Origin of the sequence: Methylobacter sp. Wu8 (genome assembly GCF_036440755.1) — a bacterium.
Classification (GTDB): domain Bacteria; phylum Pseudomonadota; class Gammaproteobacteria; order Methylococcales; family Methylomonadaceae; genus Methylobacter_A; species Methylobacter_A tundripaludum_A.
In genome coordinates this window covers 173,015-213,403 of record NZ_JAZGVT010000076.1, presented here as the reverse complement: position 1 = coordinate 213,403, position 40,389 = coordinate 173,015, and the positions used below count along the sequence as shown (strand labels likewise).

Here is a 40,389-nt window from a genome sequence, read left to right as displayed (position 1 = left end):
GTTTGTTTTTGTGGGTAAGGCTTCGCCACGGCGCACCGCTACGCTGCTCCTGCATAATCCACCGGGGAACATGCATAAATTAATTTAAGTAATCACCATGAAGCGCATGAAGGACATGAAGACTTAAATCCTTCATGTCCTTCATGCGCTTCATGGTTTAAAAATAAAATTTGCTCAAGTTATTTCATGCACGATCCAGGGATATATTGCAGGAGCAAATATCTGTTCATCCTAAAAAATTCAGTTGGAATGCGTGAAATCCGTTCGTGCTTCGACAAGGCTCTCCTGAGCGCAGTCGAAGGGCTCGGCACGAACGGCTTTCACACGGTCCAACTCCGGTTTTAGGGTTATCCGATTTAATTATCCAGTCCTGCCGCGTCGGCAATGATTTATAATACCGCAATTCACCCCGTCTAGCCCGCCCCCTCTATTGCAAAATGGCAGAATCGAAAACTTATCTGAATGTACCTTTCGCCCAAAAGGATGAGGCTAAAGCGCTCGGCGCAAGGTGGGACGCAGTCCAGAAGAAATGGTTTGTCCCGGCGGATAAGGACGTTGCGCTGTTTGCCAAATGGCAAGCCGAATCCGGCGCTGTCGAATCGCCGAGAGCGAAGACTTCATCGTCCCATATCAGTTCTTCATCCAAGAAGTCCGCCTCCGGCGTCAAAACCCATGCGACGGTTAAAGATTTTGTCGCCTATGACGGCGATGCGCCGCCTTGGGATTAATGTTTGCTTCTGCAATGGCCGTCATTCTTAAGATGGGAATACGGGCTTTGCCTGTCCGCAAGCAAAGCTTGCACTCCATGTCATAGTTTGTTTTCTCCGCCCCGCCTTAAATGGCGTTAAGTGCCGTGTCGCTGTTATCTCCGCCCGGCTAATTATCCTCATTCGGGATTTGCCCCCTGAATTCTTCCGACAACAGCATTTGCCCTCCGGTGACAACCAGCTGCTCGCCTGGATTAATGCCGCTTCCGACAAAATAACCGCCGGTCGTTGCCGAATACCGGTCTATCGTGCGGCGGCTGAATTGTTCTTCGGCGGTTTTGATGTAAACGAAAGCCTGATCCAGGTACCAGATTAAAGCGGATTTCGGGATCACTACACCCGTATGGCTTTCGCCTTGTTCCGGTATCCAGGCCGTGACGCGCATGCCGGTCCTGATATGGTTATCGCCAGGGATGGCGTGTATGCCGCAAGACTGCCCGGAGCAATTGCGGCGGCCGTCGGTCTGAAAGAAGTAGCTTTCGCCTTGTACGGTCGTGTCTGTTTGCGGAGCCGCTGAAATCAGCTCGGCCTTAACGGCCGTACTGCGGTTGCCCGACGCATCGACATAAATGTCCTGAATGTCCCCGGACAGCTGCTTCGTAGCGGGCAGGGTGATTTGCAGCAAGGTTTTCCGGCCGGACAAAAAAGCCCCCAGCTTGTCGGAATCGGTCGCCAAAGCCCATTCAGTCAGCTTTTCGCCCCAGCTGAGCCGGGCCTGATCGAGAATAGCCTTGCCTTGGACGCCGCTTGCATCAACCAGGGCTTTGTCGATTTGCCACTGCGCCTGCTGGACTTGCAGGTTCCGTTTTGATGTCGCGCCGTCATCATACAAATCTTGCTGACGCTTGATGTTCTGCTCGGCCTGTTTAAACTTCGCCGCGGCGCTGCCGCGCTCGGTTAATGCGACCAGATAGCGGTGCCGTAAATCGACCAGAGGTTGAATGTTGACCGCTTTGCCGTAAGCCGGAAATTCAGGCCGATAGCTGGCGGCGGTCAGCGTTATCGTCTGCAAGCCGGATAACGCCTGGGCTTTGGCGGCCAGGAAAATGGTTCCCGGCCCTGCGGATTGCGACAATTTGGCAACCGGCTTATCGTCATCATCGGCGGCAACCGGGGCAATGCTGAGTATAAAAATACAGGCTATAAAAAGAGCATTCATGTAGACGGTAAAGAAATAGATAGATGCGTTCATGTTATAAGATTTCCATTCTTAAATGCATTTTTTTGTTGTTTTTAAAAAATTGCACGTTATCCTTAAAAAATAAAGTAACTATCACTATTGAGAGATTATCATGAGCGATCTACCGGATAACTTAAAGTACGCAAAAACCCACGAATGGGCGCAGGTGGAAGGCGATAACATCGTTCGTGTCGGCATTACCGATTTTGCGCAGGAAGAATTAGGCGATTTGGTTTTTATTGAGCTGCCGGAACTGGGCCGCAAGGTTGCAGCGCAAGAACAGTGCGCCGTGGTCGAATCGGTTAAAACCGCATCCGATTTGTTCAGCCCGGTTGCCGGCGAAGTGGTCGCGGTCAACGACGCCTTGGTGGACGCCCCCGAGCAGGTCAACGATGACGCTTACGGAACCTGGCTGTTTTGTATCAAAGCGGACGACCTGAGCGAACTGGACGCGTTAATGGATGCGGATGCCTACCAGCAAATGATTGAGCAATAATTTTGTTTTACTTGGTTTGTAACGAAACTGACACACAGCTGTGTAATATTTGTTTTTTTCAATTACAGATAATCAACAAATAATGGCAAATCAAAATGCAAAAGGCTTTAAACGCCTGATTAACGCGTGTTTCTTCTCTGTTGCCGGCTTTAAGGCAACCTGGACGCATGAAGAGGCATTCAGACAGGAAGTCATCCTGTTTGTGCTAACGACCCCCCTGGCGATATGGCTCGGAGAAACTCCGATTGAAAAACTGCTGCTGATCGGCAGCATCGTTTTAGTCATGCTGGTCGAGTTGTTAAATACAGCCGTAGAGGCCGTAGTCGATCGAGTGGGTTTCGAGCATCACGAATTATCGGGCCGCGCCAAGGATATTGGCTCCGCCGCTGTCATGATGTCGCTGGCCTGGGCCGCGGTAACCTGGGCATTAATTTTACTTTAGCCGCGACTGCTCCGGCAGCCTTACGGCATACACACCATCCCTGAAGATAAAGAGGAACGCAATGAGCGCATTAATATGTGGGTCTATGGCTTACGACACCATCATGGTTTTTCATGATAAATTTAAAAACCATATTCTGCCGGAAAAAATCCATATCCTGAACGTATCATTCCTGGTGCCGGTCATGCGCCGCGAATACGGCGGTTGCGCGGGCAATATTGCCTACAATATGAAACTGCTGGGCGAAGAGCCGTTAATCATGGCCACAGTCGGCCATGATTTTGAACCGTATGCCCAATGGATGGCGCAAAACCAGTTGTCGAGCGAATTTATCAAGATCCTGGATGACAGCTATACCGGCCAAGCCTATATCACCACCGATGAAGAAGCCAACCAGATTACCGCATTCCATCCCGGCGCAATGAATTCTTCGCACCTGAATTCAGTGCCGACCGACGGAAAGATCAGCATAGGCATCGTATCGCCCGACGGCAAGGAAGGCATGCAGCTGCATGCCGAGCAGTTCGCAGAACTGGATATCCCGTTTATTTTCGATCCGGGCCAGGGCATGCCGATGTTTAACAAGGAAGAGCTGCTCAAGCTTATCGATCAGGCGACCTGGGTGACATTGAACGATTATGAATCCGAACTGATGCTGGAGCGCACCGGCCTGTCGTTCGAACAACTGGCCGAACGGGTTGAGGCGCTGATTATTACGTTGGGCGGTAAAGGCTCCCAGATTTACACTCACGGCGAGTGCATCAACATTCCCCCTGCAAAGCCCAAAGCGATACTTGACCCGACGGGTTGCGGCGATTCCTATCGTGCCGGCATTTTATACGGCCTGATGAATGACTTGGGTTGGGAAACCACCGGCAGGGTCGCCTCATTGCTGGGCGCGATTAAAATCGAAAATAACGGCACGCAGAACCACTCATTTGATATGGACGGCTTCAAGCAACGCTACCGCGAGAATTTCGGTTCTTCGTTTTAATCGTTAATTACTTATCTGCCAAAAGCATTAATCACCACGAACGACTGCACGGACAGATATTTGCTCCTGCAATATCTGCATTTCCCACATCCCTGTGGGTCATGCAGGAGCAGTTGCCGAGGCACGAAGAACACGAAGTTTATTTCTTCGTGTTCTCCGTGCCTTCGTGGTGAATCTAAAACAGTTATACCGAGCTATTCATGCTAAAACACACCCAAAATCTCTTAGACATCATGTCGCGGCTACGCCACCCGGAACAAGGCTGTGCGTGGGATGTCAAACAGGATTTCACCAGCCTGATTCCTTACCTGATTGAAGAAGCCTACGAAGTCGTCGATGCGATTGAACGCAACGACCTGGACGATTTGCGCTCGGAATTGGGCGACCTGCTGCTGCAAGTGGTGTTCCATTCCCAGATCGCCGAGGAACAAGGGTTATTCAATTTTGAACAGGTCTCGGCCGGCATTTGCGACAAGCTGATCCGCCGCCATCCGCATGTTTTTTCCGATGCCGTTTTCACCACGGATGAAGAGCGGCACCAAGCCTGGGAACAGGCAAAAGCCGACGAACGCCGGGAAAAAAGCAAAACCGAGGAACGGGAAAGCGTGTTGTCGGGCGTGGCCCGCAATCTTCCGGCATTGATCGAGTGCGAGAAAATACAGGATCGCGCCGCAAATCACGGCTTTGACTGGCCGGACGTGTTGCCGGTTTTCGATAAAGTGCTGGAAGAGCTGGATGAGGTTAAAGAAGCCTGGCAATCCGGGAATCAGGCGCATATTCAGGAGGAAATCGGCGATTTGCTGCTGGTTGCGGTTAATCTGGCCCGGCATTTAAACGTCAATGCCGAAGTCGCGCTGAAGGAAAGCACCCAAAAATTCTCCAGGCGCTTCCAACACATAGAGCAACAGCTTGAAACGTCCGGCCTGAACCTGAAAGACTGCGAACTGGCCGAATTGGATGTTTTGTGGAATCAGGCAAAACAGGCTTTAAATAAAAAGGGCGGCTAAACAATCGCCCTTTGTCGGCGCTACCGCATTAAAATTCTTCCCACTCATCGGCACTTGCTATCGTTGCTTGAGATTTTGGCTTGGCGACAGCACTTACCGGAGAGTTGAAATCTTTTTTCAAGCGCATAATTGCAACCCCGACAGCCGTTGAAGCGGAAACGAAAGCGGATCCATTACCCAGCATTGTTTCCGCCTCTCTGAATTTTTTTGCATTGATCATATTCGCTATTCTTCCCGCCTCGATATGAAAGGCGGCATGCTTGGACACACAATCGGCATAACTCGGCTTATGGGCGAGGTGATGCTTGACGTCGTGATGCAACCATTTACCGAAATCACAACAATCATCTCTTGAAATGATTGCCGCATCCATTTCTTCGCGTTTTGATATGGCGGCGCGAAGCTTTACCTTCCACTCAGAATGTTTCTCAAGCGCCTTGTCCAGGTCTATGCCGATATTATCTGATGCGGGCGTATTTTGATAAGACTCTTTCTCGACAGGAGCGCTTTTTATGCCGGTCTGACTGACTGCACGTACCGGCTCGGCATTGGCAAATCCAATGAAACCACGCGAATTACCGTCCAATTTAAAGTGCGACACGGTAACCGCAAGTTGTTGCGTTTGTTCCTCCAGCGATTCCGCTGCGGCGGCGGCCTGCTCTACCAATGCGGCATTTTGCTGAGTCACGTCGTCCATTTGGCCGATGGCCTGATTGACCTGCTCGATACCGGAGGTCTGTTCCATCGAGGCGGCGCTGATCTCGGACATAATGACCGTCACGCCGCGAATCGCACTGACGATTTCTTCCATGGTTAAACCGGCCTGGGCGACCAGCTTGGTGCCGTCTTCAACCTTTTCCACCGAATCGCCGATCAGGCCTTTGATTTCCGCCGCGGCTGCCGCGGCGCGTTGCGCAAGATTGCGCACCTCGACGGCCACAACCGCAAAGCCCCGGCCTTGTTCGCCGGCGCGGGCCGCTTCCACCGCGGCGTTCAGTGCGAGTATATTGGTCTGGAATGCAATGCTGTCTATTACCGAAATGATGTCCACTACCCTGCGCGAAGACTCGTTAATATCTTCCATCGTCGATACAACCTGGCCAACCACCTTGACGCCCTGCCCGGCAATATCTGTTGCGCCGACGGCAAGCCGGTTGGCATGCTTCGCATTCTGGCTGTTGGCCTGCACGGTGGAGGTCAGCTCTTCCATGCTGGCGGCGGTTTGTTCCAGGCTGGCGGCCTGCTCTTCGGTACGGTGCGACAGGTCATTGTTGCCTGCGGCGATTTCTTTTGCCGCGGTATTGATCGTTTCGGATGCTTCCTTGATTTGCCCGACAATCTCTTTCAGTTTTTCAACCGTGGAGTTGGAGTCGTCTTTAAGTTGACCGAAAGTTCCCGAATAATTATTGGTGATGGTTTGGGTCAGGTCGCCTCGGGACAACGCACCCAGTACGCGCACGACTTCATTCAGGCCGGTAGAGCTGACTTCCATCAGTTCATTAACGCCCTCGGCTAATTCCAGGAAGAAGCCTTCTTTATCCCCTTCGTCAATGCGCTGGTTGAAATCGCCTAACACCGCCCCACTGACCACTTTGGCGATTTCCTGTTCGATAGCCACTTCCGCGGTACGGTCTTGCCATTCCACGACCGTACCGATTCGCCGTCCTTGTTCGTTACTGATGGGATTGGTTATCAAATTAAAAGTACGTCTTCCAATGATAATCTCGCTGTTAAAAGTCGAGGTTAACGCGCCAAGCAACTTTTTCTGGTGTGCCGGATTCTTATGAAAAGAATCCATGTTCGCCCCCAATAACTTACCGGAATCAAACTTAGGCAGGACCATACGAATATCGGACTCGGCGTGTTGCATCATAGTAAGCACGGCCGGATTCAAATAGATAATATTGCCTTCGTTGTCAGCCACCATCACATTAGAGGTTATTCCATCCAGGGCGATTTTAAGGCGCAAGGCTTCGTCATGCTCACGATGCTCTTTCGTTATACGGGACAGCAATTGTTGCTGCATGCTATCCATGGAACGGAATAACTCGCCCAGCTCATCCTTTTGCGAAAGGTCGATACTGGAACTCAAATCGCCGCTTGCAATAGCGCCGGCCACCTGCCGAAGCGCATTAATCGAGCGCAAAATCTCCCGGCTGATAAAAAATGTCAATGCGACAGTCGCCAAGACAGACAGCACGGTTAGCGCGATGAAGAATACCGCCGTCCGTTCAGCCTCGCTCTTGAGTTTGCTTGCCGCATCGAGCAAATCGCCGGAAAGCCTGTCTTCGACTTCCTTGATCAGGTCAATCTTTTCGGTCACCGTTTTAAACCAGTACAGCGGATCGATACCGAAGCCATTGCTTTTATCCATCGCGATTTTCTCCATTCGCGCGACTTCATCAACCGCAGGCCCGGAAACTTTGGCCTTATAAAATGCTTTTTGACTGTCCAGCGCGTAGGCGAAAAACAGATCGGTGTAAACATCCTGGGCGGAAAAGTTTTTCAAAAATCGGCTATGGGCGTCGGGCGTAAACTGGTCCGAACCAAATGTAGCAACCAGTAGCGCGCGCTCCATGCCGGTGCGCTCCTTGGCTTTGAGTAAACTTGAATACGAGGAAGCCAAACGGGAAATTTCGCTATGACTGCTGAGCGTGGAGACCTGCGCGGAAATATCGAGCAGGGAAGCAATGGTCTTGGTGTAATAAGCGCTCGATTGCGCCACTTCCAGGCCCAGGGCGCTGATGCCGCCGCGTTTGGCGGCCAGCTCCGCCAAATTGGCGGTAGCGGAGTCTAGCAGCGTTTTCAGTCCGTCACTGTAAATGCCGGCATCAAAACTGTTAAGTCTTGTCTGAAGCGTCTCAATAGCTTTATCGGTTCTTGCGCGTTGCGCAGGCAATTCGGCGGAAAACTTAGCCCCGTTGCTGCTGATGAACGAGGCGCTCATGCCGCGCTCTTTCTGCATTTCATGTACCAGTGCGCCAATTTTGACCGAGACATCGACCAGCGATTCGAGTTGGACCATTTCTTTCGATACCGCCAGCCGCTCAACAACTCCCGAACCGGAAAAATAAAGCAGGGCAAGAGCCGGGATGGCCGCCATCAGCATTAATCTTGACTTTAAACTCGACGTGAACGTGATATTGCTTGCCATATTAGATCCCTTGAATAATATTTTTGAAGTTTTCCTGCTCATTCACAGACAGACGCCGGGGGCTGCTGCGGGTAGGGTAGGGCTCTTGCATGCGTTGGAGCAACGCAGTCCCACGAGGCTGATTCCGTGCAATCGAGCTCCTGTAAAAAATTATAGCATCTAAAAACTAATCATCCTGCAATCGAATCGCCATCACGTCGCAACGGGCGTAATGCAGCACGCTATTTGCCGTTGCCCCCAACAATAACGATAAGCCATGCCGCCCATGAGAGCCGACAACGATTAAATCAACCTGTTCCTGCTCGGCAAGCCGGACAATTTCCTGCTTGGGCGCGCCCCAGACCAGCCAACGGTTAGCCTGAGTCACTCCAAGCCCATCGCTGATTTGCACCAACTTGGCTTTCTCCGCCTCCAGCAACCCGTAACCTGAATCCTCAGTCAACGAAATGACGGTTCCATAGCCGGTGTCCGGCATCGGAATATTATCCAGCACATGAATAAGGCTCAATTTGGCTTGGTATTTTCCGGCCAAATCCTTCGCCCTGCGGGCAACCATGTCGCCATGTTCGGAAAAATCGACAGCCAATAAAATATGTTGATAAGCGCCCATTATTTTCGCCTTGCTTCCGGTGGTTATTGGTTTTAGATAAATGATTGGTGGAGCGGGAACAGCGGTGCGCCGAACGGGGACATATCAAGAAAAAAGCCCTTCCCCGCCAACGGGAAGGGCTTCAAGCCGTTAAACTTTATGATAAATATCGGCGCCTTCTTCAAGGAACTGCTTGGATTTCTCATCCATGCCTTTCAACAAAGCTTCCTCTTCTTTGAGGCCTTTTTCCGCAGCATAGTCGCGCACATCCTGGCTGATTTTCATCGAGCAAAAATGCGGGCCGCACATCGAGCAAAAATGCGCGACTTTGGCCGACTCTTTAGGCAAGGTTTCGTCATGGAATTCGCGGGCTTTTTCGGGATCCAGGCCGATATTGAACTGGTCTTCCCAGCGGAACTCGAAGCGCGCCTTGGACATCGCGTTGTCGCGCGCCTGCGCGCCTGGATGGCCTTTCGCCAAGTCGGCCGCATGGGCGGCGATTTTGTAAGTCACGATGCCTTCGCGCACATCCTGTTTGTTCGGCAGACCTAAGTGCTCTTTTTGGGTCACGTAACACAGCATCGCGCAACCGTACCAGCCGATATTGGCCGCGCCAATCGCCGAGGTGATATGGTCGTAACCGGGCGCGATGTCGGTGGTCAGCGGGCCCAAGGTATAGAAAGGCGCTTCGCCGCATTCTTCCAACTGCTTGTCCATATTGACCTTGATCATGTGCAACGGCACGTGGCCCGGACCTTCGATCATGGTTTGCACGTCGTGCTTCCAGGCGATTTTGGTCAGTTCGCCCAGCGTTTCCAGTTCGCCGAATTGCGCGGCGTCATTGGCGTCATAGATCGAACCCGGACGCAGGCCGTCGCCTAATGAAAAAGCCACGTCATAGGCTTTCATGATTTCGCAGATTTCTTCAAAGTGCGTGTACAAAAAGCTTTCGGTGTGATGCGCCAGACACCATTTCGCCATGATCGAACCGCCGCGCGACACGATGCCGGTCATGCGTTTTGCGGTGAGCGGCACGTGATGCAAACGCACCCCGGCATGAATCGTAAAGTAATCCACGCCCTGCTCGGCTTGCTCGATCAAGGTGTCGCGGAAGATTTCCCAAGTCAAGTCTTCGGCTTTGCCGTTGACTTTTTCCAGCGCCTGATAAATCGGCACGGTGCCGATAGGTACCGGTGAGTTGCGCAAAATCCACTCGCGGGTTTCATGGATGTTTTTGCCGGTGGACAGATCCATGATGGTGTCCCCGCCCCAACGGATGCCCCAGAGCATCTTTTCGACTTCTTCCTCGATGGACGAAGTCACCGCCGAGTTGCCCAAATTGCCGTTGATTTTAACCAGGAAATTGCGGCCGATAATCATCGGCTCCAACTCGGGATGGTTGATGTTGCACGGAATGATCGCCCGTCCCCTGGCCACTTCGTCACGGACAAACTCGGGGGTAATCACGTCGGGAATGGATGCGCCGAACGAATCGCCGGGATGCTGGTCTTTCCACAATTCGCGCATTTCTTCCATCTTCTGGTTTTCGCGAATCGCGATGAATTCCATCTCCGGCGTGATGATGCCCTGTCTTGCATAGTGCATCTGCGATACGTTTTTTCCGGCTTTGGCTTTGCGCGGCTTACGGATATGCTCAAATCGCAGCTCGGCGGTAGCGGGATCTTCAAGGCGCTGACGGCCGAACTCGGAACTGGGGCCGGGCAATTCTTCGGTATCGTTACGCTCTTCTATCCAGGCTGAACGGATAGCGCGGAGACCTTTTTTCAAATCGACTTCAACATTGGGATCGGTATAGACGCCCGAAGTATCGTAAACATAAAGCGGCGGATTTTTTTCCGCGCCTTTTTCCGCGCCGAAATGCAGCGGGGTATCGGATAGGGTAATTTTGCGCATAGGAACTTGTATGTCGGGACGGCTGCCTTGAACATATACTTTTTCCGATGCGGGGTAGGAATCAATTTTTACGCTACTGGATGCAGTAGACGTAATTTCTTTAAGGACGGCGCTCATGTTTATCTCCAACAACAAAACAACAAGGCGCAGGTAAGCCTGGGCTTTCCTACGCCGGCATTAACCGGGGTCAGGTTCAAAGGGTTTTTCTCAGCCTCCCTTTTCCATGCACCGCATGAAAACAGACAAGCACCCCTAGCCTTTACGGATGTGGCGTTAAGTTAAAGGATAATGCCGCAGATTGCAAGCTTGAACCCTATTCGCCCTACAACAAACACCTTATAAAACAAATGGTTTTAACAAGTAATGCTATTTATAACGGCCTATTTACAGCTGACGCCGCCCTCTCTACCGCTATGAGGATAAAATAGCCGATCGTTAAGAATCCTTGCTCGAAAGACTCTTCTGCGAACGTTTATCTCCAAAGCCCCGCCCCATACCAAAAAACGAGCTTATCGGCACTGTAAAAATGATTTTTTTTATCAGCAATGTTAGAATCAGCATAATTCCTGATTAACCAGATATAACGGATGTCAACAGACTCTCAACAGAACGCTCATCGCTCGCCGGTACTGGAATTTAAAAGCAGCACTTTTTCTGTACCTGTGCTGGTTTTAGCCAGCAATGATGTCGCTACTATCGAGCAACAGTTACAGGAAAAAATCCATCTGGCGCCAGAATTCTTCAAAAATTCACCGCTGGTATTTGACCTGCTGGACCTGAATAAACAAGAGCTCGACGTTGATGTTACAGAGCTCACCCGCATCACTCGCAAACTCGGCTTATTGCCGATAGGGATACGCGGCGGCACTGCTCAACAAAATCAACAGGCACTGGAAATTGGCATCCCCATACATTCGGGGCATAACGTTGCAGCGGCTTCCGAGCCGCAGCAGCGGCAAACTCCAGAGCCTGAACCTCAAGCCGTTGCAACCACCACACTGATCACCCAGCCCGTCCGTTCCGGCCAACGCATTTATGCCGAAGGCGATTTGGTCATTTTAGCCCAGGTCAGCGCCGGCGCTGAAATCCTGGCCGAAGGCAATATTCATGTGTACGGCTCGCTAAGAGGCCGCGCGTTGGCAGGCGTGCAAGGCGACACCGAAGCGCGGATTTTCTGTTCCGATTTGCAGGCCGAGCTTATTTCGATCGCCGGAAATTACAAGATCAGCGAAGATTTGAATAGCGCCGTTCTTAACCAGCCCGTTCAAATCTATTTACAAAACCATACTTTAGTTATTAAAGATATTTAATTTATATCGCTCTTTGGAGGAAAATTTGTGGCACGAATTATAGTCGTAACATCGGGTAAAGGCGGCGTTGGTAAAACAACCACAAGCGCAGCCATTGCCATGGGGCTTGCAAAGAAAGGTCACAAAACAGTCGTCATTGATTTTGACGTGGGTTTGCGCAACCTGGATTTAATCATGGGTTGCGAGCGCCGCGTTGTTTATGATTTTGTCAATGTCATCAACGGTGAGGCAAGCCTTAACCAGGCGTTGATACGCGACAAAAACTGCAACCAGCTTTACATTCTGCCTGCCTCGCAAACTCGGGATAAAGACGCCCTGAGCCAGGAAGGCGTAGGTAAGATCCTAGACGAACTGAAAAAAGACTTTAAATACATTGTCTGCGACTCCCCGGCCGGTATTGAAAAAGGCGCCCATTTGGCCATGTATTTTGCCGACGACGCGTTCATCGTCACCAACCCTGAAGTCTCTTCGGTACGGGACTCTGATCGTATGCTAGGCATCTTATCCAGCAAGTCTCGCCGGGCCGAACAAAACGAAGAGCCTATTAAAGAATATCTGCTGCTAACCCGTTATTCGCCTGAGAGAGTCAGATTAGGCGAGATGCTCAGCGTCGACGATGTGCAGGAAATTTTATCACTGCACTTGCTAGGCGTTATCCCTGAATCGAAGTCCGTGTTGAATGCATCCAACTCCGGCACCCCCGTTATTCTTGACGAAAAAAGCGATGCAGGCCAAGCCTATGCGGATGTGATCGCGCGCTATTTGGGCGAAGACCGGCCGCATAGATTCATTGACGAGAAGAAAGGCCTGTTCGGGAAGCTTTTCGGGAGCAAATAATGAGTTTACTGGACTATTTTAGAACATCTAAAGCCAGCTCGGCATCCCTCGCCAAGGAAAGGCTTCAAATTCTGGTTGCGCACGAGCGCAGCTCCAGAAACCAACCCTCTTATCTTCCTCAATTGCAAAAAGAATTGCTGGAAGTTATTCGAAAATACGTTAATGTAGAGCAAGACGCAATATCCGTTAACTTTGAGCAAAATGACACTCAGGAAACGCTGGAATTAAACATCGTGCTGCCTGAGCATCAATCCAAAACTTCTTAACACTAAAAGGTAATCACTATGTCCAATACAATCGGCGATGCAGCAGGAATAGTCTGGAACTATCTGGATAAAAACGGGCCATCCAGTGTCAATAAAGTTACCACCGAAACCGGCATCAATAAAAATGACGTTCAACGCGCCATAGGCTGGCTGTGCAAGGAAGACAAGCTATCCATTGAAATGATAGGGCGTGCTGAAACGCTGTCATTGAAATAAGCATAAATTAATTTAAGCAATCGCCATGAAGGGCATGAAGACTTAAATCCTTCATGCCCTTCATGGTTTAAAAATAAAATTTGCTCAAGTTTTTCATGCACGATCCTAAGCAAAAACATCTCAGCACACGGCCCTGGAAAGAAATGGAACACGCTGAATAGTCCAACTTATTGCAATTCCCGATGCCGGACAATGACGTTTAAAAAAGGACCTTTGAACTGTTTGGCAAGCGCATCGACCAGATAAACCGAACGATGCTGGCCGCCGGTACAGCCTATCGCCACTGTCAAATAACTGCGCCCTTCCGCCTCAAATCGGGGAATCCATCGCTCAAGAAACCCGGTAACATCCTTAAAAAGCTCGGCAACCCATTTCTGTTTATCAAGAAAATCCATTACCGGCTGATCTTTTCCTGTTAACCCCCGCAACTCAGGAATCCAATAAGGATTCGGCAAGCTGCGTGCGTCAAACACAAAGTCGGCATCCAATGGAACGCCATGTTTAAAACCGAATGATTGAAACTGCAAGGAAATATGCCTAACGTCTCTCTCGCCAATCCGGTCCCGGATAAGTTCACGCAACTGGTGATAATGGGTCCGACTGGTATCAATGACCACACTGGCGTGTCTGGCAACCGGCGTAAGCATTTCCTTTTCAATTTTTAACGCTTCTCTTAACGGCACATTTGAATCCGTCAGCGGATGCCGTCGCCGGGTTTCGCTATAGCGTTTCAACAAGGTAGACTCTTCAGCCTGCATAAAGATGATTTCGCAATCAATCTGTTTATTGCGTATTAGCGCCAGGCTTTCGGAAAAATTGACCAGGCTTTCGCTCTGATTCCTGGCATCAATGCCTATGGCCGTTTTTGCATAGGTAAGCTTATCGACCAGCATGACGTGGTTGATAAAGTCTTCCAGCAAGGTGACAGGCAGATTATCGATGCAGTAATAACCGCAATCCTCCAGCGTATCCAAGGCGATACTTTTGCCTGAACCGGAAAGGCCGCTGACGATTAATAGTTTCATAAGAAATCAGGCGAAGGGCCAAGGGCGAAAGGCAAAGAAAGCTTTTTCAGCCCTTCGCCTTTCGTCTTTTGCCTATCTTATCTATGCTGCGAGGTTTTTTCTTTATGCTTAATGATTTGACGATCCAGCTTATCAACCATGTTGTCGATAGCGGCGTACATATCTTCCTGATGATCTTCGGCAAACAATTTAGCGCCACTCAATTGCAATGTCGCCTCTGCCTTTTGAACTAACTTTTCCACGCTTAAAATGACGTGTACATCGGTAACATTATCAAAATGACGTGCTAATTTCTCAAATTTTGAGTCGATGTGCGCTTTTAAAGCGTCGGTTACTTCAAGATGATGTCCTGTTACGATGACTTGCATGAGATAAACTCCTTTAATGGTGAATGATTGGTTTGGTGTCAGTTGGCGCTATAAAATACGCTTACGCTGACTTGATGAGGAAATGAGCATCGCTTCGCGATACTTGGCAATTGTCCTTCTAGCAACATTGATGCCCTTTTCTTTTAATAGCTCGGCTATTTTACTATCACTTAACGGTTTTGCCAGATTTTCATTGCTGATGAGCTCTTTAATAAACGCCCTGATGGCCGTAGATGAGCACTCCCCTCCACCTTCCGTTGAAACATGACTGGAGAAAAAATACTTGAATTCGACAATACCGTTAGGGGTATGCATGTATTTTTGCGTTGTCACCCTGGATATGGTCGACTCGTGCAATTCCAGTTCTTCGGCAATATCCCTGAGCACCATGGATTTCATTGCAATAGAGCCATGTTCAAGAAACCCGGTCTGCTTTTCCACGATGCACCGGGCAACACGCAATAAGGTATCGTTACGGCTCTGGAGACTTTTGATAAACCATCTGGCTTCCTGCAAATGGTCTTTCATGCAGGCATTATCCTTGCTGTTGTCGGCTCTTTTTATCATGCCCGAATAAAAAGGGTTGATGCGTAATTTAGGCGCTATATCAGGATTCAGATTGACTTCCCATTTGTCGTTTTTCTTAACCACATAAACATCGGGGATAACATATTCTGAATCCGACTCCTGTATCTGCGCCCCCGGCTTAGGATCGAGGGTTCTGATTAATGCCACCACCTCGCCAAGTTGCCGTTCCGTCACACCCAATTTACGCATCAGTTTTGACTGCTCGTGCGTAGCCAATAGGTCCAAGTACCGGGTAACAAGCGTCAACGCTTCCTCTTTATAAGGCGTAGTCTCCGGCAACTGCTGTATCTGTAATCTCAAGCAATCTTTCAAATCAATGGCTGCAACGCCTGCCGGATCGAAATTCTGCACCCTGTGCAATACCGCGTTAACCTCATCGAAATCCAGGTCGTCCAATTGGCTCTGCAAGCCTTGAAAGATTTCTTCGGGACTGCTGATCAGATAGCCGTCTTCATTGATCGAATCAATAATAGCCATCGCAATGGCGTGATCGCGCTCTGAAAACGAGGTGAGTTCCACTTGCCATAACAAATGGTCCAACAAGGTTGAGGATTTACTGCGTTGCGTTTCAAACTCGACGGTATCGGCGGAATTGCCGCCCGACTCCATCGCGTATTCATAAACATCATCCCAGGAAGAATCAATGGGCAACTCATCCGGTATATCCGTTTGCGAACCTTGACTGGTCAGCAAATCAGCATTGTCAATTTTTTTCTCGGGCGCTATTTCGAGGTCCTGAACGGTGTTTTCTTCCTCATTAACTTCCAGCATCATATTAGACTCGAGGGCCTGCTGGATTTCCTGCTGCAACTCTAATGTCGACATCTGCAGCAATTTGATCGCCTGCTGCAATTGCGGCGTCATAGACAGCTGTTGACCCAGTCGAAGGTGTAAGGATTGTTTCATTTAAGAATGACGGTTCAAGATTTAAGGTTAAAGACTAAAATTATTGCCTAAATAAACTTTACGCACTTCCTCATTGGCAACGATAGCTTCGGCCGCACCTTCTGCGATCACCCTACCGTTGTTAAGTATATACGCCCGATCGCAAATACTTAATGTTTCCCTGACATTATGTTCAGTAATCAACACGCCGATGTTGCGGTCTTTCAAATGTTCGATGATTTTTCTTATATCGTCCACCGATATAGGATCAACACCGGCAAAAGGCTCGTCCAGCAAGATAAATTGCGGGTTAGTCGCCAACGCCCTGGCGATTTCGACGCGCCGCCGTTCGCCGCCCGACAAACCCAAAGCGGTTTGATCCCGCAAATGAAGGATATGAAACTCCTGCAACAATTCCTCAATCAATAACTCCGCCTGTCCTTCGGTTAAGTCGGAACGAATTTGCAAGACTGCGCGTAAATTATCCGCCACACTCAATTTCCGAAAAACCGACGGTTCCTGAGGCAAATAACCTATACCCAATTGCGCCCTCAAATGCATCGGATGATGGGTAATAACTTGCGAATCCAGGGTAATCTCGCCTTCATCGGCTTTAATCAGGCCTACCATCATATAAAAACTGGTGGTTTTACCGGCTCCGTTAGGACCCAGCAAGCCGACGACTTCACCGGTATCAACATGCAATGAAACACCGTTAACCACATTGCGTTTATTGTAGTTTTTAATCAGCTGTTTTGCGGCTAGTCTGGTCATCTTTAAAAAGTAAAATTGAAAAGAACTTTTTGGTATCCGGCTTCTTGAACTCTGCGCCTTGTCATTTGCTACCCTTGGCCGGTTGTTCCGCTACGGGCGGCTGTTCTTTTTCTTTCGGCTGCAATATGACATGAACGCGTTTATTCGTAGACTCTTTTTCTCCGGCTTTAACCAGCGAGGTTTTGAGATCGTATTCGATAAAGTCGCTGCTATAAACGCCGTTCTCCCGCCAGACCGTAGCTTTATCGATCAAAATCAACAAATTCTTTTTAGGATAATGCTCGCCTGTCAGCGCCTCACCGACTATATCTTTAGCCCCCTCGTGCGGCGTTTGTTTAAATTTTGCAAGATTACCGGTAAACACCAGCTTATCAGCCTCACCGTCTACAAAATAAACCACCAACTTATCCGAGTTTACCCGGATACTGCCCTGAATTGAGATTACATTACCCGTATAAGTGCTGATAGCCTTGACATCATCATACGTCGCCGTATCCGAATCGATAATGATCGGCTGGTCGCTGTCGCTTTCCAAGGCGCAAGCACCGGCGCTATAAAGCGCTAATAACAATAAACAGCAGCGGCTCCCGCGCATTACGCTATCTCGGGTTTTCTTTTTTTGTTTCATAGTTACCCTTTACATTAGAGAGCAATTCCAGATGAATCGGTTCCGCAAAAGTCAGCTTCATGCCGACCCCTGTCGTCCAGTTCGGCAGGCTGATCAACTCTGCCCACTCATCGGTTTCTGCATAACTGATTTCCGGTTTTACTTTTAAATTAAAGCTATAAATCTTAAGCTCTCTGACGCCTTCAGCGGCGGCCCTGTCCACAACAACCTTGCCGTTTAACAATAAATCCTTGCCATCGGCTGACAAAATACCGGTCTCCGATTGAATGACCCACGGCGGCGTCTTGTCATTATAAAAAAACATCAATGGATTTGTCAGGTGTGTGGTGCCGTCATCGCTGTAATGGGTCATTTCATCGGCAATCAGTTTGCTTTTCGGCCTGCCCTGCTCACTCATTTCCCATTTCGTATAGCCCTTGCTGAAATAATCAGGGCTGTGCGCCGGAACAGCTATGTGACTCGGCTCATCCGAGCCCGTCAACTTAATCAGCCACCAGCTTCCTATCGCGATAGCGAACAGGAACAGATGCATGTAGTTTCCATTTAACCGGGTCATTTCACTTCGCGCTCAGCGAACCAGGTAAGCATTCAAAACTTCATCAAAACGGCCTTGCGCCTGCATAATAAAATCACAGACTTCCCTGACCGCGCCTTGCCCTCCGGGCAATGTCGTACACCAATCGGCGCGTTGCTTAACGGCAAAGTTGGCGTCATTAACGGCAATCGCCAGACCGACTCTAATCATTATCGGCAAATCCAACAAGTCATCGCCGACGTGCGCCGCCTGTTCGTGCGTTATGCCTGTTTTCTGAAGAATCTCGTTAAATGCGGCGATTTTATTTTCATGACCCTGATACACATGCTCAATGCCCAGGTTTTTCATGCGCAACGCAACCGAGCTTGATTTGCGCCCGGAAATCACCGCAACCTCAACGCCGGTCTGCCGCAACAGCTTGATACCGTGACCGTCCCGCGCGTGAAATGACTTGTATTCGTTGCCCTCGGCATCAAAAAACAACTTGCCGTCGGTTAATACCCCGTCCACATCCAGAATCAGCAACTTGAGTTTCTTGGCTTTTTCCAAAATAGCCAACCTGTTTTGTATGTCCGTCATCATACTATCCCTGCACGAACCAGGTCATGCATATTCAAAGCCCCTATCGCTCTGCGCTGCTCATCAACGACGATTAACGCGTTAATCTTTTTCCGCTCCATAATTTGCATGGCTTCCGCCGCCAGAATATCCGCCGAAATAACAGCGCAATTCGGGGTCATCACTTCGGTAATAGCCGTCTTATGCACATCCAGATTCCTGCCCAGCATCCGCCGCAAATCGCCATCGGTGAAAATGCCGGTGACGCGGTTGCCCGCATCGACAATAGCCGTCATGCCTAGCTTCTTCTCGGTCATCTCCAGCAATGCATGACTGATAAGTGCGGACTCAGGAACGATGGGCACATCATTATCGGCATGCATAATATCGCCAACCATCAATAACAGACGCCTACCCAAACTGCCGCCGGGATGGGACAAGGCAAAATCGTCGCGGGTAAACCCCCGCGCTTCGAGCAAGGAAACCGCCAACGCATCGCCCATCACCAACGCCGCCGTCGTGCTGGAAGTCGGAGCAAGACCCAACGAGCACGCTTCCTGCTCAACAGTGACGTTGATATGGGTGGTCGCAAACTTGGCCAGTGTTGAAGCCGGATTGCCGGTCATCGCTATTAACGGTACGCCCAGCCGTTTAATAATCGGCAGTATCGTTAAAACCTCTTCTGTTTCCCCTGAATTTGACAAGGCCAGCACGACATCCTGCCGGGTAATCATGCCCAAATCGCCATGACTGGCTTCGCCCGAATGCACAAAAAAAGCAGGCGTTCCGGTGCTGGCCAATGTCGCGGCAATTTTACCGGCAATATGCCCTGATTTCCCCATACCGGTAACCACAACGCGACCTTTACAGTCAAACATTAACTTGCAGGCGAGCACAAAATCATCATTAATCTGATCGGCTAATGCGGCAACCGCCCGTGTTTCCACCTGAATAACAGCTAAGCCCAATTTGCGGAGCTCTTGATCATCTAATTTCATCTATCGGTACAAGTTGCGTTCCAGTCGCTTAAGGCATTATCAACATGGCGTTTCAAACGCGCCCGCCATAAGTAAAAACCTCAAAGCTTATTTTAGTATGCAATGATAAAGCATTTACGGCTTTATAGGGCGGTTGAATGTAAATTTAGGATGATTTATGAGTACTGCCGCCGCGTTCTGCGAACCTGTCGGTTGCAGAGACCAACGCTTCGACCATTTCCTTCCCTTGAGCAACATGACCTGCATTAGGCAATACAATATACTCAGCATTCGGCAATACTTTATGCAGACTGTACCCAGCCTCCATCGGACAGACAAAATCGTGGCGGCCATGAATGATCACCGTTGGAATCTCAGCCAAACCGTTGCAGTTGTCCAATATCTGGTTTTCCTCAATAAAATAACGGTGCCGGGCGTAATGCAGCTCCATGCGCACCTGTTTAACCATTTTCTCGGACGTATGTTCGCCATTCGGACTCGGCCGATAATCCCCGCCTAAGGATACCTGACCGCCCCAAGCCGTCCACTCTCTAGCTGCCCGCCTTTTTGCCACCTCGTCTTCTCCCCACACCACATCGCACAGTCCTTGCAGCAGATTATCCTGAGCAGGCGCAGGAATGCTTTCAATCAGCCGCTGCCATTGCTCGGGATAAACCTTGCCCGCGCCATCTTTGGCAAACCAGTCCAAATCCCGCTGCCGCGCCAAGAACACTGCACGAATGATCAAGCCCATCACTTTATCTTTATGCTGCTGGGCATACAGTAAAGCCAACGCTCCTCCCCACGACCCCCCGAACACCAGCCATTGAGCGATAGCCAGCTGTTCACGGATACGCTCCATGTCATCGATTAAATCCTGAGTAGTGTTGTTTTCCAGCTCGCCAAAAGGCAGCGACTGACCGCAGCCGCGCTGGTCAAACAGAACAATCCGGTAAAGTTCGGGATTAAAAAAACGCCGATGATCGGGCTTGGTTCCCGAGCATGGCCCACCGTGCAGAAAAACAACCGGAATGCCGGCAGGATTGCCGGACTGCTCGACATAAACCGAATGCATACTGCCGGTTTCGAGGAAAAAACTGTGGTAGGGCAAAATTTCAGGGTAAAGAGTTTTCATGGGCAACAGCATCTAAAGCTAATTTGTTTCCCGGAGAAAACCGGAAAAACGCTATTTTACCTTGAGCCTTTACCTAACACCTCTTTTTAATTCTGCAAACATAAAAAAAGGGAGGGGTTTAAAACCCTCCCTTTTTCAGGTTTGTTTCTAAACTAAACGCTTAGAAGCCAAGACCGAGGTAACCGCCAGCGGTAACGCCGTCAGTGTTAACCCCGTCAAGATTGCCTGTAGAATAGTGATAACGTGTATCAGCACCTACATAAACATCTTTCCAGATCTTATAATCAGCACCCACACCAAACACCAAACCAGGATTTAAAACAGTAACCGCTCCGGAAGGAGGGCTAACGATATTTAAATCAAGACCGACTGGAATCAACCAAGGTCTGAAAGCATTGCCTTTCAGAAATTTGACTTTTGGCGAAGCCGATAGGTTTAACTGATTAGTCGTAACGCTTTGACCCGTTAAAACAGATTGTGTTGCAGTGCTATACTGCTTATATTCAGCATTCAACTCAGCCAAAACCTCTGTTTTATCCATCAAGCCAAACAAATCATCGTTCAGGCTAAAATCAAAAGCGGCGCCGAAATACCATGCGTCCTTATCCGCGCGATCCGCGTTAGTTCCAACCAAGAGATCACCATCTGCCGACACTGCTCCACCGCCACTAACGGAGCCATTTGTTCCGCCACGTTTTTGATTGGAATGAGCATAACCGCCACGGAAGAACACCATGTTGTCTTTGCTTCTTTTAGCTTCTTTTGGAGCCGATTTAACCGAGTTCATCCACTGATCCAGCTCCTGAACCTTGCCTGCATCAGCGCTAGGACGGTTTGCTGCCGCTTTTAAACGGCTTAATTCAGCCTGCATAGCCTGCATTTGAGCTTCCAATGCATCCACTTTATTGTTTGCCGCTTCCGCAACGCGATCCGCTTTTGAAAGCGCCATAGCTTGTGGAGAAACCAATGCGCCGGCCATTGTTAATGTTGCTGTCGCAATGCCCAGCGCTAGTTTAGTTTTATTGATCATTTATCCCCCTCATGAGGTTGTTATTTTATAGAAATTTGCTTTAATACAACAAAGCCTATCTTCCGAGAGTAATAGTAGCAGTTAAACTAATTCCCTACAAGTTTTAACGCCATTTTTTTTATATTAATTAATCCTTATTTATCAATAAGTAAACCATGATTTTAATGCTGAACGATTAATTGTATGCAAAAAACAACAAATTATTTCTCCTAGACGCATTCAAACACCGGTTAAAGTTTTCGCATCGTACTCAGTGAAATAAAATGAACCCGCTGCCGAGCAATGTGTCAAAATTCCGCAGACAAAGTACGACAAAAAAACGACAAATTTAAAACGGCGAAAGACGCAACAGTTTCCGGCCGACAAGCTATTAAAGCCAGCCACCAAAGATAAAATTTTTCAATCCGGTAAAATCTTATTTAAGCCTAATTATATCGGCGGCATCGACATGCTGCTCTTGCCCGCTGAATAGTAACAATATTTTTTTGCCCAGATCCCTTAGCAAATACATATGACCATAACCCCGGATATTACCATCATTGGCGGCGGCATTATCGGCCTGCTAACTGCCCGCGAGTTTATTAAGACCGGCGCTACCGTCGCCATTATTGAGAAGAATGAGCCGGGACAGGAATCATCCTGGGCGGGCGGCGGTATTTTGCTGCCGCTTTATCCATGGCGACAACCGGATGCGATTACCCGGCTGGTGCTGCAAAGCCTGAAGCTGTATCCGACGTTAGCCTCGCAACTGACTAGCGAAACCCTGATCGACCCGGAATGGAATCCCTGCGGCTTATTGATTGTTAAAAACCCCGACCTTACCGCGGCTACCAACTGGTGCGACGCTAACGGTATTGTCTATCGGCCCGCCGGTGCAGATTTTTTTAACATGCTTGATACAATCCCAGACCAGCCGCTTTGGCTGCCGGAAATTGCCCAGGCCCGCAATCCCCGTCTGGTTAAATCATTAAAGCAGGACCTGATTAACAAAGGCGCTACATTCATGGAACATTGCGAGTTAACAGCGGTTACCCTGGATAAAAACCGCATAACGGCGATCGATACCACGTCCGGCCAGTTCGCAGTCAATCAGTTGATTATTGCTGCGGGCGCCTGGAGCGGCCAGTTGTTTGAACGATTTTTCCCGTCCTTTATCGAAAATGCGCCGAAAATCAGCCCCGTGAAAGGCCAAATGCTGTTATTCGACGCCCAGCCCGAAACGCTGACTTATATGGTGCTGGATGACGACCAATACTTGATTCCGCGGCGAGACGGTAAAATACTGGCAGGCAGTACGGTAGAACAGGATGATTTCAACAAAATAACAACAACCGAAGCCCGTGACCGACTGAGTGCATTTGCATTAAATTTACTGCCGTCGCTTAAGAACTTTCCTCTGGTTAAACATTGGGCGGGATTAAGGCCCGGCACCGAACAGGGCATACCGTATATCGACAAGCATCCCGAGATCGGCAATTTATACATTAATGCCGGTCATTTTAGAAACGGTCTGGCGATGGGACCCGCATCGGCGCAATTGATGGTCGACCTTGTGCTGGAGCGTCCGACAGCGATAGCACCGGAGCCTTATACATTATCCCGCCCACATTGAACGCCATACCCATTCAGCCTAACAACACGGTCACATACATGAACCTTTACCCCTTACTGCGCCCCTTGTTATTTTCCCTGGACCCTGAAACCGCCCACGAAGTGACGCTTAAACTGCTGAACGCGGCCCATGTTTCGGGCTTATCAAAACTGATCTACCCGGCAGTTGACCACAAACCGGCCACGATCATGGGACTGGACTTTAATAACCCGGTCGGCCTTGCCGCCGGCCTCGATAAAAACGGCGATTATATTAATGCGCTGGCCGCATTGGGTTTCGGTTTTATAGAAATCGGCACGGTGACGCCGCGCCCGCAGCCGGGCAACCCGAAACCGCGCTTGTTCAGGCTGCCTGAGCATCAGGCGATCATCAACCGCATGGGCTTTAACAATCTGGGCATAGACCATCTGCTGAGCCGGGTAAAACAAAGCCGTTACTCCGGCATTCTGGGCATCAATATCGGCAAGAACTTCGATACGCCAATTGAGAAGGCGGCGGACGATTATCTGATCGGCTTGCGCAAGGCCTACACCTCGGCCGGCTACATCACTATTAATATCTCTTCGCCGAACACCAAGAACTTGCGCCAACTGCAACAGGGCGATGAAATCAAAAGCCTGATTTCCACCTTAAAAGAAGAGCAGCTAAGACTGCAACAGCAACACGGCAAGTACGTGCCTTTGGCCCTGAAAATAGCGCCCGATCTGACCGACGACGAAATAACCCATATTGCCAAGCTGTTGCTGGAATTTGAAATCGACGGCGTGATTGCGACCAACACCACGATTGCCCGCGACATGATTGCAAATCATCCGCTTGCCCATGAAACCGGCGGTTTAAGCGGCGCGCCGGTTAAGGAAAAATCGACTTTTGTCGTGCGGGGATTGGCTGCGGAATTGAACGGCAAAATTCCGATTATTGCTGCGGGCGGCATTTTGACTGCTGAAGATGCGCAGGAAAAATTAAAAGCGGGAGCCAGTCTGGTGCAGGTATACAGCGGCCTGATTTATCGCGGACCGCAGCTGATAGCCGATATTGTGCGGAGCCTTTAAGCGTAAATTACTGCTGCGCCTGCTGCTCTTGAATATAAGATCGAACCTCGTCATTGTCGACGCGGGCGTAGATTTCTTCGACTGTCAGCGTTAAACCAATCGCATCAAAGCGCACGCTGTCGCCCATAAAATAATGATTGGAAACCCAGCCTTCGCTTCTTCGACAGACTTCCACATCGACAAAATCCTGTTCGATCAAGACGTATTCTTTCAGGCTGGGAATACTCTGGTAGGCGATACGCTTGGTCGTTTCATCGACGCGCCGTGAAGCTTTCGACAAAACTTCGACAACAATCACCGGCGAATCGGTGTAATAATCGTGCCGGCTCTGTTCATCGCAGACGACCATCACATCCGGGTAGAAAAACCGGCTGCCGGCCTTTATTTTCAGGTCGGAGCTGAACGGCTCGCAGGGTTTGTTTTTTAAATGATTGCCGAATTCCCGATAAATATTCCCCGCGATTCGTTCATGGTTCCGGCTTGCGCCTGCCATCGCATAAACGTAGCCGTCGATATATTCATGCTTGATTTCGCTGGTTAATTCGCCTGCCAGGTAATCTTCCTCACTGATCCAGGCGTTGGTAGACTGTAAATTTGCCGACATGATTTTACCTCCGCTAGCAAACTGCCCAAGACAACTATTCAAGACATCATAACAACCGGCTTATTCCCCGGCAATCGACATCCGCTCAACCAGTATGGAGCCGGTGCGTATATTGCCGCGATAATCGACGTCATTGCCCACCGCAACGATGTTTTTAAGCATGTCTTTCAGGTTTCCGGCAATGGTAATTTCTTCAACCGGGTATTGAATCTCGCCGTTCTCGACCCAGAATCCGGCCGCACCGCGCGAATAATCGCCGGTCACCATATTGACCCCCTGCCCCATCAGCTCGGTGACCAGCAAACCGGTGTTCAGTTCTTTCAACATGCCCTGATAATCGAGCTTGCCCGGATCGATCGTTAAATTATGCACACCGCCGGCATTGCCCGTGCTGCGCAGCCCCAGCTTGCGGGCGGAATAGGTGCTCAACACATAACCGCGTAAAATACCGTCGCTGACGATATCGCGGGTTTGGGTCGCGACGCCCTCGCCGTCATACGCGCCGCTGCCCAAAGCGCCTTTCAAATAGGGCTGCTCGTGGATGCGGACAAATTCAGGGAAAACTTGGGTGTTTAGCGCATCCAGCAAAAACGATGACTTGCGGTATAGATTGCCGCCGCTGATCGCGCCGATAAACGACCCGAGCAAACCGGAAGCGGTTTCCGCGCAATACAACACCGGACATTGCCGCGTACTTAGGCTGCGCCCCTCTAAACGGCGGATCGTCCGCTCGGCGGCTTTTTTACCGACGTCGGCTGCGGATTCCAGATTGGCCGCATTCCTTGCCACGGTGTACCAGTAATCTCGCTGCATGCTGTCGCCGCGCTGCCCTAACACCGAACAGCTCAAGGAATGACGGGTTGAGGCATAGCCCTGAAGAAAGCCCAAGCTGTTGCCCAACACCCGGACGCCCTGATGGGTATCGACCGAAGCGCCTTCGGAATTGGTAATTTCTTTATGGTAAGACCGCGCCGCGCTTTCGCATTCAATCGCCAGCGCAATCGCCCCATCGACGCCAATATCCCACGGATGGTTAAGATCAAGATCGGGAAATTCGGTCGCCAATAACTCCTTTTCCGGCAACCCGGCATACTCGTCTTCGCTGGTGTAACGGGCAATGCTGCATGCCGCGCCGACCGTTTCCCTGATCGAAGCAGGCGACAAATCGGTGGTGCTGGCCGAGCCTTTGCGCTTGCCGAAATAAACCGTCACGCCCAGCCCTTGGTCGCAGTGATGTTCTATGGTTTCGACATCGCCCAGACGCACCGATACGGACAAGCCGTTTTCCTGGCTTAAACCCGCTTCCGCGGCGCTGGCGCCCTGTTTTACGGCTTCGTCCAGGATGGACTGAACGGTGTTTTTTAAGCGGTTGATTTGTTCGTGATTTTGCACTGTTTTCTCTAATTCTGTGTAGAAAAATGGTGCGCGATGCGCACCCTACATGACTTTCGTGTTTGAAATGAATTCAGCCTAAACACTCGTCCCGCCAACCGTCAAGCCGTCAATCTTTAACGTAGGCTGCCCGACGCCGACCGGCACGCTTTGCCCTTCCTTGCCGCAACTGCCGACTCCGCTGTCCAGCGCCAGATCGGTGCCGACCATCGACACTTTGGTTAGCACATCCGGGCCGTTGCCGATCAAGGTCGCGCCTTTAACCGCACGGGTGATTTTGCCGTTCTCGATCAGATAAGCTTCGCTGGCGGAAAACACGAATTTGCCGGAGGTAATATCGACTTGTCCGCCGCCAAAATTTTTCGCATACAGGCCTTTTTTCACCGTTTTTATGATTTCTTCGGGATCATGTTGTCCCGCCAGCATATAGGTATTGGTCATGCGCGGCATCGGCAGGTGGGCGTAGGATTCGCGCCGACCGTTACCGGTAGAATTGACGCCCATTAACCGGGCATTGAGTTGATCCTGCATGTAGCCTTTGAGGATGCCGTTTTCGATCAAAACGGTAAGTTCGGTCGGCGTGCCTTCATCATCGATACTCAACGAGCCGCGCCGTCCTTCCAAGGTGCCGTCATCGACCACGGTGCATAAATCGGAGGCTACCCGCTCGCCGACGCGGCCGCTGAATGCCGAAGTGCCTTTGCGGTTAAAATCGCCTTCCAGGCCGTGGCCGATGGCTTCATGCAACAAGATGCCGGGCCAACCCGGCCCCAGCACGACAGTCATATTGCCGGCCGGGGCTTCGACCGCTTCCAGGTTAACCAGCGCCTGTCTTACCGCTTCGCGGCCGTATTCCAGCGCGGTATCCCGGTCGATGAAATAGCCGTAATCGCTACGCCCACCGCCGCCCATGCTGCCTTGCTCGCGTTGGCCGTTTTGTTCGACGATGACCGTGACATTCATCCGCACCAAAGGCCGCACGTCCGCGACCAAAGAGCCGTCTTGCCGTGCGACCAGGATATGTTCATGGAGGCCGACCAGACTGACGATGACTTCTTCAATCCGACTGTCCAGTTTGCGGGTTTCGCTGTCAACCCTGCGCAATAAATCGATTTTCTGCTGATCCGCCAGCGATTTTAGCGGATTTTGCGTGGGGTAATAATTCGGCCTTCCGGCCGCCTTTGTCGCGACCTTGCAATGCAGCGGTTCCGCGTCCTGCCCTTGCCGAACGATAGCTTTGACATTATTGGCCGCTTCCAGCAGCACCGGCAGTTCAATCCGGTCGCTGTAGGCAAAGCCGGTTTTTTCGCCGAATACCGCGCGCACTCCGGCGCCCTGCTCGATATTATGACTGCCTTCCTTAATGATGCCGCCTTCCATGACCCAAGATTCAAAATGGCTGGATTGAAAGTAAATATCCGCCGCATCAACCGGCGAACTGAGCAACCGGCCCATAATCTTTTCAATATCGCCATCCTGTATGCCGGTCGGCATTAAGATGGCTTGTCTTGCAAGGTTTAGTATTTCCATCAACAAATCAATAATAGGGATTTAAGGTAAAAGGCAAAGGGCTAAAGGCAAAAGACGAAAGGTGCAAGACGATATTTTTCGCCATTTGCCCTTTGCCTTTCGCCTTTCGCCTCCATCATTCTTCTTCCAGCTTATCGCGCAGCGTCTTAAACAGCGACTGCATCAGGTCTTCCGGGCCTTCTTCCGCGGTTTCCGGCGCACCATCCTTGGCCGCCGCGCTGCTTTGTTCGGTAGCGTGGGCTACCGTTGCGGTCACCTTTGTTTCGGCGCCTTCCTGCTTTACGGTCAACAAATAGGTGGTTTTATCGCTACCGAAGAGGGAGCTCGCCTTGGCAAAGAAACCGGAAGTATCCGCTTCATCTTGCTCTCGTGTCACATAATAAAGCCCCTTGTCGCGCTCATGATCGGTGATTTTGATACCGCTTTGCTTCAGAGCCCGCTTTAAGGTGGACCAAGCGTCATCAAAAGACTGTCTGATCGTCAGCTGCGTTGGCGTACTCTGGTAAACATCCGAACCTAAGCCCGTTTTGTCTTTTTTCTTCGGAATCGAGCTGGTATCGACAACACGCTGCTCCCTGGTCGGGCTGCTGGCCACCGTTGGCGGACGCTCAAGGGCTTCGGTGTCGCGGTAGCGACTTTCTTCCGTGGTCCCGCAAGAAACTAAAAAACCGGTCAACAATAAACTTTTAACTATGACGTGCATATTATTCACTAAAAAAAACGACGATGGCTCAACGCCGGAAATGCGCCCCGCACTTTTTCCAGGCGTTCCAGTTCTATTTCAGCGGAGACAAAGCCGCCGCCCGTTTTGTAGCAATCCTGCACCACACCCCACGGATCGATAATCATGCTGTGTCCGAAAGTTTTACGTCCGTTAATATGAAAGCCGCCCTGATTCGGCGCAATCACATAACACAGGTTTTCCACCGCGCGGGCGCGCAACAGCACTTCCCAATGAGCGGCGCCTGTTTCCGCGGTAAAGGCTGACGGGATAACCAGTATTTCCATGCCCATCTTGCGGAAAAATTCGGGAAAGCGCAGATCGTAACAGACGGCGATGCCCAGCCTGCCGAAAGGCGTGTCGATCACCACCGAGTCGGTACCCGGCTCAATAGAATCGGATTCGCGGTAAACTTCATCGCTGTCGGGAACGCAGACATCGAACAAATGCACTTTATCGTAACGTGCGACCCGCTCGCCCTGATCGTTATAAACCAGGCAAGCCGCCCGCACTTTATTGCTGTCGTTGCCCACGATCGGAATGGTGCCTCCAACCACCCAGACCCCGTATTTTTTGGCGACCGACGCCAAAAAGCTCTGGATAGGTCCTGAACCGTCAACTTCTTTCGCTTTGATTTTGTCCAATTCATGGTCGCCCATCAGCGCAAAATTTTCCGGCAAAGCCACCAGCTTTGCTCCCGCTTTGGCCGCTTCCGCGATAAGCTTGCCGGCTTCCAGCAAATTGGCGCTGATATTGGGACTTGACGCCATTTGTATGGCCGCACATCTACTCATATTGCTCTCTCTTAAATTTATGACTGCTCAGCAGATACAATTTTTATATAGGGAACACGGATAACACTGGTTAAACGGATTTCTAAAAAGCTGAAGCCAAGTGTTTTATCTGGATAATTCTATCAGTGTTTATCAGTCAAATCCGCGCCATCCGTGTTCTGCTTTTCTAACTGCTGCGTGGTTTCTTCTTTTCCTATCCATGGAAAGTCGGTAATGCCGTTCCAGGTTTTCTGTAACAATCCGTCGTTTTTATGCATCGGAATGATTTCCGCCTTGTCCCACGCGCCCTTGACCAGATACTGGGAACCAAAGAAAAATCCCTCCTGATCTTTGCCCGTCAGCGACCGCCCGACCAGGGCCGCCACTTTGCCCATAATTGTACCAGCAATAGGCACGGCCTCGGCACTTTTAGGTGTGACATCGACAATGTGATCAACGGTTTGGCTAACAAGATCGGTGTCCCCGTTAATCGCGATTTTTGCGGGAACGGCGTCGACAACCAAGTCATGGGTTGACGCAATCCCGCGAGCCAAATCGAAATGCCCCTTGATGCTGTTGAACGTCAAGCCTTCCTCATAAATGTCGCTAAAATCAAGCTGTGCCCGTTTTATCCACTGCGCCAGCGCCAACATGCCCAGCACCCGGCCGAAGCCGGGCTCGATGCTTAAAATGCGTCCGTTTTTAAGGTTAACATCCACTTCGCCCTTCAGCTCCGCCAGCGAGAATTGATACGGCGCGGCGTTCCAGTTGGCGGAAAAATCAACGGATGCTTCGGTTTCGGTCAGATCTTGGGTAATGCCGAGCTTTGCCAGCAGCCGCCCTGCGCGCGGCACGTCCAAATGGCCTTGGGTGTGCGTTACCGATTGCCCGCCGCTTGCCGTCCAATCGCCCGAAAAAACCAGTTTTTGTTCTTCTCCCGCCAGCTGTACATTCGTGAACCCCATGCCGCCGGGTATGCGCTCGGTTTCCAATGACAACCGGCCCAAGTCGACCGAGCGCCATAGCGTTTTATTGCTGGTGATCGTCAATAACGGCACCAGTTCCGGCGATAACGCCTTGAGGGGCGAAGATAAATCCGCCAGGATCGGCTTTGCTCCCGGAGCGCCCGAAGGAACAGCACGGGAGGAATCTTTCGCGCCTATTTGCTTTAATGCCGAAAGATCCAGCAACGCCATGTCCAGACTGATTCTGTCCGTGCTTTTGAAGTCGGCGGGAATCAGGACTTTTCCTTTTGCAAATGATCCTGCGAGGGCTCCGTCCCAATACTTGTCATTGTGCTTCAAGACCAGATCGAAAAGGCCTATATCGGTTTTCTTCCACAATGCATGATCGCTATGAATCTTCAGTTCGGTAACACCGTCCCCCGCGCCCTGGGCGGCAGCCAGCGCCAACCACTCCTGCAAAGCCAAACGGTCACGGTTGATCTCGAGCTTTAATCCCGCATCCTGAACCTGGGCGACTTCGCCATTTCCCACCAGCACATGCCCCGAATAAAGGGTCTTTTGTTTGGTATCCAACTGCAACGCCGCTTTCAGCTTATTGTCGTAATTAAGTTGCAACGGCAATAACTGTTTATCGTTTAAGCTAAATATCAACGACAACGGTGTTTTCTGCTCCCGTGTTTTAGCCAATGACTCCGGCAAATCCAAGGATACGCCGGACAGCATCGACTCCACAAACACTTCCGCCGCAGCCCCACCGTATGGCAGCCCCAGCTTTAACCGGTAATCCGTCTCCCCGTCGGCGATGCTCCACCAGGGCATGTCAAATTGCGCCTGTAGGTCGTCAATCCCGACTTCCCCCTCCACGTTAACGGTGGTTTGAACATCCGAACTTTTAATGTTGAATTGTATCGGATGCCCCAAGGCCACAGCTTTAATGGTGTCGCTATAAACACCCTGCTCATTGAACTTGAGCTCGCCGTTCATTTTACTGACAGGCAAATCCAGGGATTTCACCGTCAGTCGGGCGTCTTTCAATTGCGCCGTTCCATCGACTTTGGTCGGCGCACCGTCGGTTAATGGAATTTTAAGATCCAGCGCTATTTGGGTATTTCCTTGAGGAATAATGGCTTCCAGCAGCGAATCCACCGGCGAACTCAACGGCGTTTGCTGCATATAAGCCAGCACCTGAGCTATACCTCCTTCTGCCTCGCCCTTGATCAGCAATTGCTTGCTCTTATTCAGCGACGGAATGGCGACTTCAGCTTGCTTAATGGACACATCGCCGGATTGCCCTTGCAGGACATTAACCGTGAGGCCGCCCTGCGAGAACATGACTTCCGCATTCATGCCGGTTATATCGGGCCATTCGGAATCGAACGACAAGTCGAACTGCTCGCCATTAAATACCCCCTCAAAAACGCCCGGCGCGTCGGTAAACGGAAAATCCTTAAGGTTGCCGTAAACCAGCAAGCCGCCGTTGGTCATCCTGCCGCTGACGAATGCGCGGTCCAGCCAGGCAACGACCTCTTCATCCATAATGCCGACCGGTAAATAATGCTTGGCCTCGCTGGCGTCCTCACCGGTAAATGCAGTTTGCAGATCCATAAACACGGGCTTGCCGGCTTCGGGAATGTCGACGCGGAACCGGGTTTTGCTCTGGAAGCTCATCGAGTCCAATTCAATTGATGGACTGGACACGGACCAGACATGTTCCGCCTGCCGCCAATCTAATGTCCCTTGAAGCCGGTTGACCGGTAAAGCTTCGCGGAACAGGTCCGGCCCTGTTAACCACGCATCTTTAGTCGCAAGGGTAATAGAGCCCTGCTTTTCGCTGCCCTTGATCCCGCCGGTCAAATTCTCTATGCCGGGAACGGACGACAGCGACGCGACACCGATATTGGCAAACCTGCCGTTCAGCGCCACCGATTTTGTATCCAGGTCGGCAAACAGGGAGAAATTTTCCAACGATCCTTTCAACCGGGCTTTTGCCAATATTTCAGCCTGCTCGCCCGGCAAGGGCGCGAAAAACTGCGCCAGCTCGGACGCTTCCTGCAAGTCCAGCCGTTCGACAAACAACGCTATTTTATGCAAAGCGCTATCGTCCATAGGCTGTCCGGCAACGCTGAATACCGCGGAAGGCCATTTTTTAACGTCGTCTTTGGCGCTGTCCTGGGTTTCCAGAGCAAAATCGCTTACATCGAGCCGCCACGAATTGCTCGCCCCCGTGGGGAAATCATTCATTCCCCAGTGAAGCCGGGTTTCCAGCTGTTTGACCTTAAATTCCGGCTTTCCCTGCCGGACCAGTTTCATCTGTTGAATTTGCGCCGCTATATCCATCGACGCCAACTGCGATTGCCGCCAATCGGCCCAGATTTTAAAATCGCCGACGCCGGCATTGATATTGATTTGATCTCCGACCGAGGCCTGCCCTAACGCAGCCAACTCAGGCAAGTTGACGGACTTTCCGTCTATATAAATGCGCCCCTGAATGGTCGATGGTTCGAACACATTGCCTGCAAAATCCATCGATACCCTTAAAGTATCGCCGACTTTTTCCGGCAACTTCGTCAACATATTCAGCCGGTGCCGCTCGCCGTCATTGCGGATTGCCAAGTCCACCTGATTGAACAACAGCGGTTTACTGTGACTTGTTTCGTCCTGCCAAGTAATTTCGCTTTGCAAGACCTCGTACTTTCCTCCCTGCAACAACCACTGCGGCTGCCCATCGCTGGCTTTTAAGCCGACAATAACAACACTTCCGTCCTGCTGTCGTTTAACGGCAAGCTTGGCGCCCACCAACGTAACCCAGGACGAAGACAATAAATCCCTACTGACCAGCATATCCAGCACGCTAATACCCAAGCGTATTTCGGTAAACTGGATAGCAGGTTTCCCGTTGTCAGCAGACGCGGCGGATAAAATGGTGATGTCTTTTAACACCAGTTGGGGATTAAAACCGCGCATTTTTGCGCCCAGGCGGCCTATTGTGACCGGGGTGCCGACAAGGTCGCTGACATGACTCGCCAAATCCGACTTGTAGTGTTCAATCCCAGACAATAAAAGGCGCATACCGGTCAAGCCGATAGCTGCCGCGATCACTGACCAGAAAATGAGGTGCCGGGTGGCGCGCTTAATATGATGAATCACAAAGGCAGGCGAAAGGTAAAGGGTTCATAACTAAAGATTCAAGGCTAAAAAGGCATTTAATGTCTCGCAGGCTTTGCCGCTATCTTTCGCCCTTCGCCTTGCGCCTTTCGTCTCAAAGAAGAACCACATCATACTGCTCCTGGTTGTATTCAGCCTCGGCCCTGAACTTGATGCGCACGCCCAAAAAGACCTCCAATTCGGCCAGCATATCCGCTTCCTCATCCAGCAACATTTCCACAACTTCATTGGATGCCAAAACCAATATTTTCTTAACTTTGTACTGCCGGACTTCGCGAATAATCTCCCGGAATATTTCCAGGCACATTGATTCCGCGGTCTTCAGCACGCCACGCCCGCCGCAGGCGCTGCAAGGCTCGCAAAGTATATGCTCCAGGCTTTCACGGGTTCTTTTGCGGGTCATTTCCACCAAGCCCAGCACCGATACTTCGGTGATATTGGTCTTCGCGTGGTCTTTTTCAAGATGCCGTTCGAATGCCTGCAAAACCTGTTTTTTATGATCCTCGCTTTGCATATCGATAAAATCGATAATAATGATGCCGCCGAGGTTTCGGAGCCTGAGTTGTCTTGAAATCGTCTGCGCCGCTTCCAGATTGGTTTTAAATATAGTCTCTTCCAGATTACGTCCGCCGACATAGCCGCCGGTGTTCACATCGACAGTGGTCATCGATTCGGTCTGGTCGAATACCAAATGTCCGCCCGATTTCAGGTTGACTTTACGGTCCAGCGCTTTTTGGATTTCATCTTCAACGCTGTATATATCGAATACCGGACACTCGCCGGTGTAATGCTCGATTACCGGCACGATTTCCGGCGCAAAAATCTCCGCAAATTCAACCAAACGTTGATAGGTTTCCCTTGAATCGACCCGGACCCTTTCAATACCTTCCCGATACAAGTCCCTTAAGGTCCTGATGCTCAGCGGCAAATCCTTATGGATAAACTGTTTGGGCTTGGCGCCGACGATTTTGGCGGCTATCGACTCCCACAGTTTCAGCAAAAACGTCATATCGGCCATCAATATCGTCTCATCCACGCATTCCGCCGCTGTTCTTGCGATAAAGCCGCCGCATTGATGTTCCTGCCTGAAAGCTTCAAGACAGGCTCTTAAACGGACCCGCTCGGTCTCGCATTCAATCCGCTGGGATACGCCGGAATTGTGCGCATAAGGCATATAGACCTGATACCGCGACGGAATCGATATTTCCGTAGTCAAGCGCGCGCCTTTGCTGCCCAACGGATCTTTGACCACCTGCACGATAATATGCTGGCCTTCATGCAGATAATGCTCGATGTTTTCCGAACCTTTTTTTTCCAGATCCTTCGCGCATAAATCGGAAAGATGCAAGAAAGCCGCCCTAGGCAGGCCAATATCGACAAAAGCCGCCTGCATACCCGGCAAAACCCGGCACACTTCACCTTTATAGATGTTGCCTACCAAACCCCGCTGCCGGGTTCGCTCAATGATCAATTCCTGCAGGACGCCGTTTTCAATAACCGCCACACGCGTCTCCGGCGGAGTCACGTTGATTAAAATTTCTTCACTCATTTGAAAACCCTATGCCTTGCCGGGATAAAAGTTCCGCAGTCTCAAACAGCGGCAAACCGACCACGCCGGAAAAACTGCCGCTTATCGATTCCACGAATACACCGCCCAAGCCTTGAATTGCATAACTGCCGGCTTTATCGGCCGGTTCGCCGCTTCGCCAGTAGGCCGCTATTTCGCTTTCCGCCAACGGCCTGAACCTCACCTCGGTAATGCTGACCGCCTGACCGTGCTCCCGCCCCCTCAGCGAAACAGCGCTGTATACCCGATGCATTTTACCGGACAACTGCCTTAACATGGCAAGCGCGTCCTCGCGGTCTTTGGGCTTGCCCATAATCAGGCCGTCCAAAACCACGGCGGTGTCCGCAGCCAGGATCGGCAAACTGCCGCCCAGCTGTGCAACACATGCGGCAGATTTTTCGGCGGCCAGCCGCCGCACATAGTCCAACGGGGTTTCGTTGGGCAACGGCGTCTCGTCAAGATCGACCGGATTGATGCGATAAGTCACCTTAATCTGATCGAGCAATTCCCTGCGCCGGGGAGAGGCTGAGGCGAGAATAATCTGTACAGTCATTAGCGGTGATAAGGATGGTTGTGGAGAATGCTCCAGGCGCGATAAAGCTGTTCGGCGACAACGATGCGCACCAGCGGATGAGGGAAAGTCAGTTTCGACAAACTCCATGATTCCCGCGCCAGCTGTTTGACCGAATCCGCCAAACCTTCCGGGCCGCCGATTAATAGCGAGACATGCTGACCGCTTTCCAGCCAGCGCTGCATCGCTTCCGCCAATTCGGGCGTCGTCCAGGTTTTTCCGGGGATGTCCAAGGTTACAATATGGGAACCTTGCGGGATAGCCGCGATCATCCGCTCCCCTTCCTCTTTGACGATCCTGGCGACATCGCTGTTCTTGGTCCGTTTGCCCGGCGCAATTTCCTTAAGCACCAGTTCGCATTCACGGGGCAGGCGTTTGGCATATTCATCGTAGCCCTGCTGCACCCAGCCCGGCATACGGTTTCCTACTGAAATCAGATTTATTTGCATGCGGTGCAGGATACAGAGAACAAGGTTTTGATGCAATGCAGCGAGCGGCTTATATCCTACCGTATTACGCCATTGAGTATCTAACTTGCTCATTCGGGTAAATCGCTTACAAAAAATTTAAGTAATCACATTATCAGCCGATATACCAAGAAGACAACACAGGAGTGAGTACCGTGAAAACTAAATATTTAAATCCAGCATTCGCCGCACCTGCTCCCAACAAGGGGGCGGCATATATATCATCCTTGGTCATAGCAGGACTGGCCGCCGGTTTATTGCTGACCGGCTGCACTGCCCCGAAAGCGCCGCCAACGATTGCATTTCTACCGAATAAAACGCTAAGCGCGACGGGTTACGGCACCGTCGAAAAAAGCGATCGGTATTCGCGTTCGCAAATTAAATTAATGGCTATGAGAGCATCCAAGATGGATGCTTATAGAAGTATGGCCGAACAGCTTACCGGCATCCAAATGCGCGGACAGACTACGGTCGCAAATGCGGAAGTCTCCCATGACAATTATCAGATTTATCTTAATGCTTACTTGCGCGGCGCAAGAGTAAAAAGAACTACGGCTATCAACAGCGACATCTACGCCGGCGACGATACGTTTGAAACGGTTGTGGAGCTTGACTTGACGCCACGATTCTACGAGTGCATTAACGGTTCCAGCGAATTGATTAATCAGTGTCTACAACAAAACCCCGGAAATCCGGCGCCCAATTTTGACTATACGCCACCACCCGCAGTATCCAGCATCAGTCCGGGCTGCAACACGGTTGACTGCTACACGTATCCAAAAACCAAGGGATTTAATCGAAAATAATCCGCGCCATGACATCGCGATTCTGTGCGTTTCTGTAGAAAAACGGTGACGGCCGGAACGCACGCTTTTAAAATTGTAACAAATAGTATCTAATGGCGATCATGCAGCAACGTCGTAACTGTTTACCGCAACAGACCGGTTTGATGAATGGCAAAAATATTACTCAAATACCTATGGATCGCATGTTTATTAACCCAATCGTGCGCTGCCGTTCAACCCCAGGCTAATCCTGATGTCAAGGTAGTCACCGCTGAAGGTCAAGCCGCTATTAATAAAAGCGCGCCTTTATTAGCCAAAAAACAGGCGTTGCAGGATGCCATCCGGCAGGCATCCATGCAAGGGTCCGTTAATGTTCACAGCCAGACTTTAATCGATCAAAATAACGTTTCGATAGACGCCGTGTCCATGCGCACCGCTGCTGCGGTGAACAACACTAAAATCCTCAAGGAATGGACTACCGATAATATCTATCATGTTATAGCCACGGTGGAGTTGTCCGCCGACAATTCCTGCTCGCCCCACTATCGCAAACGCATTATCGCAACCGGTTTCCCTTTAGCCAATCAAGGGCAAATGAGCGCTCACGAAACCCAGGATTTGCACACGGGCATTCCGCGTGAACTTAATAATCTTTTAATGGAATCAGGCGACTTTATAGTCAGTAACTCCGCCAATATCAATTTATACCCAAGACCCGACCTGGCTCCCGAATTACAAGACCGCACAGCCTATCATCCGTCAAAACTAATGCAGATAGCCGCATCGAACGGCGTGCAATTTGTACTGTCGGGCGTGATTAGGGATCTGGAAGTCGAGTCCACCGAATACATCAGCGGCGCCGGACCTTTGGCATTCGCCAGAAGTTTGGCGCGCGATGTTATAGCCAGACGCGGAATCGGTATCGATGTTTATGTGCATGACGGGTTTACCGGCGCATTAATCTTCCAGCAACGTTATGTGGATACGGTGATCGGCGATGTATGGATACCCTCATCCTATACGGTAGGCAGCGAACGCTTTAACTCGACTTCAACCGGCGAAAAAATAACTCAGATTATAGAGCAAGCAAGCAACGACATTAGCCGCGCCTTAAGCTGCTATCCCTTTACAACGCGCATCATTGAAGTCAAGGATAATCAAGTATTTATTGAGGCGGGGGCACAGGAAAGAATTAATGTCGGGGATCAACTGGTGGTCTATAGCTCAACCGGCGAGGACTTAAACGTTGACGGCGGCATGAGTTTTGTCGGCAGGGACAAGCAACCAACAGGCGTATTAACCATCATCAATATTACGCCCCGTTACGCGATAGGCAGATTGGAAGTCCCGGCCCGTGAGCTGGGCATCAGAGTTGGCGACTGGGCGAAATCCTGGTAAATAGCTTATTACAAGGCAACCTTGCTATACTGACGGCTTTAGACTATACATTTATTTTTCACATCCACCTACCCGAGTTCATTATGGAAATTAAATCAAGCTTTTTCGGCCAACAAACCATTGACCCCAACACCGTCCTCAGCTTCCCTAACGGAATCCCGGGCTTTGAAGACCAAACCCGTTTCAAGCTGTTTCATCAGGAAGGCGACAATCCACTCATTTTCTGGCTGCAATCACTGGATGATGAATCTCTGGCTTTTTCAGTTACGCAACCGTCTAACTTCAATATCAATTACAACTTTGCGTTAAACGATACCGAAGAAGCCCTTTTAGGAATTGAAGATATAGCCGACACACTTATCCTGATAATTTTGCATAAAGACGAATCCGACCAGCCGACCATTAAGGGTTCGATCAAATCGCCGCTGGTCATTAATTGCTCCAAAAGAATCGGTTTGCAGAAAGTGCTTACCCAAGTAGAGCAAAGCATCACGCTGACTGACACCAGCAATGAAATCAATGTTTCTGAAAGCGTATAGAGCGGCATGATGAATGCCGCCTCAAAAAAGTGCGGCAGCTGATTTTTAGCGGCGGACTTAAACAGCTATATGACTGCCGCTTTTTAGCGGCAGTTTTGTAATATGTAGAATCCAGGGCATTAAGCGGGACACTCAAAAACCTCGGCACGAACGCTCCGCCTTTGATTCATGCGTTGGGATTGCCCGAAAAAATAGACTATCAAGCAGAAGCTGCTTGAACGGGAATGGAACTGGCTGAACGCTGAACCTGATTTTTTTCATTGAAATAAACCAGGGTGGGCTTATGATTTTCCGCTTCCTGTTGATCCAATATTGCAAATGCGCAAACAATAATCAGGTCGCCGGGGCACGCCAGACGGGCGGCGGCGCCGTTAACAGAGAACAACCCTGATCCTTCTTCCGCACGAATGGCATAAGTCGTAAAACGCGCGCCATTGTTGATGTTGTAAATCTGTATCTGCTCGTATTCCCTAATACCAGACAAGTCGAGAATATTGCCGTCAATCGCACAAGAACCCTCATAACCCAATTCCGAATGAGTCACCGTGGCCCTATGTAATTTCGCTTTAAGCATCGTGATTTGCATAATAAAAAACTATATAAATACCTTTGAGAACCGCGCATTATCCATTAATAGCAACAATGCATCAACTTTTAGCATTTTCCAAACCCTACAAATCCTGCTATGGCTTATCTGGAAAAATAAATATTATCGATTAGCCGGGTTTTGCCTAAGCGCGCCGCCGTCAACAAAACCAGCTCCTTATCATCTACGTCTGCTTTTTTTAAATCGCTCGCTCTGCACACGCTAAAATAATCCGGCTGAAAACCGGATTCCTGCAAAAACAGCAACGCCCTGCTCTCTATTTCCTGATAAGACAAATGCCCAGCTAAAACAGCATTACGCGCATCACACAAGGTTTGATACAGTTTTGAGGCGACAGCTTTTTCCTCTACGGTTAAATAACCGTTTCTGGAGCTCATTGCCAAACCGCTTGCTTCGCGGACTGTATCTACTCCGATTATTTCAACAGGAATATTCAGATCCCTGACCATCGTCCGTATCACCGTCAACTGCTGAAAATCTTTTAATCCGAATAAAGCGGCATCCGGTTGCACGATGTTGAATAATTTACAAACAACTGTCGCAACCCCGTCAAAATGCCCCGGCCTGAACGCGCCGCAATACTGTTCAGATAAGCCGCTTACCGATACAACGGTTTTGGCATCCGGCGCATAAATCTCTGAAACAGCCGGTTGAAACAACAAATCCGCGCCGGCGGCATTAAGCTTTTCCTGATCTTCACGTTCGGTACGGGGATAAGTCTCAAAATCCTCGCCGACGCCAAACTGGGTAGGGTTGACAAAAATACTGACGACCACCCGGTCTGCTTTGTTTTTGGCCTCGTTGACCAGCGCCAGGTGCCCCGCATGCAGATTACCCATCGTCGGCACCAATGCAACGCTCTGTCCCAGTGCTCGCCACGCCCCAACGGCATCGCGTAATTCTGATATGGCATTAACTATGTGCATAAACCTTAAAAACTATGTTCAGTCGCTGGAAATAGGGACT

40 protein-coding genes and 1 riboswitch (1 of these 41 running past the window's edge) are annotated in these 40,389 nt (G+C 50.3%); of the genes, 14 read left to right on the top strand and 26 right to left on the bottom strand.

Annotated features, from left to right (window positions below; translation table 11 throughout):
- Nucleotides 1-437 precede the first annotated feature (437 nt).
- Nucleotides 438-728: a DUF5710 domain-containing protein gene (locus tag V3O24_RS18980; RefSeq protein WP_331308365.1), complete on the top strand. Its 291-nt coding sequence runs from the start codon at nt 438-440 to the stop codon at nt 726-728.
- A 148-nt stretch (nt 729-876) separates the two neighbouring features.
- Here V3O24_RS18980 and V3O24_RS18975 read toward each other — a convergent pair whose 3' ends face one another.
- Nucleotides 877-1,959, bottom strand: a complete 1,083-nt coding sequence (locus tag V3O24_RS18975) for a hypothetical protein (RefSeq protein WP_331308364.1) — start codon at nt 1,957-1,959, stop codon at nt 877-879.
- A 100-nt stretch (nt 1,960-2,059) separates the two neighbouring features.
- Between V3O24_RS18975 and gcvH the strand changes: the two genes are divergently transcribed.
- The 4 genes from gcvH (at nt 2,060) to mazG (ending at nt 4,886) form a co-directional block, all read left to right on the top strand.
- The gene (gcvH, locus tag V3O24_RS18970) at nt 2,060-2,443 is read left to right on the top strand and encodes a glycine cleavage system protein GcvH (protein ID WP_104421974.1); all 384 of its coding nucleotides are present in this window, start codon (nt 2,060-2,062) and stop codon (nt 2,441-2,443) included.
- A gap of 82 nt (nt 2,444-2,525) precedes the next feature.
- Entirely contained in the window at nt 2,526-2,885 is a 360-nt protein-coding gene (locus V3O24_RS18965) for a diacylglycerol kinase (RefSeq protein ID WP_104421975.1), read from the top strand.
- Between the two features lie 61 nt (nt 2,886-2,946).
- Nucleotides 2,947-3,879, top strand: a complete 933-nt coding sequence (locus V3O24_RS18960) for a carbohydrate kinase family protein (RefSeq protein WP_104421976.1) — start codon at nt 2,947-2,949, stop codon at nt 3,877-3,879.
- A gap of 200 nt (nt 3,880-4,079) precedes the next feature.
- A complete protein-coding gene (gene mazG, locus V3O24_RS18955) occupies nt 4,080-4,886 on the top strand; it encodes a nucleoside triphosphate pyrophosphohydrolase (protein ID WP_331308363.1) in 807 nt (268 codons plus the stop codon).
- Between the two features lie 28 nt (nt 4,887-4,914).
- Here the strand turns inward: mazG and V3O24_RS18950 are convergent, their stop codons facing one another.
- The 3 genes from V3O24_RS18950 to thiC form a co-directional block, all read right to left on the bottom strand.
- Nucleotides 4,915-8,040 (bottom strand): nitrate- and nitrite sensing domain-containing protein, encoded by a 3,126-nt coding sequence (locus tag V3O24_RS18950; protein ID WP_331308362.1) that lies wholly within the window; start codon nt 8,038-8,040, stop codon nt 4,915-4,917.
- 166 nt (nt 8,041-8,206) lie between these two features.
- On the bottom strand, nt 8,207-8,650 hold the full coding sequence (locus tag V3O24_RS18945; protein WP_104421978.1) for a universal stress protein: 444 nt from the start codon (nt 8,648-8,650) through the stop codon (nt 8,207-8,209).
- 129 nt (nt 8,651-8,779) lie between these two features.
- On the bottom strand, nt 8,780-10,660 hold the full coding sequence (thiC, locus tag V3O24_RS18940; protein WP_104422273.1) for a phosphomethylpyrimidine synthase ThiC: 1,881 nt from the start codon (nt 10,658-10,660) through the stop codon (nt 8,780-8,782).
- 29 nt (nt 10,661-10,689) lie between these two features.
- Nucleotides 10,690-10,807, bottom strand: a riboswitch (TPP riboswitch).
- 323 nt (nt 10,808-11,130) lie between these two features.
- On the opposite strand from thiC, the gene minC reads away from it, so the two are divergent.
- The 4 genes from minC to V3O24_RS18920 are packed head-to-tail and all read left to right on the top strand — an operon-like array spanning nt 11,131 to nt 13,172.
- The gene (minC, locus tag V3O24_RS18935; protein WP_104421979.1) at nt 11,131-11,853 is read left to right on the top strand and encodes a septum site-determining protein MinC; all 723 of its coding nucleotides are present in this window, start codon (nt 11,131-11,133) and stop codon (nt 11,851-11,853) included.
- A gap of 27 nt (nt 11,854-11,880) precedes the next feature.
- On the top strand, nt 11,881-12,690 hold the full coding sequence (gene minD, locus V3O24_RS18930; RefSeq protein WP_104421980.1) for a septum site-determining protein MinD: 810 nt from the start codon (nt 11,881-11,883) through the stop codon (nt 12,688-12,690).
- Entirely contained in the window at nt 12,690-12,956 is a 267-nt protein-coding gene (gene minE / locus V3O24_RS18925) for a cell division topological specificity factor MinE (RefSeq protein ID WP_104421981.1), read from the top strand. The genes minD and minE overlap by 1 nt, the downstream gene beginning before the upstream one ends.
- Nucleotides 12,957-12,974: 18 nt before the next feature.
- Nucleotides 12,975-13,172 (top strand): winged helix-turn-helix domain-containing protein, encoded by a 198-nt coding sequence (locus V3O24_RS18920; protein ID WP_104421982.1) that lies wholly within the window; start codon nt 12,975-12,977, stop codon nt 13,170-13,172.
- Nucleotides 13,173-13,339: 167 nt separating this feature from the next.
- Here the strand turns inward: V3O24_RS18920 and rapZ are convergent, their stop codons facing one another.
- The 10 genes from rapZ to V3O24_RS18870 form a co-directional block, all read right to left on the bottom strand.
- On the bottom strand, nt 13,340-14,197 hold the full coding sequence (rapZ, locus tag V3O24_RS18915; RefSeq protein WP_104421983.1) for an RNase adapter RapZ: 858 nt from the start codon (nt 14,195-14,197) through the stop codon (nt 13,340-13,342).
- 77 nt (nt 14,198-14,274) lie between these two features.
- Nucleotides 14,275-14,565 (bottom strand): ribosome-associated translation inhibitor RaiA, encoded by a 291-nt coding sequence (gene raiA / locus V3O24_RS18910; RefSeq protein WP_104421984.1) that lies wholly within the window; start codon nt 14,563-14,565, stop codon nt 14,275-14,277.
- Nucleotides 14,566-14,613: 48 nt separating this feature from the next.
- Nucleotides 14,614-16,059 carry an RNA polymerase factor sigma-54 gene (locus V3O24_RS18905; protein ID WP_104421985.1) on the bottom strand — a complete coding sequence of 482 codons (1,446 nt, stop codon included), beginning with the start codon at nt 16,057-16,059 and terminating at the stop codon, nt 14,614-14,616.
- Between the two features lie 27 nt (nt 16,060-16,086).
- A complete protein-coding gene (gene lptB / locus V3O24_RS18900) occupies nt 16,087-16,812 on the bottom strand; it encodes an LPS export ABC transporter ATP-binding protein (RefSeq protein WP_104421986.1) in 726 nt (241 codons plus the stop codon).
- A gap of 61 nt (nt 16,813-16,873) precedes the next feature.
- A complete protein-coding gene (gene lptA, locus V3O24_RS18895; protein WP_331308361.1) occupies nt 16,874-17,440 on the bottom strand; it encodes a lipopolysaccharide transport periplasmic protein LptA in 567 nt (188 codons plus the stop codon).
- The gene (gene lptC / locus V3O24_RS18890; RefSeq protein WP_331308360.1) at nt 17,412-17,996 is read right to left on the bottom strand and encodes an LPS export ABC transporter periplasmic protein LptC; all 585 of its coding nucleotides are present in this window, start codon (nt 17,994-17,996) and stop codon (nt 17,412-17,414) included. Before lptC ends, lptA begins: the two co-directional genes overlap by 29 nt.
- Before the next feature lie 12 nt (nt 17,997-18,008).
- Nucleotides 18,009-18,554, bottom strand: coding sequence for a 3-deoxy-manno-octulosonate-8-phosphatase KdsC (gene kdsC / locus V3O24_RS18885; protein ID WP_104422274.1), 546 nt, complete (start codon nt 18,552-18,554; stop codon nt 18,009-18,011).
- Nucleotides 18,554-19,531, bottom strand: coding sequence for a KpsF/GutQ family sugar-phosphate isomerase (locus V3O24_RS18880; protein WP_104421989.1), 978 nt, complete (start codon nt 19,529-19,531; stop codon nt 18,554-18,556). The genes kdsC and V3O24_RS18880 overlap by 1 nt, the downstream gene beginning before the upstream one ends.
- Before the next feature lie 145 nt (nt 19,532-19,676).
- The gene (gene pip / locus V3O24_RS18875) at nt 19,677-20,645 is read right to left on the bottom strand and encodes a prolyl aminopeptidase (protein ID WP_331308359.1); all 969 of its coding nucleotides are present in this window, start codon (nt 20,643-20,645) and stop codon (nt 19,677-19,679) included.
- Nucleotides 20,646-20,805: 160 nt separating this feature from the next.
- Nucleotides 20,806-21,675: a hypothetical protein gene (locus V3O24_RS18870; protein WP_331308358.1), complete on the bottom strand. Its 870-nt coding sequence runs from the start codon at nt 21,673-21,675 to the stop codon at nt 20,806-20,808.
- A gap of 511 nt (nt 21,676-22,186) precedes the next feature.
- Between V3O24_RS18870 and thiO the strand changes: the two genes are divergently transcribed.
- Entirely contained in the window at nt 22,187-23,287 is a 1,101-nt protein-coding gene (thiO, locus tag V3O24_RS18865; protein WP_331308357.1) for a glycine oxidase ThiO, read from the top strand.
- 38 nt (nt 23,288-23,325) lie between these two features.
- The gene (locus V3O24_RS18860; RefSeq protein ID WP_331308356.1) at nt 23,326-24,339 is read left to right on the top strand and encodes a quinone-dependent dihydroorotate dehydrogenase; all 1,014 of its coding nucleotides are present in this window, start codon (nt 23,326-23,328) and stop codon (nt 24,337-24,339) included.
- Between the two features lie 7 nt (nt 24,340-24,346).
- Here V3O24_RS18860 and V3O24_RS18855 read toward each other — a convergent pair whose 3' ends face one another.
- From V3O24_RS18855 to rlmH, 9 genes are all read right to left on the bottom strand, one after another.
- A complete protein-coding gene (locus V3O24_RS18855; RefSeq protein ID WP_104421992.1) occupies nt 24,347-24,943 on the bottom strand; it encodes a Uma2 family endonuclease in 597 nt (198 codons plus the stop codon).
- Nucleotides 24,944-25,003: 60 nt separating this feature from the next.
- Nucleotides 25,004-26,335: a metalloprotease PmbA gene (pmbA, locus tag V3O24_RS18850; protein WP_331308355.1), complete on the bottom strand. Its 1,332-nt coding sequence runs from the start codon at nt 26,333-26,335 to the stop codon at nt 25,004-25,006.
- A gap of 78 nt (nt 26,336-26,413) precedes the next feature.
- Nucleotides 26,414-27,865 carry a metalloprotease TldD gene (gene tldD, locus V3O24_RS18845; RefSeq protein ID WP_331308354.1) on the bottom strand — a complete coding sequence of 484 codons (1,452 nt, stop codon included), beginning with the start codon at nt 27,863-27,865 and terminating at the stop codon, nt 26,414-26,416.
- Nucleotides 27,866-27,980: 115 nt separating this feature from the next.
- Nucleotides 27,981-28,568 carry an outer membrane protein assembly factor BamC gene (bamC, locus tag V3O24_RS18840; RefSeq protein ID WP_331308353.1) on the bottom strand — a complete coding sequence of 196 codons (588 nt, stop codon included), beginning with the start codon at nt 28,566-28,568 and terminating at the stop codon, nt 27,981-27,983.
- A gap of 8 nt (nt 28,569-28,576) precedes the next feature.
- Nucleotides 28,577-29,380 carry a carbon-nitrogen hydrolase family protein gene (locus tag V3O24_RS18835; RefSeq protein ID WP_104421996.1) on the bottom strand — a complete coding sequence of 268 codons (804 nt, stop codon included), beginning with the start codon at nt 29,378-29,380 and terminating at the stop codon, nt 28,577-28,579.
- Between the two features lie 122 nt (nt 29,381-29,502).
- Nucleotides 29,503-33,471, bottom strand: coding sequence for a YhdP family protein (locus V3O24_RS18830; protein ID WP_331308352.1), 3,969 nt, complete (start codon nt 33,469-33,471; stop codon nt 29,503-29,505).
- A 112-nt stretch (nt 33,472-33,583) separates the two neighbouring features.
- The gene (rng, locus tag V3O24_RS18825; protein WP_331308351.1) at nt 33,584-35,038 is read right to left on the bottom strand and encodes a ribonuclease G; all 1,455 of its coding nucleotides are present in this window, start codon (nt 35,036-35,038) and stop codon (nt 33,584-33,586) included.
- On the bottom strand, nt 35,031-35,609 hold the full coding sequence (locus V3O24_RS18820) for a Maf family protein (RefSeq protein ID WP_331308350.1): 579 nt from the start codon (nt 35,607-35,609) through the stop codon (nt 35,031-35,033). The genes rng and V3O24_RS18820 overlap by 8 nt, the downstream gene beginning before the upstream one ends.
- Nucleotides 35,609-36,076 carry a 23S rRNA (pseudouridine(1915)-N(3))-methyltransferase RlmH gene (rlmH, locus tag V3O24_RS18815; RefSeq protein WP_104422277.1) on the bottom strand — a complete coding sequence of 156 codons (468 nt, stop codon included), beginning with the start codon at nt 36,074-36,076 and terminating at the stop codon, nt 35,609-35,611. The genes V3O24_RS18820 and rlmH overlap by 1 nt, the downstream gene beginning before the upstream one ends.
- A 173-nt stretch (nt 36,077-36,249) precedes the next feature.
- Between rlmH and V3O24_RS18810 the strand changes: the two genes are divergently transcribed.
- From V3O24_RS18810 to fliW, 3 genes are all read left to right on the top strand, one after another.
- On the top strand, nt 36,250-36,900 hold the full coding sequence (locus V3O24_RS18810; RefSeq protein ID WP_331308349.1) for an LPP20 family lipoprotein: 651 nt from the start codon (nt 36,250-36,252) through the stop codon (nt 36,898-36,900).
- A 147-nt stretch (nt 36,901-37,047) separates the two neighbouring features.
- Complete coding sequence (locus V3O24_RS18805) at nt 37,048-38,277, top strand: flagellar assembly protein T N-terminal domain-containing protein (protein ID WP_331308348.1); 1,230 nt, start codon at nt 37,048-37,050, stop codon at nt 38,275-38,277.
- Between the two features lie 83 nt (nt 38,278-38,360).
- Nucleotides 38,361-38,816 carry a flagellar assembly protein FliW gene (gene fliW, locus V3O24_RS18800; RefSeq protein ID WP_104422002.1) on the top strand — a complete coding sequence of 152 codons (456 nt, stop codon included), beginning with the start codon at nt 38,361-38,363 and terminating at the stop codon, nt 38,814-38,816.
- A gap of 199 nt (nt 38,817-39,015) precedes the next feature.
- On the opposite strand, the gene panD is transcribed toward fliW, so the two are convergent.
- From panD to panB, 3 genes are all read right to left on the bottom strand, one after another.
- A complete protein-coding gene (gene panD, locus V3O24_RS18795) occupies nt 39,016-39,402 on the bottom strand; it encodes an aspartate 1-decarboxylase (protein WP_104422003.1) in 387 nt (128 codons plus the stop codon).
- Between the two features lie 104 nt (nt 39,403-39,506).
- Nucleotides 39,507-40,349 carry a pantoate--beta-alanine ligase gene (gene panC, locus V3O24_RS18790; protein WP_331308347.1) on the bottom strand — a complete coding sequence of 281 codons (843 nt, stop codon included), beginning with the start codon at nt 40,347-40,349 and terminating at the stop codon, nt 39,507-39,509.
- Between the two features lie 5 nt (nt 40,350-40,354).
- Nucleotides 40,355-40,389: the 3' portion of a 3-methyl-2-oxobutanoate hydroxymethyltransferase gene (gene panB, locus V3O24_RS18785; protein WP_331308346.1), read on the bottom strand. 781 nt of this gene lie beyond the right edge of the window; the window shows 35 of its 816 coding nt (coding positions 782-816); its start codon lies off the right edge, out of view; the stop codon is at nt 40,355-40,357.

Coding starts and splice junctions, on each gene's coding strand:
- V3O24_RS18980 (WP_331308365.1), top strand. CDS start 438: ATGGCAGAATCGAAAACTTATCTGAATGTACCTTTCGCCCAAAAGGAT.
- V3O24_RS18975 (WP_331308364.1), bottom strand. CDS start 1,959: ATGAACGCATCTATCTATTTCTTTACCGTCTACATGAATGCTCTTTTT.
- gcvH (WP_104421974.1), top strand. CDS start 2,060: ATGAGCGATCTACCGGATAACTTAAAGTACGCAAAAACCCACGAATGG.
- V3O24_RS18965 (WP_104421975.1), top strand. CDS start 2,526: ATGGCAAATCAAAATGCAAAAGGCTTTAAACGCCTGATTAACGCGTGT.
- V3O24_RS18960 (WP_104421976.1), top strand. CDS start 2,947: ATGAGCGCATTAATATGTGGGTCTATGGCTTACGACACCATCATGGTT.
- mazG (WP_331308363.1), top strand. CDS start 4,080: ATGCTAAAACACACCCAAAATCTCTTAGACATCATGTCGCGGCTACGC.
- V3O24_RS18950 (WP_331308362.1), bottom strand. CDS start 8,040: ATGGCAAGCAATATCACGTTCACGTCGAGTTTAAAGTCAAGATTAATG.
- V3O24_RS18945 (WP_104421978.1), bottom strand. CDS start 8,650: ATGGGCGCTTATCAACATATTTTATTGGCTGTCGATTTTTCCGAACAT.
- thiC (WP_104422273.1), bottom strand. CDS start 10,660: ATGAGCGCCGTCCTTAAAGAAATTACGTCTACTGCATCCAGTAGCGTA.
- minC (WP_104421979.1), top strand. CDS start 11,131: ATGTCAACAGACTCTCAACAGAACGCTCATCGCTCGCCGGTACTGGAA.
- minE (WP_104421981.1), top strand. CDS start 12,690: ATGAGTTTACTGGACTATTTTAGAACATCTAAAGCCAGCTCGGCATCC.
- V3O24_RS18920 (WP_104421982.1), top strand. CDS start 12,975: ATGTCCAATACAATCGGCGATGCAGCAGGAATAGTCTGGAACTATCTG.
- rapZ (WP_104421983.1), bottom strand. CDS start 14,197: ATGAAACTATTAATCGTCAGCGGCCTTTCCGGTTCAGGCAAAAGTATC.
- raiA (WP_104421984.1), bottom strand. CDS start 14,565: ATGCAAGTCATCGTAACAGGACATCATCTTGAAGTAACCGACGCTTTA.
- V3O24_RS18905 (WP_104421985.1), bottom strand. CDS start 16,059: ATGAAACAATCCTTACACCTTCGACTGGGTCAACAGCTGTCTATGACG.
- lptB (WP_104421986.1), bottom strand. CDS start 16,812: ATGACCAGACTAGCCGCAAAACAGCTGATTAAAAACTACAATAAACGC.
- lptA (WP_331308361.1), bottom strand. CDS start 17,440: ATGAAACAAAAAAAGAAAACCCGAGATAGCGTAATGCGCGGGAGCCGC.
- lptC (WP_331308360.1), bottom strand. CDS start 17,996: ATGACCCGGTTAAATGGAAACTACATGCATCTGTTCCTGTTCGCTATC.
- kdsC (WP_104422274.1), bottom strand. CDS start 18,554: ATGACGGACATACAAAACAGGTTGGCTATTTTGGAAAAAGCCAAGAAA.
- V3O24_RS18880 (WP_104421989.1), bottom strand. CDS start 19,531: ATGAAATTAGATGATCAAGAGCTCCGCAAATTGGGCTTAGCTGTTATT.
- pip (WP_331308359.1), bottom strand. CDS start 20,645: ATGAAAACTCTTTACCCTGAAATTTTGCCCTACCACAGTTTTTTCCTC.
- V3O24_RS18870 (WP_331308358.1), bottom strand. CDS start 21,675: ATGATCAATAAAACTAAACTAGCGCTGGGCATTGCGACAGCAACATTA.
- thiO (WP_331308357.1), top strand. CDS start 22,187: ATGACCATAACCCCGGATATTACCATCATTGGCGGCGGCATTATCGGC.
- V3O24_RS18860 (WP_331308356.1), top strand. CDS start 23,326: ATGAACCTTTACCCCTTACTGCGCCCCTTGTTATTTTCCCTGGACCCT.
- V3O24_RS18855 (WP_104421992.1), bottom strand. CDS start 24,943: ATGTCGGCAAATTTACAGTCTACCAACGCCTGGATCAGTGAGGAAGAT.
- tldD (WP_331308354.1), bottom strand. CDS start 27,865: ATGGAAATACTAAACCTTGCAAGACAAGCCATCTTAATGCCGACCGGC.
- bamC (WP_331308353.1), bottom strand. CDS start 28,568: ATGCACGTCATAGTTAAAAGTTTATTGTTGACCGGTTTTTTAGTTTCT.
- V3O24_RS18835 (WP_104421996.1), bottom strand. CDS start 29,380: ATGAGTAGATGTGCGGCCATACAAATGGCGTCAAGTCCCAATATCAGC.
- rng (WP_331308351.1), bottom strand. CDS start 35,038: ATGAGTGAAGAAATTTTAATCAACGTGACTCCGCCGGAGACGCGTGTG.
- V3O24_RS18820 (WP_331308350.1), bottom strand. CDS start 35,609: ATGACTGTACAGATTATTCTCGCCTCAGCCTCTCCCCGGCGCAGGGAA.
- rlmH (WP_104422277.1), bottom strand. CDS start 36,076: ATGCAAATAAATCTGATTTCAGTAGGAAACCGTATGCCGGGCTGGGTG.
- V3O24_RS18805 (WP_331308348.1), top strand. CDS start 37,048: ATGGCAAAAATATTACTCAAATACCTATGGATCGCATGTTTATTAACC.
- fliW (WP_104422002.1), top strand. CDS start 38,361: ATGGAAATTAAATCAAGCTTTTTCGGCCAACAAACCATTGACCCCAAC.
- panD (WP_104422003.1), bottom strand. CDS start 39,402: ATGCAAATCACGATGCTTAAAGCGAAATTACATAGGGCCACGGTGACT.
- panC (WP_331308347.1), bottom strand. CDS start 40,349: ATGCACATAGTTAATGCCATATCAGAATTACGCGATGCCGTTGGGGCG.